Source organism: Rahnella sp. AA (assembly GCF_002834385.1).
Taxonomy (GTDB): Bacteria; Pseudomonadota; Gammaproteobacteria; order Enterobacterales; family Enterobacteriaceae; genus Rahnella.
On record NZ_PITQ01000014.1, the window covers coordinates 1 to 57671 of the forward strand.

The 57671-nt window shown below is 53.8% G+C and carries 48 protein-coding genes (1 of these 48 running past the window's edge); 24 read left to right on the forward strand and 24 right to left on the reverse strand.

Annotated elements, in window-relative coordinates; all coding sequences use genetic code 11:
• Positions 1-376: 376 nt before the first annotated feature.
• Positions 377-1468 (reverse strand): redox-regulated ATPase YchF, encoded by a 1092-nt coding sequence (ychF, locus tag CWS43_RS23830; RefSeq protein WP_101079643.1) that lies wholly within the window; start codon positions 1466-1468, stop codon positions 377-379.
• A gap of 230 nt (positions 1469-1698) precedes the next feature.
• Here ychF and CWS43_RS23835 point away from each other — a divergent pair, with 230 nt between their 5' ends.
• From CWS43_RS23835 to CWS43_RS23875, 9 genes are all read left to right on the forward strand, one after another.
• Positions 1699-3180, forward strand: a complete 1482-nt coding sequence (locus CWS43_RS23835; RefSeq protein ID WP_101079644.1) for a SulP family inorganic anion transporter — start codon at positions 1699-1701, stop codon at positions 3178-3180.
• A gap of 267 nt (positions 3181-3447) precedes the next feature.
• Positions 3448-4971: a sodium:solute symporter family protein gene (locus CWS43_RS23840; protein WP_101079645.1), complete on the forward strand. Its 1524-nt coding sequence runs from the start codon at positions 3448-3450 to the stop codon at positions 4969-4971.
• A gap of 39 nt (positions 4972-5010) precedes the next feature.
• The gene (locus CWS43_RS23845; RefSeq protein WP_198555919.1) at positions 5011-5787 is read left to right on the forward strand and encodes a glucosamine-6-phosphate deaminase; all 777 of its coding nucleotides are present in this window, start codon (positions 5011-5013) and stop codon (positions 5785-5787) included.
• Complete coding sequence (locus tag CWS43_RS23850) at positions 5780-6937, forward strand: N-acetylglucosamine-6-phosphate deacetylase (RefSeq protein ID WP_101079646.1); 1158 nt, start codon at positions 5780-5782, stop codon at positions 6935-6937. Before CWS43_RS23845 ends, CWS43_RS23850 begins: the two co-directional genes overlap by 8 nt.
• Positions 6938-7005: 68 nt before the next feature.
• On the forward strand, positions 7006-8142 hold the full coding sequence (locus CWS43_RS23855; protein ID WP_101079647.1) for an ROK family protein: 1137 nt from the start codon (positions 7006-7008) through the stop codon (positions 8140-8142).
• Positions 8143-8348: 206 nt separating this feature from the next.
• Positions 8349-10307, forward strand: a complete 1959-nt coding sequence (locus CWS43_RS23860; RefSeq protein WP_101079748.1) for an SPFH domain-containing protein — start codon at positions 8349-8351, stop codon at positions 10305-10307.
• On the forward strand, positions 10304-11347 hold the full coding sequence (gene hflC / locus CWS43_RS23865) for a protease modulator HflC (protein ID WP_101079648.1): 1044 nt from the start codon (positions 10304-10306) through the stop codon (positions 11345-11347). The genes CWS43_RS23860 and hflC overlap by 4 nt, the downstream gene beginning before the upstream one ends.
• Entirely contained in the window at positions 11344-12387 is a 1044-nt protein-coding gene (hflK, locus tag CWS43_RS23870) for a protease modulator HflK (protein WP_101079649.1), read from the forward strand. The genes hflC and hflK overlap by 4 nt, the downstream gene beginning before the upstream one ends.
• 12 nt (positions 12388-12399) lie before the next feature.
• A complete protein-coding gene (locus tag CWS43_RS23875) occupies positions 12400-14322 on the forward strand; it encodes a cation-translocating P-type ATPase (RefSeq protein ID WP_101079650.1) in 1923 nt (640 codons plus the stop codon).
• A 72-nt stretch (positions 14323-14394) separates the two neighbouring features.
• Here the strand turns inward: CWS43_RS23875 and pth are convergent, their stop codons facing one another.
• Positions 14395-14985 carry an aminoacyl-tRNA hydrolase gene (gene pth, locus CWS43_RS23880; protein WP_198555920.1) on the reverse strand — a complete coding sequence of 197 codons (591 nt, stop codon included), beginning with the start codon at positions 14983-14985 and terminating at the stop codon, positions 14395-14397.
• A gap of 291 nt (positions 14986-15276) precedes the next feature.
• On the opposite strand from pth, the gene ychH reads away from it, so the two are divergent.
• Positions 15277-15555, forward strand: a complete 279-nt coding sequence (gene ychH / locus CWS43_RS23885) for a stress-induced protein YchH (protein ID WP_101079651.1) — start codon at positions 15277-15279, stop codon at positions 15553-15555.
• A gap of 118 nt (positions 15556-15673) precedes the next feature.
• On the opposite strand, the gene prs is transcribed toward ychH, so the two are convergent.
• The 3 genes from prs to lolB all read right to left on the reverse strand — a co-directional run bounded on the left by prs (position 15674) and on the right by lolB (position 18271).
• Positions 15674-16621 carry a ribose-phosphate diphosphokinase gene (gene prs / locus CWS43_RS23890; protein WP_013575591.1) on the reverse strand — a complete coding sequence of 316 codons (948 nt, stop codon included), beginning with the start codon at positions 16619-16621 and terminating at the stop codon, positions 15674-15676.
• 161 nt (positions 16622-16782) lie between these two features.
• Positions 16783-17646, reverse strand: a complete 864-nt coding sequence (gene ispE, locus CWS43_RS23895) for a 4-(cytidine 5'-diphospho)-2-C-methyl-D-erythritol kinase (RefSeq protein ID WP_101079652.1) — start codon at positions 17644-17646, stop codon at positions 16783-16785.
• A gap of 1 nt (position 17647) precedes the next feature.
• Entirely contained in the window at positions 17648-18271 is a 624-nt protein-coding gene (gene lolB / locus CWS43_RS23900; RefSeq protein ID WP_101079653.1) for a lipoprotein insertase outer membrane protein LolB, read from the reverse strand.
• A gap of 262 nt (positions 18272-18533) precedes the next feature.
• Between lolB and hemA the strand changes: the two genes are divergently transcribed.
• The 6 genes from hemA (at position 18534) to kdsA (ending at position 23960) form a co-directional block, all read left to right on the forward strand.
• Positions 18534-19796 (forward strand): glutamyl-tRNA reductase, encoded by a 1263-nt coding sequence (hemA, locus tag CWS43_RS23905; RefSeq protein WP_101079654.1) that lies wholly within the window; start codon positions 18534-18536, stop codon positions 19794-19796.
• A gap of 32 nt (positions 19797-19828) precedes the next feature.
• On the forward strand, positions 19829-20911 hold the full coding sequence (gene prfA / locus CWS43_RS23910; protein ID WP_101079655.1) for a peptide chain release factor 1: 1083 nt from the start codon (positions 19829-19831) through the stop codon (positions 20909-20911).
• Positions 20911-21747, forward strand: a complete 837-nt coding sequence (gene prmC / locus CWS43_RS23915; protein WP_101079656.1) for a peptide chain release factor N(5)-glutamine methyltransferase — start codon at positions 20911-20913, stop codon at positions 21745-21747. Before prfA ends, prmC begins: the two co-directional genes overlap by 1 nt.
• Positions 21748-21808: 61 nt before the next feature.
• Positions 21809-22198, forward strand: coding sequence for a SirB2 family protein (locus CWS43_RS23920; protein ID WP_101079657.1), 390 nt, complete (start codon positions 21809-21811; stop codon positions 22196-22198).
• 2 nt (positions 22199-22200) lie between these two features.
• Complete coding sequence (sirB1, locus tag CWS43_RS23925; RefSeq protein ID WP_101079658.1) at positions 22201-23010, forward strand: invasion regulator SirB1; 810 nt, start codon at positions 22201-22203, stop codon at positions 23008-23010.
• A 95-nt stretch (positions 23011-23105) separates the two neighbouring features.
• Positions 23106-23960, forward strand: a complete 855-nt coding sequence (kdsA, locus tag CWS43_RS23930) for a 3-deoxy-8-phosphooctulonate synthase (RefSeq protein ID WP_101079659.1) — start codon at positions 23106-23108, stop codon at positions 23958-23960.
• A 74-nt stretch (positions 23961-24034) separates the two neighbouring features.
• Here the strand turns inward: kdsA and dauA are convergent, their stop codons facing one another.
• Positions 24035-25702 carry a C4-dicarboxylic acid transporter DauA gene (dauA, locus tag CWS43_RS23935; RefSeq protein WP_101079660.1) on the reverse strand — a complete coding sequence of 556 codons (1668 nt, stop codon included), beginning with the start codon at positions 25700-25702 and terminating at the stop codon, positions 24035-24037.
• A 271-nt stretch (positions 25703-25973) separates the two neighbouring features.
• On the opposite strand from dauA, the gene CWS43_RS23940 reads away from it, so the two are divergent.
• On the forward strand, positions 25974-27080 hold the full coding sequence (locus CWS43_RS23940; RefSeq protein WP_101079661.1) for a GGDEF domain-containing protein: 1107 nt from the start codon (positions 25974-25976) through the stop codon (positions 27078-27080).
• 50 nt (positions 27081-27130) lie between these two features.
• On the opposite strand, the gene CWS43_RS23945 is transcribed toward CWS43_RS23940, so the two are convergent.
• The 11 genes from CWS43_RS23945 to CWS43_RS23995 form a co-directional block, all read right to left on the reverse strand.
• Positions 27131-28450 carry a cytochrome c gene (locus CWS43_RS23945; protein WP_101079662.1) on the reverse strand — a complete coding sequence of 440 codons (1320 nt, stop codon included), beginning with the start codon at positions 28448-28450 and terminating at the stop codon, positions 27131-27133.
• Between the two features lie 22 nt (positions 28451-28472).
• Positions 28473-30077, reverse strand: coding sequence for a GMC family oxidoreductase (locus CWS43_RS23950; RefSeq protein ID WP_101079663.1), 1605 nt, complete (start codon positions 30075-30077; stop codon positions 28473-28475).
• Positions 30070-30624 carry a sugar dehydrogenase complex small subunit gene (locus CWS43_RS23955; RefSeq protein WP_101079664.1) on the reverse strand — a complete coding sequence of 185 codons (555 nt, stop codon included), beginning with the start codon at positions 30622-30624 and terminating at the stop codon, positions 30070-30072. Before CWS43_RS23955 ends, CWS43_RS23950 begins: the two co-directional genes overlap by 8 nt.
• Positions 30625-30692: 68 nt before the next feature.
• Positions 30693-31169, reverse strand: a complete 477-nt coding sequence (locus CWS43_RS23960; protein ID WP_101079665.1) for a heme-binding protein — start codon at positions 31167-31169, stop codon at positions 30693-30695.
• A 401-nt stretch (positions 31170-31570) separates the two neighbouring features.
• Positions 31571-33556 (reverse strand): formate-dependent uric acid utilization protein AegA, encoded by a 1986-nt coding sequence (gene aegA, locus CWS43_RS23965; RefSeq protein WP_101079666.1) that lies wholly within the window; start codon positions 33554-33556, stop codon positions 31571-31573.
• 235 nt (positions 33557-33791) lie between these two features.
• Positions 33792-35339: a serine hydrolase gene (locus CWS43_RS23970; RefSeq protein ID WP_101079667.1), complete on the reverse strand. Its 1548-nt coding sequence runs from the start codon at positions 35337-35339 to the stop codon at positions 33792-33794.
• A gap of 83 nt (positions 35340-35422) precedes the next feature.
• Positions 35423-36199 carry an ABC transporter ATP-binding protein gene (locus CWS43_RS23975; RefSeq protein ID WP_101079668.1) on the reverse strand — a complete coding sequence of 259 codons (777 nt, stop codon included), beginning with the start codon at positions 36197-36199 and terminating at the stop codon, positions 35423-35425.
• Positions 36196-37026, reverse strand: coding sequence for an ABC transporter ATP-binding protein (locus tag CWS43_RS23980; protein ID WP_101079669.1), 831 nt, complete (start codon positions 37024-37026; stop codon positions 36196-36198). Before CWS43_RS23980 ends, CWS43_RS23975 begins: the two co-directional genes overlap by 4 nt.
• The gene (locus CWS43_RS23985) at positions 37026-37952 is read right to left on the reverse strand and encodes an ABC transporter permease (protein WP_101079670.1); all 927 of its coding nucleotides are present in this window, start codon (positions 37950-37952) and stop codon (positions 37026-37028) included. Before CWS43_RS23985 ends, CWS43_RS23980 begins: the two co-directional genes overlap by 1 nt.
• Positions 37949-38962 (reverse strand): ABC transporter permease, encoded by a 1014-nt coding sequence (locus tag CWS43_RS23990; protein WP_101079671.1) that lies wholly within the window; start codon positions 38960-38962, stop codon positions 37949-37951. Before CWS43_RS23990 ends, CWS43_RS23985 begins: the two co-directional genes overlap by 4 nt.
• Complete coding sequence (locus tag CWS43_RS23995; RefSeq protein ID WP_101079672.1) at positions 38959-40554, reverse strand: ABC transporter substrate-binding protein; 1596 nt, start codon at positions 40552-40554, stop codon at positions 38959-38961. Before CWS43_RS23995 ends, CWS43_RS23990 begins: the two co-directional genes overlap by 4 nt.
• A gap of 250 nt (positions 40555-40804) precedes the next feature.
• Here CWS43_RS23995 and CWS43_RS24000 point away from each other — a divergent pair, with 250 nt between their 5' ends.
• Positions 40805-41917, forward strand: coding sequence for a dipeptidase (locus CWS43_RS24000; protein WP_101079673.1), 1113 nt, complete (start codon positions 40805-40807; stop codon positions 41915-41917).
• A gap of 65 nt (positions 41918-41982) precedes the next feature.
• Here the strand turns inward: CWS43_RS24000 and ydgH are convergent, their stop codons facing one another.
• Positions 41983-42936, reverse strand: coding sequence for a DUF1471 family protein YdgH (gene ydgH / locus CWS43_RS24005; RefSeq protein WP_101079674.1), 954 nt, complete (start codon positions 42934-42936; stop codon positions 41983-41985).
• A gap of 537 nt (positions 42937-43473) precedes the next feature.
• On the opposite strand from ydgH, the gene pntA reads away from it, so the two are divergent.
• Both pntA and pntB read left to right on the forward strand, forming a co-directional pair.
• Positions 43474-45003, forward strand: coding sequence for a Re/Si-specific NAD(P)(+) transhydrogenase subunit alpha (pntA, locus tag CWS43_RS24010; RefSeq protein WP_101079675.1), 1530 nt, complete (start codon positions 43474-43476; stop codon positions 45001-45003).
• A 9-nt stretch (positions 45004-45012) separates the two neighbouring features.
• Positions 45013-46404, forward strand: a complete 1392-nt coding sequence (pntB, locus tag CWS43_RS24015) for a Re/Si-specific NAD(P)(+) transhydrogenase subunit beta (protein ID WP_101079676.1) — start codon at positions 45013-45015, stop codon at positions 46402-46404.
• Between the two features lie 71 nt (positions 46405-46475).
• Here pntB and uspE read toward each other — a convergent pair whose 3' ends face one another.
• Complete coding sequence (gene uspE / locus CWS43_RS24020; protein ID WP_101079677.1) at positions 46476-47435, reverse strand: universal stress protein UspE; 960 nt, start codon at positions 47433-47435, stop codon at positions 46476-46478.
• 135 nt (positions 47436-47570) lie between these two features.
• Positions 47571-48326, reverse strand: coding sequence for an FNR family transcription factor (locus CWS43_RS24025; protein ID WP_013575564.1), 756 nt, complete (start codon positions 48324-48326; stop codon positions 47571-47573).
• 446 nt (positions 48327-48772) lie between these two features.
• On the opposite strand from CWS43_RS24025, the gene CWS43_RS24030 reads away from it, so the two are divergent.
• Positions 48773-49798 (forward strand): TerC/Alx family metal homeostasis membrane protein, encoded by a 1026-nt coding sequence (locus CWS43_RS24030; protein WP_101079678.1) that lies wholly within the window; start codon positions 48773-48775, stop codon positions 49796-49798.
• 104 nt (positions 49799-49902) lie between these two features.
• Here CWS43_RS24030 and CWS43_RS24035 read toward each other — a convergent pair whose 3' ends face one another.
• Positions 49903-51123, reverse strand: a complete 1221-nt coding sequence (locus CWS43_RS24035; protein WP_101079679.1) for a glycosyl transferase — start codon at positions 51121-51123, stop codon at positions 49903-49905.
• Between the two features lie 119 nt (positions 51124-51242).
• Positions 51243-52058 (reverse strand): mannosyl-3-phosphoglycerate phosphatase-related protein, encoded by an 816-nt coding sequence (locus CWS43_RS24040; RefSeq protein ID WP_101079680.1) that lies wholly within the window; start codon positions 52056-52058, stop codon positions 51243-51245.
• 215 nt (positions 52059-52273) lie between these two features.
• Here CWS43_RS24040 and smrA point away from each other — a divergent pair, with 215 nt between their 5' ends.
• Both smrA and apbE read left to right on the forward strand, forming a co-directional pair.
• Positions 52274-52840: a DNA endonuclease SmrA gene (gene smrA, locus CWS43_RS24045; protein ID WP_101079681.1), complete on the forward strand. Its 567-nt coding sequence runs from the start codon at positions 52274-52276 to the stop codon at positions 52838-52840.
• A gap of 107 nt (positions 52841-52947) precedes the next feature.
• Positions 52948-53988: an FAD:protein FMN transferase ApbE gene (gene apbE, locus CWS43_RS24050; RefSeq protein ID WP_101079750.1), complete on the forward strand. Its 1041-nt coding sequence runs from the start codon at positions 52948-52950 to the stop codon at positions 53986-53988.
• A 4-nt stretch (positions 53989-53992) separates the two neighbouring features.
• Here apbE and CWS43_RS24055 read toward each other — a convergent pair whose 3' ends face one another.
• A complete protein-coding gene (locus CWS43_RS24055; RefSeq protein WP_101079682.1) occupies positions 53993-54895 on the reverse strand; it encodes a LysR substrate-binding domain-containing protein in 903 nt (300 codons plus the stop codon).
• Between the two features lie 121 nt (positions 54896-55016).
• Between CWS43_RS24055 and CWS43_RS24060 the strand changes: the two genes are divergently transcribed.
• Entirely contained in the window at positions 55017-55631 is a 615-nt protein-coding gene (locus CWS43_RS24060) for an FMN-dependent NADH-azoreductase (RefSeq protein WP_101079683.1), read from the forward strand.
• Between the two features lie 16 nt (positions 55632-55647).
• On the opposite strand, the gene glgX is transcribed toward CWS43_RS24060, so the two are convergent.
• Positions 55648-57671, reverse strand: partial view of a glycogen debranching protein GlgX gene (gene glgX / locus CWS43_RS24065; protein ID WP_101079684.1) — the 3' portion only. 259 nt of this gene lie beyond the right edge of the window; only the last 2024 of its 2283 coding nucleotides appear in the window; the start codon falls outside the window, past its right edge — the gene reads right to left on this strand; it ends in the stop codon at positions 55648-55650.

A 57671-nucleotide genomic window follows, 5' to 3' on the forward strand; every position in this document is an offset into this window, starting at 1 on the left:
ATCGTTTAAGTCCCTTTTACACAGGCCGTAAACCGGTGACTCCCTGTGAATTATTCCGTTATCCCGCCACCGTCCGCGGTGAGGTTACCTGAGATGGTTTTTACTTAAGTCAAATTGTGGTGGTGTGATTCTACTCAGAAACCGGACTAACAGAAGGGGTAATGAATGGTGTTAAGCATTTTTGCAGAAATTAAGTATTTCTGAATGTAAATCAGGAGCCTTTTACAGACTGTTAGGAATTTTCTTGTAAATGAAGAAGATAAGTCGCAGCAATAACCGGTTTTTATCTTCCTGTGAAAAGAAAAACCCACGCTTTCGCATGGGTTTCAGGTATTTCATCCTTCTCAGGGAGATGCCCCGAGATATCAAAAACGAATCAGACGTTGAACAGGAAGTTCATCACGTCGCCGTCTTTGACGATGTACTCTTTGCCTTCAGAACGCATTTTGCCGGCTTCTTTCGCGCCTTGCTCACCTTTGTAGGTGATGAAGTCTTCGAACGCGATGGTTTGTGCGCGGATGAAGCCTTTCTCGAAGTCGGTGTGAATTTTACCTGCAGCTTGTGGTGCGGTAGCACCGACAGGGATAGTCCATGCGCGGACTTCTTTCACGCCAGCGGTGAAGTACGTTTGCAGGTTCAGCAGCTCGTAACCGGCGCGGATCACGCGGTTCAGGCCCGGTTCTTCGATACCTAACTCAGCCATGAATTCTTCACGGTCGGCGTCGTCCAGCTCAGCAATGTCAGATTCAACCGCGGCGCAAACGGCAACCACAACTGAACCTTCGGCGTCAGCGATTTTGCGCACAACGTCGAGGTACGGGTTATTTTCAAAACCGTCTTCGTTAACGTTGGCGATGTACATGGTCGGTTTCAGCGTCAGGAAGCTCAGGTAGCGGATGGCCGCTTTGTCTTCTTCGGTCAGATCCAGCGCACGCAGCATGCCTGCGTTTTCCAGCTGTGGCAGACATTTTTCCAGCGCAGCCAGTTCAGCTTTGGCATCTTTGTCGCCGCCTTTAGCACGTTTCTGCACGCGGTGAATAGCGCGTTCGCAGGTATCCAGGTCAGACAACGCCAGTTCGGTGTTGATGACGTCGATGTCGTCAGCCGGATCCACTTTATTGTTAACGTGGATGATGTTGTCGTTTTCGAAACAACGGACAACGTGCCCGATCGCTTCGGTTTCACGGATGTTGGTCAGGAACTGGTTGCCCAGGCCTTCACCTTTGGACGCGCCTTTTACCAGACCGGCGATGTCCACGAATTCCATGGTGGTCGGCAGGATACGCTGTGGTTTTACGATCTCGGCCAACTGGTCAAGACGCGGATCGGGCATTGGCACTACGCCGGTGTTAGGTTCGATGGTGCAGAACGGGAAGTTTGCTGCTTCGATACCCGCTTTGGTCAGCGCATTGAACAGAGTGGATTTACCGACGTTCGGCAGGCCGACGATACCGCATTTGAATCCCATGTTTTTCTCACCTTAATATCTTAATTATCAAGCAATTAAATGTAATTGCGCGATGTAATGACCATAATTCCCCGCATTATACACGAGAACGACATTTTTCTCGATCCGGTTGTGATCGCGATGAACAGCCGCTACATCATTGACCGGATTGATTAAACCTTGCCTCGTTCCGGCCATTTTTAGATACTTGTCACAATTTTTTAACTGACAGGAAGTAAACCGGATGTCTTATGTTTAGCCCGCGTGGTCTGAAGTTGTCGGAAGTGAAGAACGAAACGCTGGCAGGATTTGTTGTGGCGGTGTCGATGATCCCGGAGGCCGTCGGGTTTTCGCTGGTGGCGGGGCTTTCGCCGATTGTCGGTTTGCACACTGCTTTTATCATCGGGCTGGTGACCGCGCTGTTTGGCGGCAAACCGGGCATGGTGTCGGGCGCGGCGGGCTCCATCGTGGTGGTCCTGATGAGCCTGGCGGCGCAGCACGGCATGGGATATGTGCTGTGGGCGACGATTTTTGCCGGTGTGATTCAGATTCTGATTGGCGTGTTCCGGCTCGGTAAGTTTATCCGGCTGGTGCCGCTGCCAGCGGTTCACGGTTTTGTGAACGGGCTGGCGATTGTCATTATGCTGGCGCAACTCCACATGATTGCCGGGCAGGGGCTGCTGATGTACGGGCTGGTGCTGCTGGCGATCCTGGTCGTCGTGCTGTTCCCAAAACTGACCAAAATCATTCCGTCTTCGCTGGCGGCGCTGATTGTGGTTTCCGCCGTGGCGATCGGGTTTAACCTGCACACGCTGCGGGTCGGGGATCTGGCGGATATCTCCGGCGCATTGCCGCACTTCAGCCTGCCGGTCGTGCCGTTCAGCCTGGAAATGCTGAAAGTGGTGCTGCCTTATGCGGTGGTGATTGCGCTGGTCGGGCTGATTGAATCGCTGCTGACCATGACGGTGCTCGATGAAATGGGCAGCCAGAAAGGTAACGGTAATCGCGAAAGTATCGCGCAGGGTGCAGGCAATACGATTTGCGGTCTGTTCGGCTGCTTCGCCGGTTGTGCGATGATCGGGCAATCAATCATTAACTTCACATCGGGCGGGCGCGGGCGGATTTCCGGCACGGTCGGCGCGATTTTGCTGATTCTGTTCGTGGTGAGTTTGTCCGGTTATATCGGGCTGTTGCCGGTCGCGGCGCTGGCCGGGATTATGCTGGTGGTTTGCTACAACACGTTCGAATGGAGTTCTTTGCGCCGTCTGCGGCGCATGCCGAAAGCTGATGCGCTGGTGATGCTGATTGTCACCGTCATTACGATTTTCACCGATCTGGCGGTTGCGGTGATCAGCGGGGTGATTATCTCGGCGCTGGTTTTTGCCTGGCAACAGGCGCGGATCCGTATCCGTGAGAAGAAAACCAAGGGCGCGCTGACGGTATATAAGCTGGAAGGGCCGCTGTTCTTTGGCTCGGCGGCGTCGTTTTCAGAACTGTTTGAACTGCAGAATGATACGCAAAACGTGGTGCTGGATTTCGCCGGTACGCGGGTGATGGATTCAAGCGGCGTCGAGGCAATTGATAAGCTGACCACGCGGTATCTGGAGGCCGGAAAGACAATACGCCTGCGCCATCTGAGCAACGACTGCGTAAGCCTGCTGAAAAAAGCGGGGCCGTTTTGCAGCCACGAACTGGATGACCCGCAGTATTATGTCGCGGAAGATAATCTCTGACATTCAACAGGTGCCGCTCAAAACGGCACCTTTTTTATTTTGGCTCCGGCACGTCGTCCGGCTCACCGCGTTTTACCGATCTCCGTCTCATCCATAAGAAAGTCCTATAACTCACTCATAAATATCGAAAAGAACCGTGATCTTGTTCACGTTTTGTTCGCATTTCATCATGCTAGGGTTTAATTAGTCCTTAATTAGGATTAATTAAAAAACCGGCAACTTTTCCCGCCGGACTTCGACAACGCAAGATTGCCACCGGAGTTAACGATGAACGGGATAGACTATTTTGTCATGGCGCTGTACGCGCTCATGATTGTGATGACCACGCTGTGGGCCATGCGGCGCGTGGGTAACACCAGGGATTTTTTTGCGGCCGGGGGCAAAATGCCCTGGTGGCTTTCGGGGATTTCACACCATATGTCAGGGTACAGCGCGGCGGTTTTTGTCGCCTACGCCGCCGTGGCCTATAAATACGGGCTGACCATCTATTTCTGGTGGGCGTTCCCGATTTCAATTGCGGTTTTCATCGGGTCAGTCATTTTTGCGCCTCGCTGGGCGCGACTGCGCATTCATATGAATATCGAATCGCCGATGGAATATCTCGCCACGCGATATAACGTGCCGACGCAGCAGATTCTGGCGTGGAGCGGGGTGTTTCTGAAAACCTTCGACGTGGGCGCTAAATGGGCGGCGATCGCCATTATCATCAATGTGTTTACCGGGCTGGATCCGCTGGTTGGGATCGCGATTTCCGGGGTGTTGTGCCTGTTTTATACCGTTCTGGGCGGCTTGTGGGCCGACGCTTGTAACGACTTCGGGCAGTTTATCGTCCAGTTTATTGCCGCCATTGTGATGGTGGTCGCCGTGGCCTTTCATCTGGGCGGATTCAGCAACCTGCTGACCATCTGGGACCGGCTGCCTGCAGGGCATACGGACATTGTCGCCGGGCCGTATTCGATGGGCTTTATTCTGGCGTATTTCGTTATTTATACCCTGAGCTACAACGGCGGCACCTGGAATTTAGCGCAGCGTTTTATCGCCTCACCGCGCGGAAAGGACGCCCGCAAAGCGGCTTTGCTGTCTTCCGCGCTGTATCTGGTCTGGCCGCTGATTTTGTTCTATCCGATGTGGGCCGCGCCGTTGTTATTCCCTGATATCGCCGATCCTTCCCAGTCTTATTCCATTATGGCGATGCAGTTGCTGCCCAACGGCCTGATCGGACTGGTGCTGGTGGCGATGTTTACGCACACGTTGTCGATGACGTCTTCGGATTCCAACGCGATCACCGCCGTCGTTACCCGCGATATTTTGCCGGTATTGCTGCCGAAACGCTTTGGTCAGGGGCAATCTTCCCTGCTGGTGGCGCGCGTCACGGTGGTGTTGTTTATCCTCACCACGTTGCTGATTGCCGTCAATGCCAGCCGTTTTGGCGGTGTGTTATCGCTGCTGATTGTCTGGTTCGGCGGGCTGGTCGGGCCGATTTCTATCCCGATGCTGCTGGGGCTGTTGCCGTGGTTCCGTAAATGCGGATCGGCGGCGGCGATTACGTCATGGGCAGCCGGCGTTTCGGCCTTCTTCCTGGTGAAATTCGTCGTTCCGGACATGAGTACGGCTCAGATCGTCGCCATTCCGGTGCTGTTATCACTGGCGGTCTTTATCCTTGGTGGTTTACTTCGCCGTCGCCCGGTCAGCGCGGAGGTTGACGTGTTACTGAATGCGCTTAATCAGGATCAGGCAGAGGAGTTGCCTGCGCCGGAAGCCGCTTCCGCTTATCAGACCGAATCCCGGTAACCAGAATCACGTTAAATAAATAACAAAGCAGGTTTTACTATGACATCACCACTGTACGTTACGCAGGCGGGACGCCTGAATGTTGAAGTTTTCACCCGTCGCGAAGACATGGGGCAAGCCGCTGCCCGCGATGCTGCAGAGCATTTGCGGCAGCGTCTCCAGCAGCAGGCGCGGGTGCGGATTATTTTTGCCGCCGCGCCGTCACAGAATGAATTTCTGGCGCATCTGGCACAGGCCGCAGATATTGACTGGGCGCGGGTGGACGCGTTTCACATGGACGAATATGTCGGGTTGCCGGAAAATTCTCCGGCGCTGTTCAGCCATTATCTGACGGAGCATTTGTTCGATATCGTCAGGCCGGGCGCGGTTTACAAAATTCCGGCGGCGGGCGAACCGGTGCAAAACTGCGCCGAATATGCCCGCCTGTTGCAACAGGCTCCGGTGGATATGGTTTGTCTGGGAATCGGTGAGAACGGGCATTTAGCCTTTAACGATCCGCCGGTGGCGGATTTTGAAGATCCGCTGCCGATGAAAATCGTTGAACTGGACGCCGTATGCCGTCAGCAACAGGTGAACGATGGCTGCTTTCCGTCGCTGAACGATGTGCCGACGCATGCGCTGACGCTGACAATCCCGACGCTGATGGCGGCTGCACGATTATTTTGTATGGTGCCCGGCAAGAATAAGCATCAGGCCATTAAGCAGACGCTGACCGCGCCGCAGTCGGCGGCCTGTCCGGCGACGGTGCTTCGCACGCATCCGGCCTGCACGCTGTATACCGATATCGCGGGTTTCGGGGAGCTGGCGGATGAGTGAAATGACGTTACGCGGCAGGGATTATCGTACACAACAGCCGGTTGAGATTGTGGCGCACGACGGCAATATCAGCCAGATTCGCCCGGTAGCAGGGGGAGAAAATCTGCCACTGATCGCACCGGGCCTGGTGGATTTACAGGTCAATGGCTACGGCGGCGCTGATTTTAACAGTTTTCCTTTCAGCGTCGGTTCCGTTAAGCAGGTGACGCAGGCGCTGTGGCAGCAGGGCGTGACGACATTTATGCCGACGGTGATCACCAACGGCGCGGATGAAATCACGGAAATGGTCAGTACGCTGGCGGCGGCTTGCCGCGAGTTTCCGTCCGTCGGGGCATCGGTTGCCGGTATTCATCTGGAAGGGCCTTTTTTATCCGCGCAGGACGGCCCGCGCGGCGCACATAACCGGACGCATATTCAGGCTCCTGATTATGCGTTGTTTCAGCGCTGGCAGACGGCGGCAGAAGGACGGATCCGCCTGATCACTCTGTCGCCGGAATGGCCAAATGCGGACGATTTTATCCGCCAGTGTGTCGCGGATAATGTGGTGGTTTCGATCGGCCATACCGCCGCCAGCGCAGAACAAATTGCCTCGGCGGTGAAAGCGGGCGCGCAGATGTCGACGCATCTGGGGAACGGCGCGCATCTGACGTTACCGCGGCATCCGAACTACATCTGGGAGCAGCTGGCGCAGGATGATCTGTGGTGCGCGATGATTGCCGACGGCGAACACCTGCCGCTCTCCGTGCTGAAAACCTTTATACGGGCTAAAAACGGCAGGGCGCTGCTGGTCAGTGATGTCACCAGCCATGCCGGAATGCCGCCGGGTCATTATCATTCGCATATCGGCGGGGATGTGGTGCTGAGCCCCGAAGGGCGGCTGTCGATGGCGAACAATCCGGCGCTGCTGGCCGGTTCGGTTCAGGGTCTGTTATACGGCGTCAACACGCTGCTAAAAAATGGCATCGTTAAGCTGCCGGAGGCGGTTCAGATGGCGTCAGTCCGGCCAGCTTCCCGGCTGAATCTTCCGGTCGCTCAGGGGCTTATTCCCGGTGCGCCGCTGGATGCCATTCTTCTGCGCGAGGATGAAAACCACGCACTCCGGCTGCTGGCGACGTATAAAAACGGGGCGGAAGTCTGGCGGGGTGAATAGGTTGACGGGCGGATCCTCAGTCATGTAATAATGCGACGCTACGGTGTAACGCGATGGAAAGTCATGACATGAAAGACTCAGGCAAAGGACCCGCGCTGCTGCGCCAGTACAATGAAAAGCGTGTACTGGCTTATCTCCGCCAGCAGAAAATCAGCTCCCGTCTGGATATTTCCCGGGCGCTGGCGTTAAGCAAAAACACCATTTCCCTGATTGTTGATGACCTGCTGGCGCTGGGCTACGTGGAAGAACAGGGCGTGGCGCAGACAAGCAGCATCGGACGTCCGAAAATTCACGTTGCGCTGAATCCGTCGTCAATTAAAGCCGCAGGCATCATGATTGAGCGCCAGCGTCTGCACTGGATGGTCTGTGATTATTTCTCGCAGATCATTGATGAAAAAACCTTTTCCCTCGATACCTCCCAGCCGCAGTCCGTTTTGGCGGAAATCATGCGCCAGTGCCAGCAGTTACAGCAGGCGTGGCCCGGTCTGGTCGGCATTGGCGTCGGTTTTCCCGGCATCATCGACCATCAGCAGGGCATTTTGCATGTGTCCTCGCATCTGGGCTGGGGAGAAGTCAACCTGCAACCTTTACTGACCTGTGCGGATAACGTGCCGGTCAGCGTCTGGAATAACGTCAAAGCGGCGGCGCTGATTGCCCGCGAAGGCGAAAGCGCCAATGACAATGACGCCCGTTTTTATCTGCGAATTGGCGAAGGGATTGGCGGTGCGCTCTTAACCGAACATGGCGTGTATTCCGGCGGAAGCTGGACGGCGGGCGAGGTCGGCCATTTAGCGGTACTGCCTGACGGGCCGTTATGTTCATGCGGTCAGCGGGGCTGTCTGGAATCCCTGATCGGCCTTTCGGCCATTAACCGGCAACTGGAACAGCGCCAGCCGGGGCTGAGCTGGGATAACCGCCAGCAGTCGGCTGAAATTGTGAATGAGGTGATGGCGCAGGCCGGGCAACTTCTGGGTAAAGCGCTGAGCCAGATTATTCATTTAATGAATCCGAAAACGTTGCTGATTGATTGCCCCTATAACGCTCATCCTTTATTTGTTGAAAATACACTGGCCGCAGCGCAGCAATTTACGCTGACGTTTCCGTTCAGTCGCACGCAAATCACCTTTGTTACCGAACGGTTCAATCCCGCACGTGGCCTGGCGCTGGCGATGTTCCGGCGTTTCGAATCCGTTTCCCTCACGTAATCCCTTCAGTCACCAAACCGCCGACAGCAACTGCGCCTGGCTGCCGGCGCGCCGTAAGATAATCGCTTACATTTGGTGGCAAAAAAGCGGCTAAATTCATATCGCCGAAAATTCTGTAATGTTATACGGTTACGCTCGGTTAATCCGACATGAACTGGCGCACGGCCAGCGTGATGGATTATTTTTTCTCCTCTGCCGGAGCGGACATGAGCATAAACAAAGCATCCGGAACGGACGATGCCAGCAAGCAGCTGCGCTTTCAATCCGCCGCATCCCACACGCGCTGGCTGAGCGGGCTGATCCACGCCGTGATGGTGATCAGCAGCGTGTTGTATCTGATATTGCTGATGTTGTATCTGGTCACGCCGGAGTCAGTATGGCCGTGGGTGGTCGGGAATATCATGGCGGCGATGTGGGTTTGCGCTGCCTCGCTGCAATGCGCCCGGCGCATTACCCGCTGGCGCGAGCAACAGTTTGCCTCCCGTAACGGCCTGGTCGGGCCGCAAATTCCCCCCGGATTTTCTCAGCGTCTGGCCTCCCGCGCGTGGATGCGGCCGCTATTACGTTATGTCGATGCGCACGTATTCTTCCAGGCACTTCCTGCATTAGCCTCTTTGCTGCTCATCGCTCTGCTGTGGCAATTGCCGTTACCGGTCAATGAAGCCGGTGATGCAGGCTATTTCGCCGGTTCTGTCTTTATTCTTTGCGCTTTCGCCGTGCTGGTGCTTGAGCGTCACTGGACGTTAAAAGATCCGCTGGAATGGCCGGAAGCAGCAAAACTGGCACCGCTGATGCGCATGATGATTGGCGTCTTTCTGCTGACGGCGCTGGCCCTGATGTTTGCGCGAGGAACTGCGGTCTGGCCCGCACACCTGCTGGTGCTCAGCGGATTGTTACCGGCGCTGGTGGCGCTGGAGCTTTTCCTGCGGGCGCTGATCGCGGTATTTTCACCGCCGCGCGAGGACAAAGAGCCGGAGTTTATTGCGGGCAGCCTGCTGGCGGCGCAACTCTGCTGGCCGCCGCGCCCGCTACAGTTCGTGCAAAACGAACTGCATCAGCATTTTGGTATCGATCTCCGCCAGATTTGGGCATTTCAATTTATGCGTCGCGCGCTGTTGCCGCTGGGCGCATTTTTGCTGCTGACTGGCTGGTTGCTGACGGGCATCAGCGAGGTGCCGCTGACGCAGCGCGGGATCTATGAATCCTTTGGCAAGCCGGTGGCAGTCAGACAGCCCGGTTTGCACGCGGGGCTGCCGTGGCCTTTTGGCCGCACGCTGATGGTTGATAACGGAGAAGTGCATGAACTCACCACGGGATCCGAAGAACCGGTGACCGCCACGCCCGTCGCGGTGGCTGATACCGCCGAAGGCCCCGCACCGGAGAGCGCGAACCGGTTATGGGACGCCAGCCACAGCAGCGATAAATCACAAATCATCGCCAGTGCGGCGAACGACCGGCAAAGTTTTCAAATCATGAATATGGACGTCCGCTTCGTGTACCGCATCGCTATGAATGATGACGCGGCGATGGCGAGCCTGTATCACACCGAAAATATGCCGGTGCTGATCCGCAGTATTGCCAATCAGGTGCTGGTGCATGATTTCTCCTCGCGCACGCTCGACAGCCTGCTGGGCAGCGATCAGACCCGCCTGGCCGGCGATATCGGGCAAAAAGTGCAGGCGCAGCTTGATCATCTCAACAGCGGTGTGGAACTGCTGGCGACGGTGATTGAATCGATCCATCCGCCTGCGGGGGCGGCGGATGCTTATCACGGCGTGCAGGCGGCACAAATTCTGGCGCAAAGTGCGATTGCCGGTGAGAAAGGTCAGGCCGCACAGCAACTGAATGCCGCGCAGCAATTTGCCGGGCTGGCGCGGGATGCGGCCACCGCACAAAGTCATGAAAATCTGGATCAGGCGCAGGTCATGGCGTTGTCCTTTAACGCCGAAAATCAGGCGTATCAGACCGGAGGACAGTCGTTCCTGACCGAACGCTATTTCAGCCGTCTGACGCTGGCGATGCAGCAACATCCGAAGGTGTTGATTGTCGATCATCGCATGGGGGGCGGGACGCCGCCGGTGCTGGATCTGAGAAATTTTACCCTGCCATTTACGCCCGGAGCGGATAAAGCGGCGCATTCTGTCAAAGCGGAGAGTACCCGGTGAGTGATTCCCAACAATCTGAAGGCCACGGACACGATCACGACGCGCACGGCGGGCATCATCATGGCGCCGGACATCATCACCATCATCATCATTCCGGCCCGGCGGCGCCCAAGCTCTGGCGACGGGTCACGATAGCCACCGTACTGGTGGCACTGATTGTCGCTACCGCCTGTCTGGTGCAGGTACGTTCCGGCGAAGCAATGGTGATCACGCGCTTTGGCGATCCGGTGCGCGTGCTGTTGCAACCGGGGCTGGCGTGGCATCTGCCGGTTCCGCTGGAAACCGCCATCCCGGTAGATTTGCGTATCCGTACGACTTCCAGCGGTTTGCAGGATGTCGGCACGCGCGATGGTCTGCGGATCATCGTTCAGGCTTATACTGTCTGGCAGGTGAAAAACGATCCCCGGCACGTACAGCGTTTTATCCGTGCGGTACAAAACCAGCCGGATATGGCAGCTGCGCAGATACGTACATTTATCGGCTCGGCGCTGGAAACTACCACCAGCGGTTTTGCACTGGCTGACCTGGTGAATACCGATGCCAGCAAAATCCGGCTTTCCGGTTTTGAACAGCATCTGCATGACCAGATCGCCCGCCAGTTGCTCGACAGCTACGGAATTGAGCTGGTGCAGGTCGGCGTTGAACGCCTGACGCTGCCGTCGGTGACGTTGGATGCCACCGTTGACCGCATGCGTGCCGAGCGGGAAACCATCGCCACCGAACGCTCTGCCGAAGGTAAGCGTCAGGCCGCTGAAATCCGGTCTTCTGCTGAACGTGATGCCCGCGTTATTAAGGCAGACGCGTCAGTCAACGCGGCCAATATCGAAGCGCAGGCGCAGGTGCAAAGTGCAGCAATCTACGCCAAAGCCCGCGCCGGTAATCCTGAACTCTACGATCTGCTGCGCTCGCTCGATACGCTCAGCAGCGTCATCACGCCGGGTACGCAGCTGGTGCTGGGCACGGATGCGGCACCGTTCCGGCAACTGGTCGAAGGCCCGCCTGCATTACCCGCTGCCCCGGCTAACGGAACGCGCCCATGAATCCGTTATCCCGTTTCCAGGGAAATGCGTGGTTTCAGGCCGGGCGCATGGCGTATCTGGCGCTGTTCGCCATGACGCTGATTGCCGCTGCGAGCTGGCTGTTTTCTAACGTCCGGCAGATAGAACCGGATAAGCGCGCGGTGGTGATGCGGTTTGGTGCGGTTTCTCGCACGTCAGGTGCCGGGCTGCTGCTGGCATGGCCGGAACCGCTGGAGCAGGTTGAAATCTTGCCCGCCGCCGATCGGGTGATCGAACATCATGTGACCGCCTTGCTGAGAACCAACATTGTGCCCGCGTGGAACAATACCGGTGGCGGGAAAGGTGATGCCGCCGCCGGTGCAGGGTATTTGCTGACCGGGGATTCCGGCGTGGTTCAGCTGGATGTGCAGGTGTACTACGTGATAACTGATCCGGTGGCGTTTGTTGTGCAAGGGGAGCACGTGTTACCGGCGATCGACCGTTTAACCGAGCATGCTGCGGTGGCGATTTGCGCCTCACGGGATTTGGACACTATTCTGGTCGCCCGGCCAGAAATAGCAGGCAACGGCAGCAATATCGCCGAACGTCGTGAAAGGCTGCGCGGCGATTTGCGTCAGGGCATTAATCAGCAGCTTGCGGCGCTGAGTGCGGCTGGGAGCAGCACGGGTATTGAAGTCCGCCGCGTTGACGTGCAGTCGTCTCTGCCACCGTCGGCGGTGGATGCGTTCAATGCGGTGCTGACGGCCAGCCAGCAGGCGGAACAAAACATCGCCAGCGCCAGCAATGAGGCGGCTCGCGTTCATCAGGACGCCGTTCAGTCGGCAGACCGCGCTTTACAGGTTTCGCATGCCAAAGCCAGCGAGCAGATTGCCCGTGCGTCCACCGATACCGCGACCATTATTCAGCTGGCGGACGATCACTCGCCCGAACTGCTGTGGCGTTTGTGGCGTGAACGGATGCCGGCGATCCTTGCCCATGCCGGCAGTGTCACTGCTGTTGATCCCCATGACGATGCGCATCTGATCCTGTCGGGACCAGACCGTACGGCATCTCAACCCTGAGGTATTGCTCCTTTGACTTCTTTTTCATCTGAAGAACCGCACACTTCATCTGCGTCGCCCGCAAAAAACGTGCTGTTAACGCGCCATGAACAGCGAAATATGGCGGTGCAGCTGCTTCTGGCGATGGCTGCATTTGGTTTGTTGCTGTGCGGCTGGGTCTGGCAGTGGGTGTTTCCGCAGCAAAGTGACGTCGGGCAAATTTTGTTTGGCGTGGCATCACTGCTGGTCGCGGTGCCGGTGCTGCGTTCGGCGGTTTACAGCTTACGCAGCCCCAGCCTGCACGGCGTGACCGATCAGCTGATTGCCATCGCGATGCTGGGCGCGTGGGCGACCGGTGACCTGATGACCGCCGCATTGCTGCCGGGTATTATGATTTTTGGTCATATTCTTGAAGAGCGCAGCGTGATCGGTTCGCAGGAAGCTATCGACGCGCTGAGCCATCTGACGCGCAGCCGCGCCCGGCGAATTTTGCCTGACGGTGAGATTGAAGAAATCGATAACCACCAGTTGCTAACCGGCGACCGGGTGGAGGTGCGCGCCGGTGACCGGTTACCCGCCGATGGCTATGTGTTATCCGGCAGCGCCAGCCTTGATACTGCACCGATCACCGGCGAATCCGTGCCACAGGAAGCCCGCGCGGGCGATGACGTTTTCGGTGGTGCCATTAATCTCGACGGATTGCTCTGCGTTGAAGTCACGCGCACCGGTGCGGACGCCACGCTGGGTAAAGTGATTGCGCTGATGCAAAAAGCCGAACATGCCAAACCACCGATCACCCGTTTGCTCGAACGCTATGCCGGGCAATATCTGGTGCTTATTTTGCTGATTGCCGCCGCGACCTGGTTCATCACGCGTGATGCCCATGCCATGCTGGCAGTGCTGGTGGCGGCCTGTCCGTGTGCGCTGGTGCTTTCCGCGCCTGCCACGGCGATTGCCGGGATCGCGGTGGCGGCGCGTCACGGGATCCTGATCCGTAGCTCCGCATTTCTGGAAGAACTGGCGGACCTGAACGCTATTGTGGTCGATAAAACCGGCACGCTGACGCACGGTGAATTGCATTTGCAGCGCACGGTGCTGGCCGCAGATGCGCCTTCTGACGCGGTGCTTCGTCTGGCGGCCAGCCTGGGCGCGGCGAGCAGCCATCCGGTCAGCCGTGCGCTGGCAAAATTACTGCCGCGTGAACAATATTTACCGCTGGACGACGTGTCAGAACAACAGGGCATGGGCGTACGTGCGCGTACCGCACAGGGCGATGCGCTGTTAGGGCGTCCGGCATTTTTCAGCCAGAACAATATCCCGGTCAGTGACGAACCTGAACACGACGGGCCGCTGGTCGGACTGGCGCTTAACGGGCGTTTTCTCGGCTGGTTACTGCTGGCCGATTCGCTCAGGCCGGAGGCGCAAACAGCGCTGGCCGAACTGCGCCAGCTTGGGTTGCAACGGCAACTTCTGCTGACCGGCGACCGCGCCAGCGTGGCAAACCGTATCGCCGGAGAACTGGGCATCAGTGATGTCGTTGCACAGGCATTACCTGAGGATAAACTGCATCAGGTTTCAGCCGAAATTGCACAAGGGTTCCGGCCAATGGTGGTCGGCGATGGCATTAATGATTCTCTGGCATTGAAAGCTGGCGTGGTGGGCATTGCGATGGGGGCAGGCGGGAGCGATATTGCGCTGGCTTCTGCCGACGTGGTGCTGATCGGCAGCGATTTACGGCGTCTCGGGACCTGTGTTCGCCTGAGCCGCGCCTGCCGGAAAACGCTGAAAATCAATGTTTTCATCGGGCTGGGATGGACGCTGGTGGTGATGGCGGCTGCCGCGATGGGATTACTCGGCGTGGGCGGTGTACTGATTGCCGCTTTGTTGCATAACCTGAGTACCTTGCTGGTGCTGGGCAATGCCGGACGGCTATTGCGTTTTGACGAGCCGCTTTAAGCCCGTCAGTGAAAATCAAAACGGGCGCAAAAAGTTGTGCCCGTCAGAGAAAGTGCATTCAACCAAAGCGGTTTAAAGCTCGGCTTTAAAGGTATGCAAACGGCGCATGGTTTTTTCCAGGCCTTCTTTCATCAGCAATTCTGTGCAACGCAGTGACTCGTCAATCGCATCATCAATCAGCTTCTGTTCACTGGCTGGCGGCTTGCCCAGCACAAATCCCACGACTTTGCTTTTATCGCCCGGATGGCCGATGCCGATACGCAAGCGGTAGAAATTCGGATTACCACCGAATTTGCTTTGGATATCTTTCAGGCCATTGTGGCCGCCGTTGCCGCCGCCCAGCTTAATTTTTGCCATGCCCGGCGGGATATCCAGTTCATCGTGCGCGACCAGAATTTCGTCTGGTTCAATGCGGTAGAACTGCGCCATTGCCAGAACGGCCTTACCGCTGAGGTTCATAAAGGTGGTCGGCACCAGCAGGCGGACGTCCTGGCCTGCCAGCGAAAGGCGGGCGGTATAGCCAAAAAACTTACTTTCTTCTTTCAACTGCTGGTTGTGCTGGCGGGCGAGAAGATCAACATACCAGGCACCCGCGTTGTGACGGGTTTGGGCGTACTCTGCGCCGGGATTGGCCAGTCCAACGATCAATTTAATGCTGCTCACGATTTTCGCTTCTTTATCTGGTGAGGTTTAGCAGGCTAGTTTACCTGTCACTGCTGACTGTGCCAAACACCAGACCGTGTTATTCACTGCAAATGGATTAAATTTTGAATAGTTTATATGGCTGACTATTAACTATTCGAATGTATATGACGGAAAAACGTAAAGATTTGTCATTCAATGTTCTCTGTCTGTGATCGTGACCGCAAAGTGAACCGGATGGGACGTCTATAGTAAAAGCAGGAAAAGACAAGACAGCAATGATGCTAAATGAACGCTATCAGGAGGTGACATATGAAACGTAAAACCGCAGTAGTAATGGGCAATGCCCTCATGGGACTCGGTTTGCTCACAATGGTGGGTGGCGTTGGTTATTCCATTTTAAATCAGTTGCCTGAGCTTGGTCTTCCGCAGTTCCTGGCGCACGGAGCCGTCGGTAGCATTTTTATTGGTGCTATTTTATGGCTGGCCGGGGCGAGAGTCGGTGGTCGCGAACGTGTTGCAGACCGCTACTGGTGGGTACGCCACTTTGACTCCCGTTGTGCTAACGGGAAATCACACCGCCATTCCTGAACCTGATATTTCCCCTTAACAGGTTCCATAAAAAAACCGTTGTCGCTCACACGACAACGGTTTTTGCATTTCTGCTGCTTACAAAGCAAAACGCCCCTGAAAAGCAGGGGCGTAATGATTAATGTTCGAACATTGCAGAAATGGATTCTTCATTACTGATGCGGCGAATCGCCTCAGCCAGCATGCCTGACAGGGTCAAAGTGCGTACTTTTTTCAGTGCGCGGATTTCTGCGGACAGCGGGATAGTGTCACAAACAATCACTTCGTCGATAACGGAGTTTTTGATGTTTTCTACCGCATTGCCGGAGAAAATCGGGTGTGTTGCATAAGCGAATACGCGTTTAGCACCGCGTTCTTTCAGTGCTTCGGCTGCTTTACACAGTGTGCCACCGGTGTCGATCATGTCATCAACCAGAACACAGTCGCGACCTGCAACGTCACCGATGATATGCATTACCTGAGAAACGTTTGCGCGTGGACGACGTTTATCAATGATAGCCATATCGGTATCGTTCAGCAGTTTCGCCACAGCACGGGCACGGACAACGCCGCCGATATCCGGAGAAACAACGATTGGGTTTTCCAGATTTTGTTGCAGCATGTCTTCGAGCAGGATAGGGCTGCCGAAAACGTTGTCTACGGGTACATCGAAGAAGCCCTGAATCTGCTCTGCGTGCAGGTCTACGGTCAGAACGCGGTCAACGCCAACGCTTGACAGGAAGTCAGCAACCACTTTAGCGGTGATTGGCACACGGGCAGAACGCACCCGGCGATCCTGACGTGCATAGCCGAAGTAAGGAATAACGGCTGTGATACGACCAGCGGAGGCGCGGCGTAAGGCATCAACCATGACGACCAGTTCCATCAGGTTATCGTTAGTAGGCGCGCAGGTGGACTGGATAATGAAAATATCTCCGCCACGTACATTTTCGTTAATTTGCACGCTTACTTCACCGTCGCTGAAACGACTGACGGCGGCGTCACCAAGGCTGGTGTATAAACGGTTGGCAATACGTTGTGCTAGTTCCGGGGTGGCGTTACCAGCAAAAAGCTTCATATCAGGCACGAGAAGAACCTCAGGCTTGCGTCCAGGGAAGACATTGGCATTTGGCACCACCGGGCGGTGAGCGGTACCAAAGCATTATGCTCACGATACTTCTAAAACTTACTCATAAACTGGTTGAATAATTCGCTGGCAAAGAACAGACACAAAACGGCTGTGACTCTCTACGCTTTGCCCGCAGTTCTCAACCAGGCTTCACGAAAACGATGCAACGGAGAAACGTTTACACCTCGCGCAACAAAGCCCCGGATCCACGATGGCGCTTTGTCTAAAACCTGGCGGGCGGCAGATTGCGTGTCGAATTCTGCAAACACACAAGCACCTGTCCCGGTCAGTCGCGACGGCGCGTATTCTAACAGCCAAGAAAGTAGCTGTTCAACCTCGTAAAAACGTTTTCTCGCAATCGGTTCGCAATCATTTGCGTAAGGCGTGTTCAAAAGCACATTAACAGGGCGTTTTGGTGTATTTCTGGTCAGATCCGGATCGCCAAAAATTGCCGGCGTCGGAATGCTGACACCGGGATGTGCGATCAGAAACCATTTTTCCTGCGGCTCAACCGGTTGCAGGATCTCACCGATGCCTTCGGCAAAAGCCGCATGCCCCATCACAAAGACGGGCACATCTGCACCCAGCGTGATCCCCAGCGCGGCCAGTTCCGTGTCCGCCAGCCCGCAGTTCCACAGCGTGTTCAGGGCGACCAGCGTTGTCGCCGCATTAGATGAACCGCCGCCGAGGCCGCCGCCCATCGGGATCTGTTTTTGCAAAGAAATATCCGCGCCTGATGTGCTTTTCGCATGCTGTTGCAAAAGCCGTGCTGCTCGCACCACCAGATTATCTTCATCCGCCACGCCCTCAACCGGCGTGGTCAGAACGATAGCGCCATCATCACGTATGTTAAAACCCAGGCTGTCACCGTAATCAACAAACTGAAACAGCGTCTGTAAATCATGGTAGCCGTTGGGCCGCTGCCCGGTGATATAAAGGAACAAATTGAGTTTAGCCGGAGAAGGCCACAATTGCTGTGTCATCTCAGTTTAACGTCCAGTTATCCATTTTCAGTTTGATACGCTGCTCGCCTTGCGTCATTTCCAGACGTTGCGGCAGGGAAGGTTTAGCATCAGCGTCATAGCTCTGGTAGACCACGGTGCCGGGCTTGCCATTTTGCGTAAAGTTAACCTGCGACAGGCGATACTGGCTGTCGAGGGTGAAATCAGTGCCATCTCCCGGCAGGCCAAGCATCCACAGGCGCAGATTCGCCAGCGGAATGGACATCCCGGTCAGTTTCTGAATCATGTCATCCGGATTATTACTGGTGTAATGCTTACCTTCATTATTCGTGAGCTGCGCAATACCGCTTTGTACTTTCAGCTCCATTTCGGTGCTGCCCAACGGATTGGTCAGCAATAAACGGTAGCTGTCGGGGGAATATTGCTGCCAGAAGAAGCGGGCGTAGACTTTCTGTTTATCTGACAGATAGGCAAATGAGCCACGGGTCTGATAATGCTCGAGTTGTTTGACCTGCGCTTCGTGTTCACGCCATTGCGGAGATGTCGGGCTGGTCGCCGGGCCTTTCGGTGCATTAACAGAACATGCGGCAAGGACTAAGCTCGCAAGAGGAAGAAGGCGAACAAAATGTGTTTTACGCATTGGCATAACAGAGTAAATCCTTTGTGCTTTGGCGAAATGAGGTGCCAGGGCAAATATGGCGTGCATCAGTCTAGCACAGCCGGAGCATCGGGTGATCGTCACCCGATACAGATGATCGGCTATGAAAGTGTTTTGAGACAATGCTGATTTGTAAATGGATTTAACGTTAGATGCTGTATGCCTTTTATTGATCTCGCGCATCTTGTAGAATGCGCAGCAGACGTAAACCCATACTATTATAAAGTATAAGTCGATAATCGCTTCCCATATGACCCTGCTTGCATTAGGTATCAACCACAAAACTGCCCCGGTGTCTCTGCGTGAACGGGTAACTTTTTCACCCGAGACTCTTAATCAGGCGCTCTCCAGTCTGCTCCAGCAACCGCTGGTGCAGGGCGGTGTCGTGTTGTCCACCTGTAACCGGACGGAGCTCTACCTGAGCGTCGAACAACAGGAAAACCTGCAAGAACAGCTGGTTAAGTGGTTATGCGATTATCATCATCTCAGTGAAGATGAAGTCCGTAAAAGCTTGTACTGGCACCACGATAATGACGCCGTCAGCCATCTGATGCGCGTGGCGAGCGGGCTGGATTCGCTGGTGCTGGGCGAACCGCAGATCCTGGGGCAGGTAAAAAAAGCCTTTGCGGAATCGCAAAATGGTCAGGCGGTTTCCGGTGAGCTGGAGCGTCTGTTCCAAAAATCTTTCTCTGTTGCCAAGCGTGTCCGCACGGAAACCGATATCGGCGCAAGTGCCGTTTCTGTGGCTTTCGCTGCCTGTACTCTGGCGCGCCAGATTTTCGAATCCCTTTCTGATGTGAATGTGTTGCTGGTCGGTGCGGGTGAAACCATCGAACTGGTGGCGCGTCATCTGCATCAGCACAATGTCCGTCATATGATGATTGCTAACCGCACCCGTGAACGTGCGCAGGTGCTGGCGACGGAAGTGAATGCGGAAGTGATCAGCTTGCAGGATATCGATTCCCGCCTGGCAGAAGCCGACATTATTATCAGTTCTACCGCCAGCCCGCTGCCAATTATTGGTAAAGGGATGGTTGAGCGTGCGTTAAAAGCCCGCCGCAACCAACCGATGCTGATGGTGGATATCGCCGTTCCGCGGGATATCGAACCGGAAGTTGGTAAGCTTGCTAACGCGTACTTATACAGCGTTGATGACCTGCACAGCATTATTCAAAATAACCTTGCACAACGCAAAGCGGCTGCCGTCCAGGCTGAAACGATCGTTGAGCAGGAGAGCTCAAACTTTATGGCCTGGCTGCGTTCGCAGGGAGCCGTTGAAATTATTCGTGATTATCGCTCGCGTGCTGATATTATTCGCGCCGACGCACAAGCAAAAGCCTTAGCCGCCATTGCGCAGGGCGCTGACGTCGAAGCGGTGATCCAGGAATTAGCCCACAAATTGACCAACCGCCTTATTCACGCGCCAACCCGTTCCCTGCAACAGGCAGCCAGCGACGGTGATGTGGAGCGTTTGCAAATTTTACGCGACAGCCTCGGGCTGGATCAGCAATAGTTCTCCTTTTCTCACAGGGTTAAACACCACGCATGAAGCCTTCTATTGTTGCCAAACTGGAAGCGTTACAAGAGCGCCACGAAGAAGTGCAGGCGATGCTCGGCGATGCCAGCGTCATTGCCGATCAGGATAAATTCCGCAGTCTTTCCCGCGAATATTCTCAGCTGACTTCCGTTTCCGAATGTTTTCTGGCCTGGCGTCAGGCGCAGGAAGATTTAGAAACTGCTGAGATGATGCTTGATGACCCTGAGATGCGCGAAATGGCGCAGGACGAAATCAAAGACTGCAAAGCCACCATCGAAGATCTCGAACAAAAATTACAGCTTCTGTTACTGCCGAAAGACCCTGACGATGAGCGCGGTTGTTTCCTTGAAATTCGTGCAGGAACCGGCGGTGATGAAGCAGCGATTTTTGCCGGTGATTTATTCCGTATGTACAGCCGCTACGCAGAATCGCGTCGCTGGCGTGTGGAAATCATCAGCGCCAACGAGGGTGAGCACGGCGGCTATAAAGAAGTCATTGCGAAAGTCATCGGTGAGGGCGCATATGGCCAGTTCAAATTTGAATCGGGCGGTCACCGCGTCCAGCGTGTACCGGAAACCGAATCTCAGGGGCGTATTCATACGTCAGCCTGTACCGTTGCCGTAATGCCGGAAATTCCGGAAGCTGAATTGCCGGAAATCAACGCCGGTGACCTGCGCATTGATACGTTCCGCTCTTCCGGCGCGGGCGGTCAGCACGTTAACACCACCGATTCCGCCATCCGTATTACCCATATTCCGACCGGTATCGTGGTGGAGTGCCAGGACGAACGTTCTCAGCACAAAAACAAAGCCAAGGCGATGTCCGTGCTCGGCGCGCGTATCCGGGCGGCAGAAGTGGCGAAACGTCAGGCGGAAGAAGCGTCTACGCGCCGTAACCTGCTGGGCAGCGGCGACCGTTCGGACCGTAACCGTACCTATAACTTCCCGCAGGGCCGCGTAACCGATCACCGCATCAACCTGACAATTTACCGTCTGGATGAAGTGATGGAAGGCAAACTCGACTCGCTGATCCAGCCGATTGTGCAGGAATATCAGGCCGATCAGCTCGCAGCACTTTCTGAGCAGGACTAATGGATTTTCAGCATTGGCTGCGTGATGCCACCCGCCGTCTGGCTGCGGGTGAAAGCCCGAAGCGTGACGCTGAAATACTGCTCGGCTTTGTGACTGGCCGGGCAAGAACCTACATTATGGCTTTTGGCGAAACACCGCTGACGGCCACTCAGCTTCAACAACTGGAAACCCTGCTGGCGCGACGAGAGCAGGGTGAACCCGTTGCTTATCTGACCGGTGAACGCGAATTCTGGTCGTTACCGTTATCTGTTTCTCCCGCCACACTAATTCCCCGGCCTGATACCGAATGCCTGGTTGAACAGGCGCTTGCCCGTTTGCCTTCAGAGCCGGTGAGTGTGCTCGATTTGGGCACCGGAACGGGCGCGATTGCTTTAGCGCTGGCGAGTGAGCGGCCTGACTGTCAACTGACCGGAATAGATTTGCAACCCGACGCCGTCACGCTGGCAAAACACAACGCGCAAAAACTGAACATCGGTAATGTGCGTTTTTTACAGGGCAGCTGGTTTTCGCCGGTCACCGGTGAAACTTTCGCGCTGATTGTCAGTAATCCACCCTATATTGATGCCGCCGATCCGCACCTTGCACAGGGCGATGTGCGTTTTGAGCCTGCCAGTGCACTGGTTGCACAAAATGCCGGTCTGGCTGATCTGGCTCATATTATTGCGACAGCACCCGCGTATCTTCAGGAAAGCGGCTGGCTTTTGCTCGAACATGGCTGGCAGCAGGCCGCAGAGGTGCAAACATTATTGCGCGATGCCGGTTATCAGCAGGTTGCGACCGTTAAAGATTATGGGAATAACGATCGCGTCAGCCTCGGGCAATGGAAATCTGAATAAAAATAAGCCTCTGTCGAAGATAATTAATTTCTGAGTGCATAAATTATAAAGGAAACGGGCAATGGCATATGTCTGGATTAAGCATCTGCATGTGGTCACTATCACCCTGAGTATTGTACTGTTTGTTTTACGATTTTTTTGGAAATGGGCGGGTTCTGCTATGATGCAGAAACGCTGGGTGAAGATAGTTCCACATATCGTGGATACCTTGCTGTTATTAAGCGGTATTTCGCTTATCTTCATCACACACTTTTATCCGTTCAGCCCACAGGGAACCTGGCTGACCGAAAAGATTTTTGGCGTTATTATCTATATCGCGCTGGGTTTTGTAGCCCTGAGCAAGCGACCAATCAGCCAGAATACCCGCTGGCTGGCCTTTATCCTGGCCATCGCTTGCCTGTATCTGGTTCTTAAACTGGCGATGACGAAAATACCGCTGCTAATGGGATAACTATGAGTACCCTTGCTGATTTTGAATTTAACACCGCCCGGCTCAGTACCGGGGTGATCAAAGTAACGGAGTCCGTGCGTTTTGATTTCAATGCGGATGAGGTTCGCCATCAGTTGCAATCGCTGGTCGATGAAGCGCGCCGTGTCGTTCCTGAGGATCTTGATCAGGATCAGCAGCTCGAAGTGTTGATTGAACTGTTTTATCGCACCTGGGGTTTTGGCGGCGCAGGCGGTGTATACCGCCTGTCTGATGCTATCTGGATAGACAAAGTCCTCTCATCACGTCAGGGCACGCCGGTTTCGTTGGGCGTTATTTTCCTGCATATTGCGCATGAGCTCGATTTACCGTTGATGCCGGTTATCTTCCCTACGCAACTTATCCTTCGTGCTGACTGGCTCGACGAAGAAATGTGGCTGCTTAATCCTATCAACGGCGATACGCTGAATGAGCACATGCTCAACGTCTGGCTTAAAGGTAACCTGGGTGTCTCAGCCGAAATTGAAGATGACGACCTGGACGAAGCGGAAAACACGCTGATCGTTCGCAAAATGCTCGATACCCTGAAAGCCGCTCTGATGGAAGAAAAACAATTTGAGCTGGCGCTGCGTGCCAGTGAAACGGTTTTACAATTTGATCCGGAAGATCCGTATGAAATCCGTGACCGCGGGCTGATTTATGCTCAGCTGGAATGCGATCATGTGGCGATCTCTGACCTCAACTATTTTGTTGAACAGTGCCCGGAAGATCCGATTTCAGAAGTGATTAAGGTGCAGATCCACGCGATTGAGCACAAACAAGTCACATTGCATTAATTGATATCTACCTTACATTGCATCTGAATCGTGTGAATGAAACTGTCTGTCAGCGCGTTATCAGATGAAAGATTTATCACTAAAAAGGCCAAAGCATGAAACATAAAATGGTTAGCATTCAGGACATCAAAGTCGCCAACGATCTGCCGTTTGTGTTGTTCGGTGGGATGAACGTACTCGAATCGCGTGATATGGCGATGCGTGTATGTGAACATTACGTCACCGTGACTCAGAAACTCGGTATTCCTTACGTGTTCAAAGCGTCTTTTGATAAAGCCAACCGCTCATCAATTCATTCCTACCGGGGTCCGGGTCTGGATGAAGGCATGAAAATCTTCCAGGAACTGAAGAAAACCTTCGGTGTGAAAATCATCACCGACGTTCACGAATCCTGGCAGGCACAGCCGGTTGCGGAAGTGGTCGATGTCATTCAGTTGCCTGCGTTCCTGGCACGTCAGACCGATCTGGTTGAAGCTATGGCGAAAACCGGTGCCGTGATCAACGTGAAAAAGCCTCAGTTTGTGAGCCCGGGCCAGATGGGTAACATCGTGGACAAATTCAAAGAAGGCGGCAACGATCAGGTTATTCTGTGTGACCGCGGCAGCAACTTCGGCTATGACAATCTGGTTGTCGACATGCTGGGCATGAACGTGATGATTAACGCAACCGGCGGACACCCGGTCATCTTCGACGTGACTCATGCACTGCAAACCCGCGACCCGTTCGGCGCAGCATCCGGTGGCCGTCGTGCACAGGTTGCTGAACTGGCGCGTGCAGGTATGGCGGTGGGTATCGCTGGCCTGTTCATCGAAGCACACGAAGACCCGGCTCACGCGAAATGCGACGGCCCGTCAGCGTTGCCACTGGATAAACTTGAGCCATTCCTGGTTCAGATGAAAGCCATCGACGATCTGGTGAAAAGCTTCCCGGCGCTTGATACCAGTAAATAATGGCTGTCTGACTGCCAGTAAAAAGGCGACCCTCGGGTCGCCTTTGTTGTTTCTGAAACAGATGTTTTGAAGACTTACAGCGCCTCCGCCAGACTCCCGTGGAAGCTCAGGCGGCCTTCGACCGGCTGCATTCTGGCGCGCGCCAGCGTTTTCAGCGGCTGGAAGGGGATTTCTGCAATGCGCAGTTCCGTATTTTCCGGCAGAGCGTCAATGAAATTGCGCAAGGCGTTAACGCCGCCGGCATCAAGAACAGCAACCCTATCCCAAAGCAGGATAATCACTTTTTTGCCCCCGGCACGCGCCTGAAGCTCGCTGAAGATGCGTTCTGCGGCGGCAAAGAATAACGGCCCGTTGACGCGCAGGATCAGCGTATTTTCCGGCACGTCGGCGGCCACTTCGGTCAGCCGCGTCAGCCGCGCGATACGGCGCATAAACAGTAGCGAAGCCATCACAATCCCGGCGGTAATCGCAATCACCATATCGAACAATACCGTCAGGCTCATGCAGTTCAGCATCACCAGAATGTCGTCTTTCGGTGCGCGGCGCAGTAAATCCACGACTTTATGCGCTTCGCTCATATTCCACGCCACCATCAGCAGCAACGCCGCCATGGCCGCCAGAGGAAGCCATGAAAGCAGCGGGGCCAGAATGAGCAGGGCGAGGATCACCAGAAGCGAGTGAATAATAGCGGAAACCGGCGATGTCGCACCGGCACGTACGTTCGCCGCCGATCGTGCAATGGCCGCTGTGGCGGTAATCCCTCCAAAGAACGGGCTGACCATATTGCCAATACCCTGACCGATCAGCTCATTGTCCGAGTGGTGTTTTTTACCGGTCATGCCATCGAGCACCACCGCGCAGAGAAGGGATTCAATCGCACCCAGCATCGCCATGGAAAATGCGGCAGGCAGCAAAGCCTGAACCCGCGACCAGCTCAGGCCGCTGCCGTCATGCTGTGCCCACGGCAGCGCAAATTGCGGCAGAATGGGCGGAATGCCGTTGCCCTGTGTGCCGTCCGGCAACAGGAAGTGAAAACGTGAACCGATGGTAGCAACCGGATGCCCGGCCTGCATAAAAATCGCCATCACGGCGCAACCGGCCAGTAATGCAGGCAGATGGCCGGGCACGCGCAGCCCGAATTTCGGCCACAAAATCAGCATGCCCAGCGTGACAATACCAATCGCGGCATCGCCAATATCCAGCGTCGGCAGTGCCATCACCAGCGCGGCGACTTTACTCAGATAATGTTCCGGAACTGACGCCATCGTCAGGCCAAAGAAGTCCTTGAACTGCATCGTTCCGATGGTAATCGCAATGCCCGACGTAAAGCCAAGCGTTACCGGCAGCGGAATATATTCGATTAACCGGCCAAAGCGTGCCAGCCCCATCAGCAGCAGAATAAAGCCGGACATCAGCGTCGCCAGCAATAAGCCCGACAAGCCGAACTGCTGCGAAACCGGGTAAAGAATGACGACAAACGCAGCGGTAGGGCCGGAAACGCTGAAACGCGAACCCCCGAAAATGGCAATCACAATACCGGCAATTGCTGAGGTATACAGCCCGTACTGGGGTGGAACGCCGCTGCCGATCGCCAGTGCCATCGCCAGCGGAATGGCAATAATCCCCACGGTGACGCCGGCAATGGCATCTTTAAGTAAGAGCTGAAGGGTATACTTTTCACGAAAACAGGCGTCTGTCAGGGCGCTGAATAGCCTGACATGGCGTCTTCCTGAGGTATTCATAGGGCGTAAACCACCTGGAGAAAATATTGAATAAGAACCCGGTCTTCCATCACCGGAAAAATGTAGCCTACGCCGGTTGCGCTGAACTTGCCTAGACATAAATCAAAGCAAATTAATGCAGCCGTGTGCAGGTTCTGTATGAGTGTAATTGCTGGCAATGTGATATGCCGCCAGTTATTTCACAGACGGACACGACGAAGGCATTCATCATCTATATTTAAGTTAATGCCCGAAAATCGGATAGGGAAAGCGTAAGGGGACGCCGTTATATATGCCGGATATATTGTCACTGGGAAGTTTGTATGCGGATATTTGCGTTACATACGCCACGCTTTCAATCAGTTTTTTTGTGCTGAGCCGCAGCGAACCCTTTACTTTTAAAGGCTCACACTGGAAGCGGCTGGCCTTTGGCCTGGTGGCAGGGATAACGGCATTATACCTGCGCGGCAATCAGCTGGTGCTGAACGAAAACCTCTCGTTCAGTTTTGAAATGTTGCCCATGATTTTAGTGACCTTTTTCGGCGGCTGGCTCAGCGGGCTGTGCAGTTTCGTGGTCGCATTTTTCTTCAGCGGCATGTTTACCCTGAATAATCTGTTTATCGCCATTATTCTTGGCACGCTATTTTTATTTCGCGTCTGGCGCAGGCGTAAACATCGTGAACTGTATATTACGATCGTGCTGGTCGGTATTTTTCGTCTGGCGCTGGTCTCCGGCATTCATGGTATTCAGGTGCCGTGGACCGAGCTGATTTTCTATCAGGCGATTGCCGCCTGCTGCATGATCCTCTGTTATCACGCGTTAAATTATAAAGAAATCTACATGAATAAAGTCTTCACGATCCGCGTGAAGGCCGCGACGGATGAACTGACGCAAATTAATAACCGCGCAAGCCTGGATTACTGGCTGGCACAGCGGCAGATCCAGCGAGAAGCCTGCGGGCTCATTTTGCTGGATATTGATAACTTCAAACGGGTGAATGACACACTCGGTCACCTGGTCGGCGATCGTGTATTAATTGAAGTAGGACGTTTATTACGCCATCTCACGCGCAACGAAGATTTTGCCGGCCGTTACGGTGGTGAGGAATTTCTGGTGATGACGTCAGCCTATGATCCCGAAACTTTGCTGGCGATTGCGGAACGTATCCGTAAGGAAGTCGAGGATTGCGTGATTAATCTTGAAGACGGTCGCGAACTGAGAGTGACAGTGTCACTGGGTGTGTCGCTGTATTTACCGGGAATGATTATCCGCAAGTCGCTCAAACTGGCAGACCTTTCACTGTATGAGGCAAAACGGAAAGGGAAAAACTGTGTCGTGGGCAGTTCTATCCTGACGCTGGCCGCTTTGGGAAATAAAAGCCACACGCACCGAATGTAAAAGGAGCCTTTCGGCTCCTGACTTACTTTTTTCGAACTGAAAGCGGGTCGCTATTTCTGCGTGCCTTCTTCAATTTTAGGCGGATAGGTCAGATCCGCGTCTTTACGCATCTTCGCCACATCTTTCGCCGTCACCGTTGCCCCCGCCGGATTACCAAACTGCGTGCTGACATAATTGCTCAGCGTGGCAATTTGCTCATCATTCAGCTGGTTAGCAAACGAAGGCATCATGATTTCGCCTTTATCCATATGGCGCTGCACGCCGTTGAGGATCACCGAAACCTGATTACGGCTGTCGTAAGAACCGGTGCTGGTGTGGCTGAACAGCGACGGATACGCGTGGAATCCTTCACCGCTGCCCGCACCGCCTTTCCCGTGACAGGCTGCACAACTGGCATTAAACAGCGCGGCGGCGGATTGATTCACCGTTTGCCCTTCGGCGCGCAGAGGATAAACATCCTGATTCTGCTGGCCCCAGGCATCACGCGGTTTGGTCTGTTTGTCGTCACCGATAGCAGGAACTGAACGGATATAGGTCGCGATAGCATTCAGGTCACTGTCCGAAAGGTGTTGCAGGCTATGCTCGATGGCTTCGCCCATCGCACCGGAGGCCGACGCTTTCCCGGCCACAAAACCGGTTTTCAGGTAAGTCACCAGTTCCTGTTGCGACCAGGTGCCGATCCCGGCATTTTTGTCCGGAGTGATATTAAACGCCACCCAGGATCCTAAATCGCCACCGGAAAACGCTTTATCGGTGTCCATGCCCATGGTCAGCGTGCGTGGTGTGTGGCAGGTGCCGCAATGCTCGAGCGCTTCCACCAGATACGCGCCACGATTCCAGTCCGCAGATTTGGACGGGTCGTTTTTCAGCTCGCCTTTGTCGAAGTTAAACATCTTCCACACGCGCATGCCCCAGCGCTGGTTGAACGGGAAAGACAAATCGGTTTGCGGCCCGGCGGAATGCACCGCAGGCAGCGACATCAGATAGGCTTTCACGGCCAGCACGTCATCGCGTTTCATTTTAGTGAAAGAGTCATACGGCATCGCCGGATAAAGCTGCTGTCCGTCTTTGCCCACACCTTCACGCACGGCACGCACGAACTCGTCGTCTGTCCAGTTGCCGATCCCAAACTCTTTATCCGAAGAAATATTGGTGCCGTAAATCACCCCGAAAGGTGAGGCCAGCGGATAGCCGCCGCCAAATTTCGCGGTTTTGTCGGCACCGGGGGCCGTATGGCAGGCGGTACAGTCACCGGCAGTCGCCAGATATTCGCCGCGTTTAATCAGTTCAGCATTACCTGTCGCGTCGTCCGCCCAGGCGCTGGTCGCCGCCACTAACGGCAGCATTGCCAGCATGAATTTCATTTTCATTGCTCAGTCCTCAGAAAATCAATCAGGCCAGGCTTTTCAGCACCGCGTCTGCCATGCGTAATGCCAGTGCTGTACCGGACAGCGTGGAGTTCACCGTGGAGGCCGACGGCATAATGCCGGTGCCGGCAATGAACAGGTTCGGGTGGTCATGCGTACGACAGTTACCATCCACCACGGAATCCTTCGGATCACTGCCCATAATCATGGTGCCGGTGATGTGCTGGTTGTTGTCGTAAACGCCACGCTTGCTGTACACCACTTCAGTGCCGCCCATCTCTTTGACGATCTTCTGAAAATCGAGCATTGACTGGTCATAGCCGCGATGCACGTATTCCGGGAATTTGTAGTGGACTTCCAGACGCGGAATTCCCCATTCGTCTTTCTCGGTTTTGCTGAGCACCACGCGGTTTTCCGGCTCCGGCAGCATTTCCAGCAGGCATTTCAGCTGGATAAAACGCTCGGACTGGAACGCCAGTTTGTCGTTCAGCGCTTTGCCGTAATACCCCTGGCGCACTAACCGTTCTGTGAGATAACGCACCGGCGAGGTATTGGCGACGTCGATACGCAGCGCGGAACGGTCGCTGCGGAATTCACCGTCGCGCAGGTTGTTGATACTGCCCGGACGCATCGGGCCACGCCCGAAATAGACCGGTTCATCGGCATAGAATTCAACCGACGTGCCGGGGTGATCCATCAGGTTACGGCCAACCATGCCAGAGCTGTTGGCGATGCCGTCCGGGTATTTATCACTGGTGGACATCAGCAGCAGTTTCGGGCTTTCGATACCGTTGGCGGTCAGTACGAAACGCTTACCGGTGACTTTGTGGGTGACTTTGTCGGCGTCCAGATAATGCACGGCAACAATTTCGCCGCTGTCGCTGGCTTCTATTTTGTACACCACGGCATTGGCAATCACGCGGACACCGGCTTCGATGGCTTTACGGGCGGAAATACCGCCGTGGTATTGCGCATCAATCGGGCAGACCGGCATGCAGTTATTGTTGCCGCAGCAGGCAGGGCGACCATCGTAAGGAATACTGTTGCGCGCCTGCGGACCGATGCCCAGCACGTACCCGAGTTTGGCAATACGCTTGCTGATGCGGTCAAAGCCGTAAGGCAGCGGAATGCCCGGCAGAGGATACGGCTGCGAACGCGGGGAATCCAGTGCATCGTCACCGGAAACGCCCATCTGAATTTCGGCTTCGGTGTAATACGGCTCCAGATCTTCATAACTGATCGGCCAGTCGCGCCCGATGCCGTACAACGTTTTGATTTTCATGTCGTTTGGCAATAAACGGAATGCCTGTCCTGCCCAGTGCCATGTGGTGCCACCGACGCCTCGCAGGTACTGCGCTGCATACAAATCCGGGCCATTCTGAATCAGATAGTTGTTATCTTTTGGCTGGAATTTCGGTTGTGGCGCCCAGGGTTTTGGCGGATAGGGTTCGGTAAAATCGCCTTTCAGCGGCGACTGGCGAAAGAGTTCGACCGCTTCGTCACGTTTGATCACCGGGCCGGAATCCAGCATCAGCACGGAAACACCGGCTTTCACCATTTTCAGCGCAGCGAGAGAACCGGCGATACCGGCACCAATGACGACGACGTCAGCATTCAGCGCATCAGCCATGAGTGACCTCCGGTAAGTTTTGTTGCGTGGTGGCAGGTTTGTTGACCCAGAAATTCGGCTCGCCCGGCGCGTAGCTTGGCGGCAGCAGGTTATTTTTCAGCAGCTGATAGCTGACGATATTTTCGAATCCGATACATTTCTGGCTGCCAGGCTGGCCGACTACGCCGAGATACCAGCCGCTGACCAGTTGCTGATAAAGCTGGGCCAGCTCTGCCGGTTGTTGCGTCAGCAACTGATGCAGGTTGTCGCCGACCACGCCGTCATGCGCAGAAAGCAGCGCGGACAGGGCATCAAGGCGGGTATCGAGTTGTTTATCATGCAGCCAGCTGTACAGCGCCTGACCGAGATGAGGTTCCAGGTTATCTGTCGCAGTGAGTTGTTTTGACAGTGTCATAAAACTGTCTGGCATGGTGATTGCCGAAGCCAGTGGCGGCGCGGCATGGGCCAGCGTGGCAAATACGCCACCGCCAAGCATCTGGCTGGAAATCCCGGCAGCCAGTACGCTCGCAGTGCCGATAACCATCCGGCGACGTGAGAGATTAATCATTGAGTGATGTTCCGTATAAACGGCCACGGGCGTGACCATCAGTTAACCGTGAGTACGTACGTTCTGGTTTATTTCAGAACGCTGGCCGCTTTTTCAGAAGACTGATTATCGATGTCCTGCTTCGGCGTACTGACACCCACTGCGCCGACGACTTCACCGTTGAGCGTTAGCGGGAAACCGCCACCCAGCGGTACTGCGTGTGGGATCGCCAGCACGGTAGTTTCGCCGCCGGCCAGACGCTGCATGAATTTCAGAGACGGCGCGTGGTACAAGGCAGAGGTGCGTGCTTTGCCGATGGAAGCATCAACGCAACCTGCCGGGGAATCATCGAAACGCTGGAATGCCAGTAATGAACCAGATGCATCAACAACGGCGACGCATCCGGTGCTGTGTTGTTCGGCTAGCGAGGATTTTACGCTGTCAATCACTTTGGCGGCCTGAGCATTATCGAGCTGCGGGTGCTCTGCGGCGAAGGCAGATGTGACAGAAAAAAGCAGAGAGGTGACACAAAGTAGTGTTTTAGCAGTGTGTTTTTTTACAGACATAGACTCATCCCTTATAGCAGTGGCGAAATCGCCGGAAATATTTTTAATAAACTGTTTTAAATGAATAATATTTAAAACCAATAACCCCGTTAGGCGGTACGCGCTGACGCCTTTATTGATACCTGATGAAAGGTAAGGTTATAGATTTTTGTTTCGTGGATGTTAATTCAATTAACAAAGTAGAAAAAGTGACGGTTGCGGCAGGCAACTAAATCTCAGGCACTTTTGTGAGGGTATTCTGAGCAAAACGGGCCTGGAGCCCTTATTAAATAAGGAGTGAACATTTTGTGCTGTTATGAACCACCTGATCCGTTTTTATTAATAAAATGTGATTTGCATAACAAAAAAAGCCTTCCTGAAGGAAAGGCTTTGATGTGCGGTACCTGAAAAGATCCTGCCGGTTACCGGAAGGAAGAGGGCGCGAACCTGACCGGTGGGCGAAGATCAAGCGAAGCAATGATGCTGGTGGCGGCCTGACGACCATCTGCCATGGCGGTGACGACCAGATCGGCTCCCCGGACGGCATCGCCCCCGGCAAAAAACTGCGGATGGCTGGTCTGGTAAGGGAAGCGGCTGTTATGCGGCGCGTGCAACAATCCCTGTTCATCTCGCCTGACCGCCAGCTGATTCAGCCATGGCATAGAGTGCGGCTGGAAGCCAAATGCCATGATAATAGCCTCTGCCTCAAGCAGGAATTCAGAACCTGCAATCGGTTTTGGCCGTCTGCGTCCGCTGGCGTCGGGTTCACCCAGCGCAGTACGTACCAGCCTGATACCGCAAACTTCGCCATTGCTGCCCAGCTCAATACTGACCGGCTGGACATTAAACATGAATTCAGCGCCTTCCTCGCGTGAGTTCTTCACCTCTTTCTTCGAACCGGGCATGTTTTTTTCATCACGGCGATAGGCACAGGTCACGCTTTTTGCATTCTGGCGCAATGATGTCCGCAGGCAATCCATTGCAGTATCACCGCCGCCGAGAACAACAACGCGTTTGCCTTCCATGCTGATATACGGCTCATGTTCCAGTTCTGGCAGATTCATCAGATGTTTAGCGTTGGCAATCAGGAAAGGCAGGGCGCTGTAAACGCCCGGCGCGTCTTCGTTTGCCAGGCCCGCTTTCATCGCCTTATAGGTACCAACGCCAAGGAAGACGGCGTCGAATTCTTCCAGCAGGTGCTCTGCCGTGATATCAACGCCTATTTCTGTATTCAGACGGAACTCGATACCCATCCCTGAGAAAATTTCCCGCCGCCTGACCAGTACGTTTTTATCGAGTTTGAATGCCGGAATGCCGAACGTCAGAAGACCACCGATTTCCGGATGACGGTCGAAAACCACCACTTTTATGCCATGCCTGGCCAGCACATCGGCACAGCCTAACCCTGCCGGCCCCGCACCGACGACGGCTACGCGATAATTACGCGCAACAACGTCAGACAAATCGGGTTTCCAGCCCTGCGCCAGCGCCATGTCGGTAATGTAGCGCTCAACGTTGCCGATGCTCACTGAACCCTGTCTGTCAAAGGTACAAGCCCCTTCACAGAGCCTGTCCTGCGGGCATACGCGGCCGCACACTTCAGGCAGGCTGCTGGTCCGGTGAGAAAGTTCGGCGGCTTCGAGAATGTGGCCTTGTTTGGCCAGTGACAATAATTCGGGGATGTCGTTATGCAGCGGGCAGGTCCAGGCGCAGAAGGGCTGGTCGCTGCAATGAAGGCAGCGGCCTGCCTGCTGTTCAACCTGAACGGGGGTAAAGCGGTCGTAGATCTCGTTGAAGGTGGTTTTACGCTCAGCGAGCGGCGTTTTCGTCGCATCCAGACGCGGCGGATTCAGCGCGGCTGACAGCACCGATTCTGATTTATTGATCCGCACCGCCGGCGGGTTATGCCCCATCGCCGCACGGTATTGTTTTTCAGCCCTGTTCTGTTTAATCACCAGGTCAGTAACCAGATGAAGTGCCTGCGTCGGGCAGGCACTGACGCAGGCCTGCCCCAGCGGATGGTCTTCACACAGGTCACATTTATGTGCCACGGCGGCGGCCGGGAAACCGGTTAAAGGATCGGGTTGCTGATGCGGAACCATGTCGATGGCCCCAAACGGACAGGCCACGGAGCAGGTTTTACACCCAATACAACGTTCTTCCAGCAACTGGATGCTGTCGTTGCGGCGCACAAGCGCATTCGTCGGACAGACGTGTAAGCACGGAGCATCTTCGCAATGCCGGCAAAGAACCGCATTCTGAATATTGTCCTGCCGGATGACATGGATGCGTGGGGTGAACATCTCTTTTGGGGGATAACATTGTTCATTATGAGACAAGACGCAGGCTACTTCACAGGCGCGACAGCCAATACAAGCCTGTGAATCAGCAATAATAAATTGATTCATTATTGTTTCCCTGCCGGGCATAGATCCGCCCAGCGGTTTTTATTTTAGGATCGGATAGCAATAAACCACATAAATATAAAGGTTATCACCATCATCCTAGATTATGTAAATGAAGAATTTATTAGATGTGTGTCACAATTTTACATGTCACTACGGGGAGTCTTTTGAAACAAAACGCCGCCAGGCAAATGTCCGGCGGCGTTTTCAGTGATATCTGGCAGAAGGTGTGTTCAGGTTATTTGACCGGTTGCCAATTGCTCCGACATTCATCGCGACGGAAACTTAACACACGGCTGCGGTTGGAGATGAGTTTTACGCTGTAACCCTGGAAGTAGAGGCAGAAGTTTTTCTTCCAGGGGCCATCGGGAAGCTCGACCAATAAACGCCCCGCGCCCAGTGACGTAAGTTGTCCGCAGGCGCGCAAGGTGCCGACGCCAATTTTGAGCTGTTCGCCTTCGATATCAAATGCGGCGTTTGACTCCGGGTGATACCAGCGCCCCTGAACCATTTTCAGGCAGTCATTGGGTTCTACCGGCGTGAAATAGCGCGGCGCATGGCCGATTTCGCCCTGAATCGCTTTGCCATCCCAGCGCAGACGCATGGGCATATGCGCCGAAAGCGTAATCGCTTCGCCGGCATCGGCACCCTGATAAAGATTATCCGCCGATCCAAGATAGCTGGCGGTGCCGTTGCTGACTTTCAGCCAGTAAGGTTCAGCCACGCTGGAATACAGCCCGTCCGGTAACGCGCTGCTGCGCGCCGGGAGCGGTGCGGCCAGCAAGGCAGACATCACTTCCAGCGCATGGGTATAGGCGGTGGTATCTTCGCGGTTGGAGACCAGCGCTACGCCGATGTCCAGCTCAGGATGCAGCAGGAAATAGGTTTTATAACCGGCATGCGAACCCCCGTGGCCGTAAACCGTGTGTTCGCCGATTTGCGTGGATGTGGTGCCCAGCCCGTAGGCCGAAGGAATATCGTCATGCAGATAACGCTGTTCTGTCAGGGCTTTCAGCACACCTGCGCCGGGGCCGGTATCGCTGAGTAAACTCTGTAGCCAGACTGAAAGCGAACGGACACTGCCGGTCAGGCTGCCGGAGGCGGAAAGATGTAACCCTGCGACGGCGGTTTTCCAGCCCGAGGTATCCTGCCAGTAACCCGGCACCAGATTGGCGACAATATCAAACCAGGTTTCAGGTGCGTGGAATGCGATATCCAGCGGCTGAGCGATGTGTTTTTGCAGCAGGTCTTCAAACAAAATCCCTTTTTGTTTCAGGATTTCTTCAACCAACCGGTAGCCGGTGTTGCTGTAAGAAATCTCCGTGCCCGCGGGGAAATTCAGCGCGCCGTCCTGTGCCAGAAAATCCATGATTGCACCGGCTTCGCTGATGTTATAAACCGAAATCCCGAGCAGCGAGAGCGTTTCCCGTACGTCCGGCAACCCGCCGGTCATGTCCAGCGCCTGCCCGACAGTGACCTGCGACATCGGTGCTTTCAGCTGAGGTAAGTATTGCCCCAGCCTGTCATTCACCGAAAGGCCTGCATCACTTTTCAGCAGCGCCAGTGTGGCAAAAATATGTTTGGTGACAGAGGCGTAGCGGACTACGGAATCGATACTGAAAGGTTCGGAGGTGGTCAGGTTTGCCAGACCGCCGGTCGCGTAATGGCGAAGTGTTTTACTGTCGAAAAGGGTTATTGCGCCACCCGGTTCCCCGGGTTTATCCCAGTTGCCGGTGATTCGTTTTGCTGTTGCTTCAGCCGCCTGCCAGTCTAATGCAGATGTCATCAGCGTCTCCCATGTGTCTGTCAGTGAATTAAGAGGGCAGCCCAGACTGCCCGTGAAACCGGAATTTTTTCGTTCGGAAACGGTTATTCGGGTTCCTCTAAACTGAGACTTAACGATCGTAACTCTGCTGTGTGTGGATGGCTGACGTTGCCCATCCGTAAATCGTCTGCGCTCAGCAACTCGACCATTTCACCACCGATCATCACGCCAATGCTGGTGCAAAGATGCGTTACGACGGCCAGATTGTGGCTGACCAGGATATAAGTCAGCTTCCGGCGCTCACGCAAATCGCTCAGCAGGTTCAGAATTTCCGCCTGAACTGAAACATCAAGGGCCGAGGTCGGTTCATCAAGCAGTAAAATTTCCGGTTCCGAAATCATTGCGCGCGCAATGGCGACGCGCTGACGTTGTCCGCCGGAAAGCTGATGAGGAAAACGAAAGCGTACCGCCTGCGGAAGGCCAACTTCGCTTAACGCATCCGTAATACGCTTTTCGATATTCAGAAAACCGTGAACAATCAATGGCTCACTCAGAATGCGGTCGATGGTCTGGCGCGGGTGCAGCGAGCCGTACGGATCCTGAAACACCATCTGCACGCGGCGGAAAAAGCGTTTTTGCCGCACCGGCGTCTGGTCTTCGCCGCCAATCACCATCTCGCCAGACCACGACTGATTCAGACCCGCCAGCGCGCGCAAAATGGTGGATTTGCCCGAGCCACTCTCCCCGACAATGCCAAAGCATTCGCCCGGCGCCACGCTAAAACTGACGCCTTTCACCACTTCCGTATCGCCGAAAGCGATGCGCAGGTTGTTCAGGATGATTTTACTGTTATCTAATTGCAGTGGGATTTCTGTAGTCATGAGATTTTCCATGCTTCGTCACGCACCAGAACCGGCAATCTGTCACGGGGATGCTTGAGTGACGGCAGACATTCCAGTAACCCGCGCGTATAAGGGTGCTGCGCTTTCAGCAGATCGCCTGCCTGCAGGGTTTCGACGATACGTCCGGCGTACATTACCGCAACACGGTCACAAAATTTGGACACCAGAGGCAGGTCGTGGCTGATGAGAATCAGCCCCATACCCCGGCTGGACACCAGGTCGTCGAGCAAACGCAGAATTTCCGCCTGTACGGTGGCATCCAGCGCACTGGTCGGTTCGTCGGCAATCATCAGCTCCGGATCCGGCGCCAGCATCATGGCAATCATGACGCGCTGGCCCATCCCCCCGGAGACTTCGTGCGCATAACGTTCTGCCACTTTATGCGGTTCACGGATGCGTACCTGATCGAGTAATTCAATGGCCGCGTTCATCGCCTGCTTCTTCGAGCCGCCTTTGTGCGTCTGCCAAGCTTCGGCCACCTGTTTGCCAATCGGCATCACCGGATTCAGCGAATATTTCGGATCCTGAAGGATAAAGCCGACGCGCTTACCGCGTATCTGGCGCATCTGTTTTTCGCTGGCGTTACGCAAATCAATACCGTCAAAAGACAGCGTTTCTGCGCGACATTTTGCACTTGAAGGCAGCAGGTTCATCAGGCAACGCGCCGTGAGCGATTTTCCGGAGCCGCTTTCGCCGACAATACCAAACTTCTCTTTGCCCAGGGACAATGAAACGCCGCGAACGGCATCGAAACTGCCGCTGTTGGTCTGGAAGGTAATATGCAGATCTTTGATATCAACCAGCATCATTTCTCCTTAGGATCGAGGACGTCGCGCAGCCCGTCGCCGAGGAAGTTGAACGCCAGAGACGTCACAAAAATAGCAATCGCCGGAATTAACGGCACCCACCATTCACTGAACAGAAAACGGCGCGCAGTGGCGATCATCGCCCCCCATTCCGGTGACGGTGGTTGTGCGCCCATGCCTAAAAAGCCCAGGCTGGCGGCGGTGATAATGATGGAGCTCATGTCGAGGGTAATACGCACCACCAGGCTCGGGACACACAACGGCATGATATGTCTCAGCACGATGCGCGCCGGTGTCGCGCCGGTCAGGCGACAGGCGGCTATGTAATCTGTGCCGCGCACCTGCATGGTTTCGGCGCGCGCCAGCCGGGCATATGGCGGCCAGGCGGTGAGGGCGATGGCCAGAATGGCGCTTTCGATACCGGGTTTGAGGGCAGCAACAAATGCCAGAGCCAGAATCAGGCGCGGGAAAGCCAGGAAAATATCAGTGATACGCATCAGGATGCGGTCCAGCAGACCACCGGCATAGCCTGCGACGCAGCCAATCAGCAGGCCGAGTGGCGCGACGATTGCCACAACAATAATCACCATACCCAGCGTGATGCGTCCGCCATATAAAATGCGGCTTAGCGTGTCGCGGCCCAGTTCATCAGTGCCCAGCCAGTGCAGCGCCGAGGGTTTCGCCAGACGGTGCGCCAGATCCTGTGCGCCCGGGTCATAGCTGGTCAGCCAGGGGGCACAAATGGAAATCAGTAAGACGATCAGCACGGTAAACAGGCCCGTGACGGCCAGCGGATTTTTACGCAAGCCAAGCCAGATACGGTATCTGCGCCCCCACACCGCTTGCGTGCGCGTCTGTGGCGTATCGGCAAGCAGCCAGGCACGGCTGCCCGCGCGGGGTTGTGGTGTTACGGGAAGAGTGCTCATTTTACGCGGGGATCCAATAGTCGGTAGAGAAGGTCGGCCAGCAGGTTGAGCAGCACATAAATCGCACCAATCAGCAAGGTTGAGCCAATCACCGGGTTCATATCTGCATTCATCAGTGAGACGGTGAGGTATTGCCCGAGGCCCGGCCAGGAGAAGACGTTTTCTGTCACCACGGCACCTTCCAGCAAACCGGCGTAGGTCAGGGCCAGAACGGTAATCAACTGTACGCCCACGGTCGGAAACGCGTGTTTCCAGATAACGCGTTGCGCCGACAAACCTTTAGCTCGGGCAGTGATGACATATTCGCCGCCCAACGCATTAAGCATAAAGGTGCGGGTCATGCGCGTGATGTAAGCCATGCTGAAATACGCCAGGATCAGAACCGGCTGAACCATGTGTGCCAGCGCATCCCAAAACGCGCCCATATCACCGGCCAGCAGGGAATCCACCGTGAGCAAACCCGTTACCTGCGGGATCATGTCCTGATAGATGATGTCCTGACGCCCCGGCCCCGGCGCAATGCCCAGCGCGGAGTAAAAAATCAACAGGCTGAGCAAGGCCAGCACAAATACCGGCAACGAGTGACCGGCCAGACACACCACGCGGATGGTTTGGTCAATCCAGCTTCCCTGACGCGTTGCCGCCCATACGCCGAGCGGAATGCCGATAATGGCGGCGATAATGATCGCCGCCGTTGCCAGTTCGAGCGTGGCCGGGAAGAAACGCGCGATATCGGTCGTGACCAGATTGGAAGTCAGGGCTGACCGGCCTAAATCACCGTGAAACACCTGACTGAGATAGTGGAAGAACTGCAACCAGAGGGGCTGATCCAGCCCCATTTCATGACGAACCCGTTCGACGACTGCCTGCGGTGCATTGTCGCCCACCGCAGCCAGAACCGGATCCGTCGGCATGACGCGACCGATAAAGAAAGTCACTACCGACAGACCAAACAAAGTAAGACAAACGCTGATGCAGGTACTCAGGAATCCTTTGAGTCTCTTGCTCACGCTTTAACAACCTTCTCGTATGGGCTGGTGCTCATTACCGTCAGTACCACACCGGAAATCACGTTACGGCAGGCGGCGGTCATGGTCGGTTGCAGCATGATGATAAACGGGCTGTTTTCCATATGTTTCGTCTGCAACTCTTCATACAGTTTGATGCGGGTGGCCGGGTCAGATTCTTTCAGCGCTTTGGTGCTGAGATCGGAAATTGATTTATCCTGCCAGCTGCAACGCCAGGCCAGCGTGCGGCTTTTCGCGGCGTCGGTGTTATCCGGGTTGCTGCAAAAGGCTTCGGCGTTGGAGTTCGGGTCAAAATAGTCAGCGCCCCACTGGGTCAGTGCCAGTTGCTGCTGACGCGCGCGCATTTTTGTCAGAACCTGACGGCTTTCTGCCGCGAGCAGCGTCACTTTGATTCCTACTTCGGCGAGGTTAGATTGCAATGCCTGCACGATGTCAGAAGAGGGAGAGGCAGAATAGTGATCGAGCGTGATTTCAAATCCGTTCGGGAAACCGGCTTCAGCCAGCAACGCTTTGGCTTTGGCAACATCACGTTTGTACATGATGGTGTTGACCGCAGCCGGGAAACCTTCAGGCAGGAAACTCTGATGGATTTTATGCGTCAGCGGCACGATGTGCTGCTGAATATTTTCGTAATCCACTGCCCATTTCAGTGCCTGCCAGACCTGTGGTTTCGCCAGGTTAGGGTGCGCTGTGTTGGCAGAGAGCATGTAAGTCCCGGCGATACCTTTGCGTACCAGCGTGAAGTTTTTGTCGTTCATCAGCGGACGCAATTGTTCAGTCGTCAGGTTACGTGCGATATCAATATCACCTTTTTGCAACATCAGCAGTTGGGCTGAAGGGTCAACGATATGGCGCATGATGATGCGCTGAATTTTGCCTGCGTGCGGGTTGTTTTTGTTGCTTTCCAGAATGACGGATTCGCTGACTTTCCAGTCGCGCAGTTTGAAGGCACCGGAGCCAGCGCTGTTTTTCTTCAGCCAGGCGTTACCCAGATCATCACCAGCCTGATTTGCCAGGCAGGCGGATTTTTGCACGATGCTGCCGACGTTGGCGGTCAGGCAATACAGCAGGAAAGATTCTGAAGCCGGTTCAGCGGTTTTGATCACCAGAGTTTCGGCGTCCGGTGCGGTAATCAGGCTATCAACGTTATCTTTAGTGTAACCAAACTGGTTGATGATATAGGCCGGGCTTTTATCCAGTTTAACGACGCGTTGCAGTGAAAATGCAGCATCTTCTGCGGTCACAGGTTTACCGTCCGCCCATTTGGCTTTCGGATCCAGCTTGAACGTGAAGGTTTTTTTATCATCGGAAGCCGTCCATGAAACGGCCAGGTCACCTTCAATTTCATCAGGGGAGGCCAGTTTAGGTTTCACCAGTTGCTGATACATATTGCCGGTAATTTCACTGCCCACGGACTCGAAGCTTTCATGAGGATCAAGGCTGGTAATGATGTCGAGCTGGATGGCCATGACCAGAATTGAAGCTGGCGTGGCGGCAAAGACCGCATCAAATTTCAGGTAGGACAGCACAGGTATTGCGGAAAAACCGGTAACAAATTGACGCCTGGTAACCATAACAACTCCCATCGTGTTGATTTATAAAAGTAAAATTAAACATTACGGTGGTAAACCCTTGACTTAAGACCGTGCAACTGGCTTAAATAAAAAAACCGTTGCTTTACACCCGTCAACGTTTCGTATCGAAAAAACTAATGTGAAGCGTAGTGTTTTGTTCATCGCTGGTGCAAAGTGACGCGGTTACTGCACCCTGTCTGAACAAATCTCCGTTGTCTTAGTCATGCTTAATCAAAGGTAGACCTTTTTTATGAATAACGTAGCGCACGGAACTGAAGAATTAATGCCGGTATTTGATGGACATAACGATGTTTTGCTGCAACTTTGGACAGAACATCGTCAGGATCCTGAACGGGCATTCCTTCAGGGACCCGCCAGCGGACAATTGGACCTGCCGCGCTGTCGTGAAGCAGGCTTTGCCGGCGGGCTCTTCGCCGCCTGGGTACCCACTCCGGGAGTGGATCTAGCAAATAGCGTGCCTGATCGTTCGGTGGACACCAGATTTTTGCTGGAAGGTACTCAAAAACATCCTGATTTTTCCCCGACACCTTCTTTCGATTTTGCGCGCGATGTCACATTTGGCATGATGGCGTTCCTGCTGAGAATTGAAGAGCAGTCGCAGGGCAAGGTGAAGATTTGCCGTACGGCACAGGAAATTCGTCAGTCAATCGATAACCATGCATTAGCTGTGGTTATGCATATTGAAGGAGCGGAGGCGATTGATGAGGATTTGTATAATCTGGACGTGTTGTACAGCATGGGGCTGCGATCTTTGGGGCCGGTCTGGAGCCGTCCGAATATCTTCGGCCACGGCGTGCCGTTCAAATATCAAACCTCGCCGGATACCGGGCCCGGGCTGACAGAGGCGGGCGTACGGCTGGTAAAAGCCTGTAATCAAAAACGCATCATGGTTGACCTGTCGCATCTGAATGAAAAAGGCTTCCGGGACGTGGCGAAGCTGAGCAATGCGCCGCTGGTCGCCAGCCATTCCAACGCTTTCAGCATTTGCCCGCAGTCACGAAATCTGACCGACAACCAGCTTGCTGCCATCAAAGAAAGTCACGGTTTTGTCGGGCTGAACTTTGCCGTGCCGTTCCTGCGGGAAGACGGTAAAAGAAGCGACGATACCGGCACCGATATTATGGTGCGCCACGTCGATTATCTGGTGGAGCATCTGGGAGAAGACGGCGTGGGTTTTGGCTCCGACTTCGACGGCGCAACAATGGCACCCTTCATGAAGGATGTGCGTGGTCTGCCAGTGCTGGTGAACGCGTTGCGGGAAGCGGGTTACGGGCAGGCGCTGCTGGAGAAAATTTGCTACAAGAACTGGGTGAATGTGCTTGAACGCACCTGGGGATGTTAAACAGCAGCATTGAAAAAGAAAAGGCAGCCTCAAAGGGCTGCCTTTTTGCTGTCTGTGGGGCCTGATTATTTGAAGAAATCGGCACTCACGGTCAGGTTACCACCGCTCTTGTTCTGCCACTGGCGGGTAATGTGGTAGAACTTGGCACCTTTCACAGCCGCACGGTTCGCAACTTCCTGCGAAACGTCCGTTGTGCTGTTGAAGTGGCCGGTGAAAGTGGTGGAGTCAAACGGAACCATCTGAGCGGCGGTCACGTCATTCACTTCCTGAATTTTCGCACCGTTATTTGCAGTAACGCTGTAACGCTCTCCGGTTGATGACTGGGTTTCGAAGAAACGGCCAACGGTACGGCTTGGGCTGCTGGATGAAGCTACGCCCGGGATTTCAACCTTGGCCGCTTCTGCGCCACCGGCAGCCAATGCGGCTCTACCTGCGTCAGAATCAGCAGGGATGGCATCCGCAGACTGTACTACACGTTTTGGCGCATCTTTCTTATAGATGAATGCCGTAATGTACTGGTTGCCACCGCTGTTGGCATCAATCTGGCGAACGATGAAGAAGGAGTAAGCCCCTTTTTCTTTCGCTGCACGCGTGATGGCATCATTGACGTCAGGCTGGCTGCGATAAAAACCGTTCACCGTGACGGTATCGTAAGGCTCCAGGCCATAGGCCACGTCTTTAGGCAATTCAACCACACCGTTGATAACACGGTAATTAGGATCTTTGCTCACATCCGGCGCATCTTTTTTATAGATATCTGCAACTACGCGCCAGTTCCCGCTATTGTTAGTGGTGTTGGTATCTTGAATATAAAAATAATCTGCACCCAGCGTATCGGCACGGCGGGAGACGGCGTCAGACGCGTCACTCAGCGTGTTGAATCGCCCGGTAATAACAATGCGATCAAAAGGCTTGATGGCGGCTGCTTTCTGCGGGCTAATTTCCTGCGCGGCATGTGCAGCAGACAGCGCAGAAACAGAAAACAGGGCCGATGCGATGATCGTTTTTGTCAGCTTCATAAAAAATCCTTTCACCTTGCGCAGTAATGTTGAAACGTGCTGAATTCTTGATGTGTAACAGGTTAGCGGCCGATTATTGCATGTAACAATGCCGAGTGTCTCAGCAATTTATGGCAATAATGCGAGCGTTATCGACATAACACATCACTTTTTTTACTGCCCATAACTTATATAAGTTTGTTGAATAATCCAAGTGGTGAAATAAATGTTAATTATTCACTATTTTCTAACTTTTATGCCCGCGCTGAGCGGGTTACTGTAATAAAAGGCTGAGTGATTGATCTGGTTTAAATCCGGTAATCAGGTGGATTAAATGCCTGTTTCTCAGCGTTTGCAGCAGGTTTGCGGGCTATATCAATTTTTTTATTATTAATTACCTGACTATCGCTGTGATACGTAGATTATTGATTAGATATTCAGTAGGTTATAGCCAGCCTGAAAAAACACAGTTCGGTGACGAATATTAACCGACAGGCTTGTACTTGAATTGTTATGTCGATGACACAAATCATCAATGAAAAGGGTGAAGGGAATACTATGCGTATTGGTGTACCAAGAGAGCGGTTGACCAATGAAGCCAGGGTCGCAGCCACGCCGAAAACGGTGGAACAGTTGCTGAAACTCGGCTTTACGGTGGCTATCGAACAAGGTGCCGGTAAGTTAGCCAGCTTTGAAGACTCTGCTTATGAGCAGGCTGGCGCGTCGGTTGTCAGCAGTGATGATGTCTGGCAATCAGATATCGTTTTAAAGGTTAATGCACCTGAAAACGATGAAATCGATAAATTACGGGCAGGAACCACGCTGGTCAGCTTTATATGGCCTGCGCAAAACCCGGAACTGATCCAAAAACTGGCTGACCGGCAGGTCACGGCGATGGCAATGGATTCTGTGCCACGTATTTCCCGCGCGCAATCTCTCGATGCCCTGAGCTCCATGGCAAACATCGCCGGTTATCGTGCGATTGTTGAAGCCGCACACGAATTTGGTCGTTTCTTTACCGGGCAGATCACTGCGGCAGGTAAAGTGCCACCTGCAAAAGTCATGATTATCGGTGCCGGCGTGGCTGGCCTCGCTGCCATCGGTGCAGCCGGCAGCCTCGGTGCTATCGTTCGTGCGTTTGATACCCGCCCTGAAGTGAAAGAGCAGGTGCAAAGCATGGGCGCTGAGTTCCTGGAACTGGACTTCGAAGAAGAAGCGGGCAGCGGTGACGGCTACGCGAAAGTGATGTCCGAAGCGTTCATCAAAGCGGAAATGGCGCTGTTTGCCGCTCAGGCCGAAGAAGTCGACATCATCGTGACCACTGCGCTTATCCCAGGGCGCCCGGCACCGAAGCTGATCACTAAAGAAATGGTCGCTTCGATGAAACCGGGGAGTGTGATCGTCGATCTGGCCGCGCAAACTGGCGGTAACTGCGAGCTGACCGTCGCGGATAAAATCACGACCACTGAAAACGGTGTGAAAATTATTGGTTACACCGATTTGCCAAGCCGCCTGCCGACGCAATCATCTCAGCTTTACGGTACTAACCTGGTTAACCTGCTGAAACTGCTGTGCAAAGAAAAGAACGGTGAAATCGAAATAGATTTCGAAGACACCGTTGTGCGTGGTGTGACCGTGGTGAAAACCGGCGAAGTGACCTGGCCGGCACCACCGATTCAGGTTTCAGCGCAGCCACAGGCTGCGAAAGCCGCTGAGCCTGTTGCGAAAGCAGAGGCTAAACCAGCATCGCCGTGGACTAAATACATCATTATGGCCGTTGCCATCGTGTTGTTTGGCTGGCTGGCGAATGTGGCCCCGAAAGAATTCCTGTCCCACTTCACGGTATTCGCGCTTTCCTGCGTAGTCGGCTATTACGTGGTCTGGAACGTCAGTCATGCGCTGCATACTCCTCTGATGTCAGTGACTAACGCCATCTCAGGGATCATTGTGGTGGGAGCCGTACTGCAAATCGGCCACGGTGGCTGGGTGAGTTTCCTCTCCTTTGTCGCCGTACTGATCGCAAGTATCAATATTTTCGGCGGTTTCACCGTCACTCAGCGCATGCTGAAGATGTTTCGTAAGAACTAAGGGGAATATATGTCTGGGGGTTTAGTTACAGCAGCATATATTGTTGCCGCTATTCTGTTTATTTGCAGCCTGGCCGGGTTGTCAAAACATGAAACATCCAAGCAGGGTAATATTTTCGGTGTCACCGGGATGGCGATTGCGTTAATCGCGACCATTCTTGGCCCTGACTCCGGCAATGTTGGCTGGATCATTGTCGCGATGGTGATCGGCGGTGCGATTGGTGTTTATCTGGCGCGTAAAGTCGAAATGACCGAAATGCCTGAACTGGTTGCGATCCTGCATAGTTTTGTGGGCCTGGCGGCGGTGCTGGTTGGCTTCAACAGCTATCTGGATCACGGTGCAGTGCCGATGGAAGGTGTGATGGAAAACATCCATCTGACCGAAGTCTTCCTCGGTATCTTCATTGGCGCTGTCACGTTCACCGGTTCGATTGTGGCGTTCGGGAAATTGCGCGGGATTATTTCTTCTAAACCGCTGGCTTTGCCACATCGTCACAAACTGAATCTGGCTGCGCTGGTGGTGTCTTTCCTGCTGATGGTGACGTTCGTACGCACTGACAGCGTCGCCCTGCAGGGCTTTACTCTGCTGATCATGACCGTGATTGCTTTGGCGTTTGGCTGGCACCTGGTGTCTTCCATCGGTGGTGCGGATATGCCGGTTGTGGTGTCCATGCTGAACTCATATTCCGGTTGGGCAGCGGCAGCGGCGGGCTTTATGCTCAGCAACGACCTGCTGATCGTGACTGGTGCGCTGGTCGGTTCCTCAGGTGCGATTCTGTCTTACATCATGTGTAAAGCAATGAACCGTTCGTTCATCAGCGTGATTGCAGGTGGTTTCGGTACCGACGGTTCTTCCACCGGTGATGCAGAGGAAATGGGCGAATATCATGAAGCGAGCGCGGAAGAAGTGGCTGAAATGCTTAAAAACGCCAGCTCTGTGATCATCACCCCGGGCTACGGCATGGCGGTGGCGCAGGCGCAATATCCGGTTCACGATATTACGGCTAAACTGCGCGCGAAAGGCATCAAGGTTCGTTTCGGTATTCATCCGGTTGCCGGGCGCTTACCGGGCCACATGAACGTTTTACTGGCCGAAGCGAAAGTGCCGTATGACATCGTGCTGGAAATGGACGAAATCAACGACGACTTTAGCGATACCGATGTCGTGCTGGTTATCGGTGCGAATGACACCGTGAACCCTGCCGCGCAGGAAGATCCGCGCAGCCCGATCGCCGGGATGCCGGTGCTGGAAGTGTGGAAAGCGCAAAACGTTATCGTATTCAAACGCTCCATGAATACCGGTTATGCCGGCGTACAGAACCCGCTGTTCTTCAAAGAGAACACTCAAATGCTGTTTGGTGACGCGAAAGAAAGCGTAGAGAAAATCCTCCGCGCGCTGTAATTCTCCATCAGTAATGAAAAAGGCCAGTCGGTTGACTGGCCTTTGTTTTTTGCATCCTGTGGGATCAGACGTTATTCTTCGTCATCTTCTTCATCGTCATCCGATGTAATAGGGCACTCGAAATCATCGGGCTTAATGGCCAGCAAATCGCATTTCAGATGGTCGATCACCTGTTCCGTTGTATTTCCTAAAAATGCGGCAGAAAGCCCGGTACGGCCAATCGCACCCAATACCACGACACCCGCTTGTAAATGTTCTGCCAGGTCAGGAATGACTTCTTCAGGTAAGCCTTTTTCGACGTGGGTGAATTTTTCGTCCAGCTGGAATTTCTGACGCAGCGCTTTCATTGCAATCAGATGCTGGCCGCGGATCGCATCGTTGTAGACGCTTGGGTCGAAGTCAGGCAGTTCGATGGCGATATTGATCGGCGTGACGGGGTACGCGCCCACCAGGTGGACTTCGGTCTGATTAACGTGAGAAGCCAGATCGATAGTTTCTTTAACAAGTTTGATGTTGAGCGGATCGTGATAAGGCTCTTCGCTGGAGAGGTTAACGGCGACGACTGCTTTACCGCCTTCCGGCCAGGGTTGGTCTTTCACCATCCATACCGGACATGGACACTTACGCAGTAAATTCCAGTCGGTCGGGGTGAAAATCACAGATTCGAGCCGGTCATGCTGATGCGCCATTTTCAGCAGCAAATCGTGATTGCCGGCAATGATTTCCTGAATAATGGCTTCGAAAGGTTTGTTGTGCCAGACGACTTTAACGTCAATCGAAATACCTGCCTCGATATAATAACGGCACTGCTCTTTAATCCATTCTTCCCGTTCGCTTATTACGCTTTGTCGCATGCTGGTTCGCTCATCGGGCGACAGCATCGTGGTCATCTCATAGGAGAAATCATAAATCGACAGGAAAGCTTTGATGCGGCCACCATTGCGTTGTACCAGATAAACGGCACGGCGCAGGGCGGGTTGGTCATCCTGATTAGGGTCTATAGCAACCAGTAAATTCTGATACTTAGCCATGGGGACTCCTTAACACCTGTAAGAGAACGGCGGTCAGTGTATTAAGTACAGAGTAAACCAAGAATAAGCAATCGGACAGAGGAGAAATTGAGTCGGATCAACAAATTATTCCTTGCTGATCCGACACAAAAGCTATCAGGCAGAAACCGGAGCAGACTGACCGGCTAATTGAGAAAGCATTTCATGATTCTCAATGGTGATGTATTTACCTTTAACGCTCAGCATTTCGGACTTCTGAAAACGGCCCAGCAGGCGGCTGATGGTTTCCACGGTCAGGCCGAGATAGTTACCGATATCGCCACGGGTCATCGTAAGGCGGAATTCACGCTGTGAGAACCCGCGCTGTGCGAAACGACGGGAGAGGTTGTAGATAAAAGCAGCCAGTCTCTCTTCAGCATTTTTCTTCGAAAGCAGCAGGATCATATCCTGGTCGCCTTTAATCTCACCGCTCATCAAACGCATCATTTGCTGGCGCAGGTTGGGCATTTTCCCGGAGAGGTCATCGAGCGTCTCAAAAGGAATTTCACAGACCATGGATGTTTCCAGCGCCTGTGCAAAGCTTGGGTGCTGCAAGCCACCGATCGCATCAAAACCGACTAAATCGCCCGCCAGATGGAAGCCCGTGATTTGTTCGTCGCCTTGCTCAGTGATGGTGTAGCTCTTAATGGTACCGGAGCGGATCGCATAAAGAGATTTTAATTCATCACCGGCTTTAAACAGTGCCTGACCTTTTTGGATCGGCTTTTTCCTTTCGATAATGTTATCCAGCTGATCGAGTTCATGCTCGTTCAGAGTGAAAGGAATACAAAGCTGGCTGATGCTACAGTCCTGACAATGGATTGCACAGCCACCAGATTGGATACGTCGAATAATACGCTTTTCCGGGATCATAAGAGTCACTCTGGCAATATTGATATGGGTCAATTTTAACATCTTTTGCAGCGAGTGATAAGTAGCTATAAGTGTCTAAAAGGGCTAAATGTTAAAAAACCCCGATTTTAAACGGGTTTTTTTTCTAATTATTTTGATTTGTGTCGGGAATTAAGTCGAATTGAGAATCAATGAGATTAAAGAGCAGGTCAATTTATTAGTAAAAAGAATATCTAAGTTTTCAGGGATAAAGTGACTGAATCAATTTTTAAAGGTAATGAGATATTTTTATTATCCGCTTTGGTTCGTTATTACGAGGGGCTGACTGGCCTTATTACTGCGTCAGATCATCTCGCCGGATTATGGCATAAACCGCTGAAGTGATCGACTTTGATACCCATTCAGCCCGCAACCGCTTACAATGCCTGAATTCGTTTAGCTTTCGTTTACTTTTTAGGAAAGGTGTAATGCAGTCTGATTCTTTGGGTTTTCCTCTGGAAACTACCGTTGTCTTTGTCGTCGTGGCCGTTGCAGCGCTGCTGACCGATATTTTTGCGCATCGCAGCCACAAACCTATTGGCCTGAAAAGTGCCGCCCTCTGGACTGTATTCTGGTTTGTTGTTTCCCTGGGGTTTGCCGGTTTTCTTTATATACGTCATGGCAAAGAAGTCGCCAGCCTGTTCCTGACCGGTTATGCGCTGGAGCAGGTGCTTTCCGTTGATAACCTGTTCGTTATTATGGCGATTTTTGCCTGGTTTAAGGTGCCTGACGGCTACCGTCACCGTATTCTTTACTGGGGTGTTATTGGCGCGATTGTTTTTCGCGGGATTTTTGTCGTCATTGGTACAAGTCTGCTGGCGCTCGGGCCGTGGGTTGAAATGGTCTTTGCCGTAATCATTCTCTGGACCGCTGTACTGATGATGCGTGCAGGCGATGATGATGAGGAAAATGATGATTATTCCGATCACATTGCTAACCGCCTGGTACGCCGTTTCTTCCCGGTGTTCCCGAAACTGGTTGGCCCGCATTTTCTGGTCAGCAGCGAACAGGTGGAAGCTGAACTGGCTAAGCCCGAAAATCAGGGTTTTAGCTTTGCCGTGAAAAAGGGCGTGCGCTACGCTACGCCGTTGCTGTTGTGTATTGCCGTGGTTGAAATTTCTGACCTGATGTTTGCGTTTGACAGCGTGCCCGCCGTGATTGCTGTCAGCCGTGAACCGCTGATTGTCTATTCTGCGATGATGTTCGCCGTGCTCGGCTTGCGCACCCTGTATTTTGTACTGGAAGCGCTGCGTAAGTATCTGGTACATCTGGAGAAATCGGTCATCTTTCTGTTGTTCTTCGTGGCGGCAAAACTGGCACTCAATTCGAGTAATCATTTGTGGCACCACGGTATGGAAATCAGTGCACTGGTCAGTCTGTATGTGGTGCTCGGCGTTCTGGCGTTGGGGATCATAGCCAGCCTGCTGTTTCCGGGGAAAAAAGAGGCGGCCTGACACGACCTGGTTTTTCCGGCGAATTAAGTTCTCAGCCGTCGTCCGATAAAAAAACGCTGCATTTGCAGCGTTTTTGTCTTTTGCAGGGATAAGAATATCCGGCGCTACACATCACCCTCGTTATCTTTTTCCACCGCTTCATGAATGCGATCCAGCATGTCCGGGAAAGCCGATTGCACCCGGCTCCAGCTTGGAATAAAAGGCTTTTCGCTTGGTGTATCTACAAACGCCTGGCCCGCCTGCATGATGGCGGCGGAGAACAGTTCAACGGCAGATTCTTCACTGTGGCGGTCAAAGGACAGGCCATTCATTCGCGCATCATTTTCGAATCCGTCGATCATATCCAGTGCATTGCGATAATACGTTGCTTTCAGGATGCGAAAAGATTCGCTGGTGATATTGACGCCGAGGATCGCCATTTTGCGATACAGCGCTTTGGTGATGTCGATACTCATACGCTGCAAACCGTTGGTGGCGTCATCTTCTGACATCGGCTGATGCTTGTGATCGTAATTGTCGGCAATGTCCACCTGGCAGATTCGCTTAGTGGCGGTATTACGATGCAGTTCCGACAGCACTCCAATTTCCAGCCCCCAGTCACTGGGAATGCGTAAATCATTCAGCACGTCCGTACGCATGGCGAACTCGCCGGAAAGCGGGTAGCGGAAAGTGCGCAGATACTCCAGGAAGTCGGAATGGCCGTAAACGATTTGCAGGGATTTCAGTAACGGGAAGACCAGAAGACGCCCGACGCGACCATTAAATTTCCCGTCTGCTACACGCGCATAATAGCCTTTACAAAAATCATAATGGAAATTTGGATTAGCGACCGGATACATCAGGCGTGCCAGCATATCGCGGCTGTACGTGACAATGTCACAATCATGCAGCCCCACAACGGAAGTCCGGCGGGAGGCCAGCGTATAACCGACGCAGAACCACACGTTACGGCCCTTACCCGGTTCATTAGGGGACAGATTCTCTTTTTTGAGTTCTTTATCCAGCGCCGTCAGACGCGGGCCGTCATTCCATAAAATACGGTGGCGCTGCGGAAGACGGGAGAAAAATTCGCGGGCAAATAAAAACTGATCGCGGTCTGCGCGATCCAAACCAATGACTATTTCTTCCAGATACGGGACTTTTGTCAGTTCATCTACAATGCGGGTCAGCGCAGGGCCTTCAAGTTCTGAAAACAGAGAGGGTAATATTAATCCCATGGAACGGCGGCCTGAAAACACCTGCAAATCATATTCCAGTTCTTCAACTTTGCGGTTCGTCAGATTATGAAAGTTAGTAATGACACCATCCTGATAAAAATCGCTCATACGGTATTCTCCAATTTTAGAATAGATAAAATTATTGGAAGTCTTCTCTGTAAACACAGAACGATAAACAATGCAGAAACAATTCAGTAATAAAGTAATTTACCTTTTCGGTTTTTCCTTCAAAGAAGGGTAATAAAATGATTCAGCCCCTGGCTCCAGCCCTGTGGCCCAAATTCGGTGGTGCGAAAAACGCGGGCCGCGTCATCACGGCTGAGCGGCATTTCATGCGCATGATGGCCTTTAATCACCACGGCGTAATCAACCGCGTCCAGCATTGATAAATCATTTGGGCCATCGCCCAGCCCGATGCTGACCCCCGGCTGACCGCGTAGCTGCTGATACCGGGCAGAAAGCCATTGCACCGCCTGACCTTTACCGGCATCAGCGCCCATTACATGCCAGAAGCGACCTCCGCGCGTCAGCGCCAGGCCTTCCCGTGCCAGACATTTTTTTAAACAGGCAAAATCCAGATCATTGCCAAACCATACCAGCGGCTCGGAAGCTTCACGTTGCATGGCGAGTTCTGCAGCCTGTTCCGATAACCCGGTCCAGGCAGCAACCTGTTTCGGTGTCACATCACCAAACCCCCGAAACTCAAAATCATGATGCTGCCTCAGTTGCACCAGCGTCTGGCGGATATCACTGTAACCCGCGCCGGTGATGTGAAAAGGAGCCGTATCCGTTGTTTGCCAGCCGGAGGGCAAGTGGATAATTGCGCCGTTCTCAGCGATAAAGGGTTGATGCGTCAGGTGCAGGGCAGACTGTAGCCCTGTCACTTCGGCGGGGGTTTTACTGGTGGTTAAAATTAACGGTATCTGTGCCGTCAAAAGCTTATCCAGCCAGGGTTGTGCGGGTTGCCAACTGTAATCGTGATGGTCAAGCAGCGAGCCATCAAGGTCAGTAAAAATAATTAAAGGATCATCAAGGTAGAGCATCATTTTTCCTCAATTATGGTTGGGGATCGGACGTTAATCTTTGTCGATTTATTTCTGCCCCAGCAGCTAAGTATAGATATAAAAATGAGTTTTACCGGCTGACGCGACATTTCCGGAATCATTACCCGGCAACATCGCGAGGCTCGCGACTTTACCCGCAGGGGGTTTACAGGGATAATTTGGTGCAGTCACACCGCTGAAAAAGAGGTAAGCAGATGAGCGAAGATGATGATTTATTCAGTCAGGAAATGGCAGGTGTAGAGCCTCTGGCATCGGATAAACGGGTGGTCTACCTCAAAAACGCAGCCGCAGGGAACAAGGTGAATACCGATCCCGTCAATGAGGTTCGTGAGAACCCGCTGACCACCGGATTTCTCAATATTCAGCCCTATGATGAGCCTCTTGAATACAAACACGATGGTGTACAGCAAGGGGTGTTAGATAAACTCCGGCAGGGAAAATATCCGCTGGAGGCCAGCCTGAACCTGTTGCGTAAACCCGTTGAGCAGTGCCGTCAGGAACTGTTCACTTTTTTTTGTCAGGCGCAGGCCGAAAATTTACGCACCTTGCTGATCATTCACGGGCGTGGCCGTGATGACGAAAGCCATGCAAATATTGTACGCAGCTATATCGCGAAATGGCTGAAACAACTGGATGATGTTCAGGCATTTTGTGTCGCCATACAAAAAGATGGTGGAGCCGGAGCCTGCTATGTGGCGCTGAAGAAAAGCGCACAGGCAAAGCAGGAAAACTGGGAGCGTCACGCCAAGCGCAGCCGGTAGCGATGTTTGCGCCACAGAAAATCTGTTGCGCTGTGGTTTAAGCGTTACCCCTTACTGTCCTGATACTTTTCATGCCCGGCGACGGGCGCTTAATTGAGCTATTTTTCATGTTCCCAAAACCGGTTTATTTGCGTTGCGCACTCCTCCTGTGTGGCGTCAGTATTTTATCTGCCTGCGACCGCAAGGCTTCTGAGCCACTGGTTATCGAAGGTAAAACGATGGGCACGTTTTACCGTGTCAGCCTGGCAGGCGTGGATAAAAACCGGGAAAATGCGTTGCGGGCGCAAATCGAAGCACAGCTGGCGGATGACGACCATCAGCTCTCCACCTACAAAGATGACTCCGTGCTCTCGCGTTTTAATCAGTATCAGGGCAACGTGCCACAGCCGGTCAGCGCAGGTATGGCTGATGCGGTCGTAACCTCTATCCGGATTGGCCGCCTGACCGGGGGCGCAATGGATATCACCGTCGGGCCACTGGTGAATCTGTGGGGGTTCGGGCCGGACAAACAGCCGGTGAAAACGCCGACGCCGGAACAGATTGCTGCTGCGCGTCAGCGCATCGGGCTACAGCATCTGAAAGTGATCCAGCAAAGTGACGGTCAGTATCTGCAAAAAGATTTACCGGGCATGTATGTTGATCTCTCGACCGTGGGCGAAGGGTACGCGACCGATCATCTGGCGCGTTTAATTGAAGGCAACGGTATCAGCAATTATCTGGTGTCTGTCGGCGGTGCAGTGGTTTCCCGCGGGCACAATGCTCAGGGTAAGCCGTGGCAGGTGGCGATTCAGAAACCCACGGATAAAGAAACCGCCGTGCAGGCGATTGTTGATTTGCAGGGGATGGGCATCAGCACTTCCGGTAGTTATCGTAATTACTACGAACTCGACGGCAAACGGCTATCGCATATTATTGACCCGGCGACCGGTGCACCAATCACGCATAAACTGGTTTCAGCGACGGTTATTGCGCCCACCGCGCTGGAAGCGGACGGCTGGGATACCGGCCTGATGGTACTCGGTACGCACAAGGCGCTGGCACTGGCGGAGAAACAACATCTGGCGGTGTACCTGATTACCAAAGAAGGTGATACCTTCAAAACGTATATGTCCCCGCAGTTCAAAGCCTATCTGAAAGATCCGGAGTAATGGCTCACCGCGTCCCGTGTAGTTTCTCTGCCAAAAAATCGAGAAATGCACGTAACGCCGGAGACTGACCTTTGTGGCTGGCATACAGCGCTGAAATCTCAGAGGGTGGTGTCTGCCAGTCCGGCAGAAAGCCTTTCAGCCTGCCGGTGGCTAAATCTTCCTTGCAGGCCATTTCAGGCAGCAGTGCGATACCCAGGCCGTCAACCGCTGCCTGACGCAGCACCAGCAGGTTGTTGCTGATCAACTTCGGCGTTAACGTCACTTTACGGGCGCCTTCCTGCGGGTGCGACAGCTGCCAGTGGCTGGCCGCCCACGGCGTTTTACGTACCAGCGTCGGCAGATAGCTCAGTTGATCGGCTGATGGCGGGGACGGCAGCGCGCTGATAAATGCCGGGCTGGCAACCAGAACGTAGCGGAGCATGCCCAGTGCTTTACGGTAAAGACCTGAGTCGTCCAGCGGTTCACTGTGCGAATGCAGGGTGACGTCGAAGTTTTCTTCCAGTAAATCCACCGACCGGTTGATCGCCAGAAGCTCCAGCTGAATATCGGGAAAGCGGGTCAGAAATTCTGTCATCAGCGGCGCGATGACCATTTCGGCCATCATCACGGGTGAACAAACCCGCAGAAGGCCGCGGGGGTTCTGCTGCAAATCGTCAATGACCTGCCGTGCCGCCTGCGCCTGTTGCAATAATTTCTGACATTCTATTGCGTAGCATTCACCGATGCTGGTCACCGAAAAATGGCGCGATGTGCGTTGCAGCAAACGCACGCCGAGGCGGGTTTCCAGCGCGTCAACCCGGCGGCTGAGCAGGGACTTCGACACCCCAAGCGCACGGGCGGCGGCGGTAAATCCCTGGTGTTTGACCACGGCGGCGAACAAGGCCATGTCATTGAGATCTTCATTCATCGGTAGATAACTCCGTCGTTGCAATAATGAGACGATGCGTTGCGATATTAAGTATTTTTAATTATTACGACAACGATTACCCTGTATTCATTCAACCAAACATAATGAAACAGGAAAATCGATGAAAATTTTACACCTTGATTCCAGCCCGTTCACCGACGGTTCCGTCACCCGCGAGCTGTCTGCCATGATTGTCGCCGAGCTTTGCTCACGTAACCCTGGCGCACAGGTGACGTACCGCGATCTGGGCGTCACACCGCCGCCGCATCTCTCTGCAGCGGCCATGAGCCTGCTGCACAACGCACAGGATGAAGTGATTACTCCGCAACTGCAGGCAGAACTCGACGGGATTTATCAGTCAATCGAAGAGCTGACCGCCTGTGATGTGCTGGTTATCGGCGCACCGATGTACAACCACTCAATTCCAAGCAATCTCAAAGCCTGGCTGGATCAGGTCTGCCAGAAAGGGCTGACTTTCCGCTATACGCCGCAGGGCGTGATCGGGCTGATCCCCGGCAAAACGGCATTTATTGCGTCAAGCCGTGGCGGCATATACAGCACGCCGGAAACCCTGCCGCATGATTTCCAGGAACCGTATCTGGCCTCTATTTTGGATCTGATGGGCGTGGCGGATTGCCATATCATTCGTGCCGAAGGCGTGAACCGCAAGACGATTGGCCGCGAAAAAGCGCTGGCAGAAGGGCGTGATACGCTGCTTCAGTGCCTCAGTCACTGAAGCAGCGCGGGCCGGTTTAATGTTTCGCGGCGCTGATAAGCTCAAACAATACCACCGTGCGGGATGTGCAGATGTACTCACGGCCAAATTCAAAATTATGCTCGTTGACGTCATCGGGCTGGAAGGTATCGAAAATATGCCGCCAGCTTTCGCCGTGTGCAACGGAAGGCAGCGTGAACACAACGTCTTTGTGTGAGGCGTTGAACAGCAGTAGCACGGTGCTTAACGATCCCTGGCGCAGCAAACCTGTCGGCTGTGCCCGGCCATCGAGCAACATAGCGATGCATTTGGCATGCGGGTCTTTCCAGGCCGCATCGGTCATTTCAGCCCCCTGCGGCTGGAACCAGCTGACATCTTTCACACCCAGTTTTTCATGCAGTGCGCCGGTCAGAAAACGTCCGCGATGCAAAATGGGGAAGCGCTTACGCAGGGCAATCAGACGATAAGTGAACAGCAGAATCGCCTGACCTTTTTCCTCCACATTCCAGTTTACCCAGGCAATTTCGGTGTCCTGACAGTACGCATTGTTATTGCCGTTTTGCGAGCGTGCAAACTCATCGCCGGCGAGCAGCATAGGGGTGCCTTGCGAGAACATCAGGGTTGCCAGCATATTGCGCATCTGGCGCAGCCGCAGTTCATTAATCGCAGGATCATCACTCGGCCCCTCGACACCATAGTTCGCTGAAATATTGTTATCACTGCCGTCTTTGCCATTTTCGCCGTTGGCTTCGTTGTGCTTACTGGCGTACGACACCCAGTCATTCAGCGTGAAACCGTCGTGGGCGGTAATAAAATTAACCGACGCGTAAGGTTTCCGCCCGCGATGATTGAACAGGTCCGCCGAGCCTGAAAGGCGTGTCGCAAACTGCGCCAGCTGTCCTTCGTCGCCGCGCCAGTATGTGCGCACGGTGTCACGGAAACGATCATTCCACTCCATCCATCCCGGTGGAAAACCACCAACCTGATAACCCCCGGGGCCGCAGTCCCAGGGCTCTGCAATCAGTTTGCACTGGCTGAGGATCGGATCCTGACGGCAGGTGTCCAGAAACCCGCAGCCTTCGTCAAAACCGTAACTTTCACGCCCGAGAATGGTCGCCAGATCGAACCGGAAACCATCAACCTGCATTTCGGTGGCCCAGTAGCGCAGGGAGTCGGTCACCATCTGTAATACGCGCGGGTGGCTGAGGTTGAGCGTGTTTCCGGTACCGGTATCATTGATGTAATAGCGTTTGTTATCCGGCATCAGCCGGTAATAGCTGGCGTTATCGATACCTTTGAAAGACAGCGTCGGGCCAAGTTCGTTACCTTCTGCCGTATGGTTGTAAACAACGTCCAGAATGACCTCAATGTTTGCCGCGTGAAACGTGGCAATCATCTGCTTAAATTCATTGACGGTGTGCGTCGCCATATATTGCGGGTGTGGCGCAAAGAAACTCAGTGTGTTGTAACCCCAGAAATTATGCAGCCCTTTATCCTGCAAATGGCGGTCATCGGTGAAGGCATGAACCGGCATCAGCTCGACCGACGTCACGCCCAGCGAGCGGATGTATTCTACGATGTGCGGCGTGCTCATGCCGGAAAACGTACCGCGCAAATGCTCGGGCACTGCCGGATGGCGCATGGTATAGCCACGTACATGCGTTTCATAAATCAGCGTCTTTTCCCACGGGATGTGTCTCTTGCGCGAACGCGCCCATGAAAACGCCGGGTCGATAACGCGGCATTTGGGCAGAAACTCTGCGCTGTCGCGGTTATCAATATGCAGGTCTTTCTTCGGGCTTTGCATGTCATAAGCGAACAGGGCATCGTCCCATTTCAGTTCGCCGACAATCTGTTTGGCGTAAGGATCAAGCAGCAGTTTGGCGGGGTTAAAGCGATGACCGTCGTGCGGGGCGTAAGGGCCATGAACGCGATAGGCATAAAGCAAGCCGGGGCGGGCATCCGGCAGATAGCCATGCCAGACCTCGTCGGTATATTCCGGCAGTTCGATCACGTCGAACTGTTCGCCATTTTCATTGAACAGGCACAATTCCACTTTAG

Excerpts from the sequence above, each read along its gene's own strand:
- ydgH (WP_101079674.1), bottom strand. The coding sequence starts at position 42,936 with ATGAAGCTGACAAAAACGATCATCGCATCGGCCCTGTTTTCTGTTTCT.
- ispE (WP_101079652.1), bottom strand. The coding sequence starts at position 17,646 with ATGACACAGCAATTGTGGCCTTCTCCGGCTAAACTCAATTTGTTCCTT.
- CWS43_RS23950 (WP_101079663.1), bottom strand. The coding sequence starts at position 30,077 with ATGGCTGATGCGCTGAATGCTGACGTCGTCGTCATTGGTGCCGGTATC.
- CWS43_RS23855 (WP_101079647.1), top strand. The coding sequence starts at position 7,006 with ATGAAAGACTCAGGCAAAGGACCCGCGCTGCTGCGCCAGTACAATGAA.
- CWS43_RS24030 (WP_101079678.1), top strand. The coding sequence starts at position 48,773 with ATGCAGTCTGATTCTTTGGGTTTTCCTCTGGAAACTACCGTTGTCTTT.
- CWS43_RS23835 (WP_101079644.1), top strand. The coding sequence starts at position 1,699 with ATGTTTAGCCCGCGTGGTCTGAAGTTGTCGGAAGTGAAGAACGAAACG.
- prfA (WP_101079655.1), top strand. The coding sequence starts at position 19,829 with ATGAAGCCTTCTATTGTTGCCAAACTGGAAGCGTTACAAGAGCGCCAC.
- dauA (WP_101079660.1), bottom strand. The coding sequence starts at position 25,702 with ATGAATACCTCAGGAAGACGCCATGTCAGGCTATTCAGCGCCCTGACA.
- CWS43_RS23970 (WP_101079667.1), bottom strand. The coding sequence starts at position 35,339 with ATGACATCTGCATTAGACTGGCAGGCGGCTGAAGCAACAGCAAAACGA.
- ychH (WP_101079651.1), top strand. The coding sequence starts at position 15,277 with ATGAAACGTAAAACCGCAGTAGTAATGGGCAATGCCCTCATGGGACTC.
- prmC (WP_101079656.1), top strand. The coding sequence starts at position 20,911 with ATGGATTTTCAGCATTGGCTGCGTGATGCCACCCGCCGTCTGGCTGCG.
- CWS43_RS24055 (WP_101079682.1), bottom strand. The coding sequence starts at position 54,895 with ATGAATGAAGATCTCAATGACATGGCCTTGTTCGCCGCCGTGGTCAAA.
- sirB1 (WP_101079658.1), top strand. The coding sequence starts at position 22,201 with ATGAGTACCCTTGCTGATTTTGAATTTAACACCGCCCGGCTCAGTACC.
- uspE (WP_101079677.1), bottom strand. The coding sequence starts at position 47,435 with ATGGCTAAGTATCAGAATTTACTGGTTGCTATAGACCCTAATCAGGAT.
- pntA (WP_101079675.1), top strand. The coding sequence starts at position 43,474 with ATGCGTATTGGTGTACCAAGAGAGCGGTTGACCAATGAAGCCAGGGTC.
- CWS43_RS24035 (WP_101079679.1), bottom strand. The coding sequence starts at position 51,123 with ATGAGCGATTTTTATCAGGATGGTGTCATTACTAACTTTCATAATCTG.
- smrA (WP_101079681.1), top strand. The coding sequence starts at position 52,274 with ATGAGCGAAGATGATGATTTATTCAGTCAGGAAATGGCAGGTGTAGAG.
- CWS43_RS24060 (WP_101079683.1), top strand. The coding sequence starts at position 55,017 with ATGAAAATTTTACACCTTGATTCCAGCCCGTTCACCGACGGTTCCGTC.
- CWS43_RS23955 (WP_101079664.1), bottom strand. The coding sequence starts at position 30,624 with ATGATTAATCTCTCACGTCGCCGGATGGTTATCGGCACTGCGAGCGTA.
- CWS43_RS23985 (WP_101079670.1), bottom strand. The coding sequence starts at position 37,952 with ATGAGCACTCTTCCCGTAACACCACAACCCCGCGCGGGCAGCCGTGCC.
- CWS43_RS23850 (WP_101079646.1), top strand. The coding sequence starts at position 5,780 with ATGAGTGAAATGACGTTACGCGGCAGGGATTATCGTACACAACAGCCG.
- CWS43_RS23860 (WP_101079748.1), top strand. The coding sequence starts at position 8,349 with ATGAGCATAAACAAAGCATCCGGAACGGACGATGCCAGCAAGCAGCTG.
- aegA (WP_101079666.1), bottom strand. The coding sequence starts at position 33,556 with ATGAATCAATTTATTATTGCTGATTCACAGGCTTGTATTGGCTGTCGC.
- apbE (WP_101079750.1), top strand. The coding sequence starts at position 52,948 with ATGTTCCCAAAACCGGTTTATTTGCGTTGCGCACTCCTCCTGTGTGGC.
- CWS43_RS23940 (WP_101079661.1), top strand. The coding sequence starts at position 25,974 with ATGCCGGATATATTGTCACTGGGAAGTTTGTATGCGGATATTTGCGTT.
- CWS43_RS23980 (WP_101079669.1), bottom strand. The coding sequence starts at position 37,026 with ATGCTGGTTGATATCAAAGATCTGCATATTACCTTCCAGACCAACAGC.
- hflK (WP_101079649.1), top strand. The coding sequence starts at position 11,344 with ATGAATCCGTTATCCCGTTTCCAGGGAAATGCGTGGTTTCAGGCCGGG.
- CWS43_RS23920 (WP_101079657.1), top strand. The coding sequence starts at position 21,809 with ATGGCATATGTCTGGATTAAGCATCTGCATGTGGTCACTATCACCCTG.
- ychF (WP_101079643.1), bottom strand. The coding sequence starts at position 1,468 with ATGGGATTCAAATGCGGTATCGTCGGCCTGCCGAACGTCGGTAAATCC.
- CWS43_RS23960 (WP_101079665.1), bottom strand. The coding sequence starts at position 31,169 with ATGTCTGTAAAAAAACACACTGCTAAAACACTACTTTGTGTCACCTCT.
- lolB (WP_101079653.1), bottom strand. The coding sequence starts at position 18,271 with ATGCCAATGCGTAAAACACATTTTGTTCGCCTTCTTCCTCTTGCGAGC.
- pntB (WP_101079676.1), top strand. The coding sequence starts at position 45,013 with ATGTCTGGGGGTTTAGTTACAGCAGCATATATTGTTGCCGCTATTCTG.
- CWS43_RS23945 (WP_101079662.1), bottom strand. The coding sequence starts at position 28,450 with ATGAAAATGAAATTCATGCTGGCAATGCTGCCGTTAGTGGCGGCGACC.
- CWS43_RS24040 (WP_101079680.1), bottom strand. The coding sequence starts at position 52,058 with ATGCTCTACCTTGATGATCCTTTAATTATTTTTACTGACCTTGATGGC.
- CWS43_RS23995 (WP_101079672.1), bottom strand. The coding sequence starts at position 40,554 with ATGGTTACCAGGCGTCAATTTGTTACCGGTTTTTCCGCAATACCTGTG.
- CWS43_RS23840 (WP_101079645.1), top strand. The coding sequence starts at position 3,448 with ATGAACGGGATAGACTATTTTGTCATGGCGCTGTACGCGCTCATGATT.
- kdsA (WP_101079659.1), top strand. The coding sequence starts at position 23,106 with ATGAAACATAAAATGGTTAGCATTCAGGACATCAAAGTCGCCAACGAT.
- CWS43_RS23975 (WP_101079668.1), bottom strand. The coding sequence starts at position 36,199 with ATGACTACAGAAATCCCACTGCAATTAGATAACAGTAAAATCATCCTG.
- CWS43_RS24000 (WP_101079673.1), top strand. The coding sequence starts at position 40,805 with ATGAATAACGTAGCGCACGGAACTGAAGAATTAATGCCGGTATTTGAT.
- CWS43_RS24025 (WP_013575564.1), bottom strand. The coding sequence starts at position 48,326 with ATGATCCCGGAAAAGCGTATTATTCGACGTATCCAATCTGGTGGCTGT.
- CWS43_RS23845 (WP_198555919.1), top strand. The coding sequence starts at position 5,011 with ATGACATCACCACTGTACGTTACGCAGGCGGGACGCCTGAATGTTGAA.
- hemA (WP_101079654.1), top strand. The coding sequence starts at position 18,534 with ATGACCCTGCTTGCATTAGGTATCAACCACAAAACTGCCCCGGTGTCT.